Here is a 57,671-nt window from a genome sequence, read left to right as displayed (position 1 = left end):
AAAATCCTAATTCTACAAATTTTTCTTCTGATCAGCCCGATGATTTACCTGCAGAGGCAGCCGTGCACTTTGCACAGCCTTGGGCAAGACCTACAACAAATGTGCAAGGTAAAGTTAGCAATTCTGCTATGTATTTTACATTAATAAATAGTAGAAGTAAGAGTTATAATTTAGTGAATATATCTTCAGATAAGATAAGTGGAATAGAAATTCATCAAACAATTAATGATCAAGGGGTTAGTAAAATGGTAAAAGTGGATTATCCATTTTTAATTGCCGGTAATATTAATGTTGATTTTAAGCCCGGTGACATGCATATTATGCTTTATGACCCAAAAGTAGATTTAAATGTAGGAGATGAGTTTAAAATAACCTTTTTCTTTGATGACAATACACAAAAAATAGTGAATGTTAAAGTCGCAAATGACAATCCGTATAATAAAACGGGGAATTGAAGGTTATTGTTGCATGGTGCACTCTTCTATGTCATGCCCACAAAGGCAGGAATCCAGTAAAACCTATAAAAAACTTGTTTTTTTAGGTTTAATGTGTAATTTTTATATCAATATTAAGGTTATTTTTTCTGGATTTCGGCTTTTAGCTAAGGACCACTATACACATGACCCTAGAAATTACCGGAAGTGAGTTAATTAAATCTAAACTTATAGATGTTCCTGAACGTTCAGGGGTTTATCGAATGTTTGACGTTAACAAGCAAGTTCTCTATGTCGGTAAAGCTAAAAATTTAAAGAAACGCCTTACTAATTACATTAAAAGCAATTTAGATAATAAGACGCTTCAGATGATTGCAAATACTTGTTTTTTAGAGTATAGCATCACTAATTCCGAAGTTGAAGCACTACTTTTAGAAGCACAGTTAATCAAGAAATTTCAGCCGAAATTTAATATTCTTCTTAAGGACTGCAAGTCTTTTCCTTGCATTAAGTTACGTTTAGATCATGATTTCCCACAATTATTAAAATATCGAGGTAAAACTCTAAGTGACGGGAAGTGTTTTGGTCCTTTTGCCTCGAGTGTGGAAGTTAATACTACTTTGACCGAACTACAAAAAATTTTTAAATTACGTTCCTGCACGGATAATTACTTTAATTCACGTACTCGTCCTTGCTTACAATATGAAATAAAACGTTGTTATGCTCCTTGCGTTGGTAAAATAAACAAGGAAGTCTATAGAGACTTAGTAACTCAGGTTAAAGATTTCTTACAAGGTTGCACTAAAGAACTCCAAGAGAACCTATCTAGAAAGATGGAAGAGCTAAGTAGTCAGATGCGTTTTGAAGAGGCGGCAGAAATTAGAGATCGCATTAAAGCACTTAGTTATGTGCAGCTTAAGGCAGGGGTTTCAGATGTCGTTAAAGACGCAGATATAATTGCTATTGTGGAAAAGAACGGGCATTATTGCGTGGAAGTGTTTTTATATAGGGCAGGGCAAGCATGCGGTAATATTCCTTATTTTCCTACTTCTACCGAAAATAGTACCAAAGAAGAAGTATTAGAATATTTTTTATTACAATTTTACCAAAAACAACACGTACCTGCGGCAATTATAATTAATCATGAAATTAATGGTAAAGAGAATGTGATAGAGGCGATTAAGAAAATCAACAATATACTTCAGCTTAATATTACAGTACCTAATAAAGGCGGTAAGGCTAAATTAGTTCAAAATGCTGAGACAAATGCTTTATTTTCTCTAGAGCAGTATTTGAAGAAATTTGCAAAAAATCAAGAGATTATATTTGAAATTAAAGAGCTATTTGGTCTTTCTGAAATTCCTGAAAGAATTGAGATTTATGATAATAGCCATATTCAAGGTAAGTTTGCGGTTGGAGTGATGGTAGTTGCTGGTAAAGTCGGTTTTGATAAAAAAGAATATCGGGTTTTTAATGTCCATGCTCCCTCTCTCGTATGCCATTCCCGTGAAAGCAGGGATCCAAAAAGGTTAATGGATTCCTGCTTTCGCGGGAATGGCATCAAGAACTGCGGGGGTGACATAAAAGGTGACGATTATGAGATGCTCCGGCAAGTCCTAACAAGGCGGCTTACAAGGTTAAGGCAAGAGCCGCATAAATTGCCAAGCTTAATGATTATAGACGGCGGCAAAGGGCATTTAGGCGTCGTTAAAGAGGTGATGGATAAATTTGAAATGAATATTCCTTTTGTTTGTATGTCAAAAGGAGTAGATAGAAATGCCGGTTTTGAACAGTTCCATGTGATAGGTAAGGAAGTATTTACTCTAGATAAGAATTTGCCGGTTATGAAATATTTACAAATCTTGCGAGATGAGGCACATAATTTTGCCATAAAGAATCATAGACTAGGTAGATCACGTGCTATAAAAATATCACGCCTTGACGATATAGAGGGCGTAGGTGAAACTCGAAAAAAAGCATTACTGCATTATTTCGGTTCGTATAAAGCAGTATGCGACGCAACCATATATGAGCTTGCTAAAGTAAATGGTATTAACAAGTTACTTGCTGAGATGATTTTTAATGTTTTGCACAGAAAAAACTAATATTATAACTCATGAAAAACCTAGTTGTATGAGTCGCGATGTCATTCCCGCGAAGGCGGGAATCCCGTCACTAAAAAGTCTAGACATACTAAATTTAAAAAATTAAAAGCTCGATTTCCCTACTTGTCACTGAATTCCCGCTTCCGCAGGAATGACATCGAGCAGGTTTCTGGATTCATGCAATAAGGCTAGCTTTTTATATCCTCAATAGGATCTTTAAGTTCTTGGTATGCTTTTGCCTATTAATTTAGGTTCATCATTCTGAGATAAATCATTAATATTAAATTTAGTTAAGTCAGGATAATATGGAGTCATTGTACTATGAATAGAATAATTTAAAGTTCCTGTCATTCAAGAGTTAACAGCATCATTTTTTTTGCTTAGTAGAGTAATACATATTACGCATATTTTCTGAATACGTAGCCTATATCAGCTAAAGTGCTGCCATTAACGTCATCACATGCATTTAAGCTTAAATTTTATGCTCCCATTCTTGTCTTCAATAGGAATTATTATGCTATATTTTCCTTCAATACTATTTTGCTTAGACATAAAATCCTCATAATCCAATTATTAATCTTGAGTTAACATATTAAATTATTTAAAACTTCAAGTAAATAGATAATATATTTTATATGACTTTCTTCGTAATAGAATACCACCATCCTAGAATAAATATCACAAGACTCACCATTGTCCCTATAAACACTCCTCTAAGGTTGAAATATTGCAACGATAAAGAATAATATTCCCATATTAAGAAGATAGCTGCTCCGCCAAGTGATGATAAGACTATTATAGTTTTAAATGTTTTGATACCAAAAAGCGTTGTTATTAACGGTACTAATGTTACCGGTCCCCAGAAACCAGTGAAGAATACTACTAAGTCAATTACATTACTAAATTTTAAAGCTACAATTATTGCAAAACTTCCTATTATAACGTTAATAATTCGAGCAATTAATAATAATTTTTGCTGATTTTTAACCTTAAAAATAGGATTGATTATATCTTTAACAATAGCTATAGAAGTAACGTTTAAATCAGAATCAGCAGTAGACATAACGGCAGCTAAGAGTCCACTCATTACTATCCCTTGAATTATAGTTGGGATGATTTGGTTGATTAAATAAGGTAATACTAAATTTGACGGTTGGTTTGGATAAAGCTTATAAGCAATTAAACCATTTAAAGTAATGCAAATCAAGAAGAAAAAATATATAGCGGATTTTGCATATATTGCTTTAGTTGTTTGCATAGGATTTTTATTAATTAAAGCTCTTTGAATAAATGTAGGATATAGATTCATGACGCTAAAACTTAAAGCTGCTGCAATTGTATAAGAAAGTAGGTTGCTCCGATCAAAATTTGCATTTTCTGTAGGTAGGTTATTAATAAAATCTACAAAACCGATTTTATTTAAACTGATAAAAGTTATGGTTGGTATAGCGATTATCATCGCCAAAAATTGTAGTAAATTAGTAAAAACAATAGATTGTAAACCGCCTATTGTAGTATATATAAGTACTATACTATAACTTAAAATTACCCCATTTACATCATTTATTGCTAAGATATATTGAAAAATATAGCCGCTGACGCTTATTTGAGCAGCTAAAAAACCCACTGAAACGATAACCGAACTAACCCCTCCGATAAAACGACCTATATTACCGTAATATGTACTGAGGATATCGCCGATGCTTTCAGCTCCGTAATGTTTGGCAATTAAAGGCACTATATAGATTGCAATTAATATATCTATAGGTATTGTAAGTATAAGAGCGTAAGCATAATATTCATGCCCCAAAAAAGCCTTTTCCATAATGCCGAAAGTGGTGGCTCCTCCGACAGAACTTACAAATATCGTAGCTATTAATAACAGCTTACTATTTTGCGCTTTACTTTCAACATTGGCATAGTTCTTAAAACTACTATTTTTAGCTCGGTAATATATACCAATAAGTAGAATAGATATTAGGTATATGAATACGATAATATTATCAATAGGTAAATTAAACATAAATTAGATTTTAAAGCTCAAACTTAGCATTTGTTCACAGTATATATGTAGTCAAGAATGCTAGATTTATAATTATGTGTCATAATCTGTTCCAAGAAGTTCAGTATCCGGTGTCCAAAGATCTTGGTTGGGAGCATATTTCTATATTTTACAGTGGGGTTTAATTTTTTTTCAGTAGTTTTTGTCTTTATGGGATAGTTAGAGTTTGATTGAGTTGTAGTTTTTATATTTTTACAATATTTATGTATTTTAAAAATACCTATTTTAAGTTGCGGCATAATTAACCTTTATTTATGTAAAAAATAAAATCATTATTAACATTAATCAATACTTATTTCAAATAAAACATAATAAAAATTAATAAGTCAATATTTTTTAAATTAACCTATATTACAATAGTTCTATAGGTCATTATTGAGTATGTTTAAGAAACCTATTCATGTACTTCATCAGCTAATTCAAGTCCCAACTCTTCAGGCTTTTCATTAGCAACCACAACAATTTTAGATATTCTTGAACCGGTATAGAAATTTGCATTTAATTTTTCTATATCTTTAGTGGTAACAAGAGAATTATCTATTGTGTTAGAATTATTATTTTGAGACGCTATTGCAAGGCTTAAAAAAGCTTTTAATTCAGGTTTATCATCGGGTACTAATTCTATTAGTTTTTATCTCGATGATCTGCTCCATATTATTAAATTTAACCATTGCTGTGTAGCCTTCATGAATAACTAATTGAAGAGGTGTATATCCATCTAAATCTTTTAACTCTGTTGAAGCGCCTTTTTCTAGTAAAAATTCAGCTATATCATAAAGTTTACGGTAAATAGCCTTATGTAGAACTGTATGATAAAACGAATCTTGAATATTGATATCCATCACCTTGATGATCTAAAATCTTTTTTATAAGATGTTTTAGTTCAGCGGTTTGCAAAAACTTGGATTGGTAAAAAGAATATGCTCCGTAAGTGATGTGAAACTGTTCGAATAGTTTATCTAGTGTAATGTTGTAGTCGGAGTCTTGTGCAGAAGATGAAGATATCAGTGGTACTTCTTGAATGGCCGATAAACTAATGCTAGGGATAAAATTGGAAGAAACAATAGGAGTTAGGGTGTCATCTTGCTCTAGTAAGGTAATATCCAAACACCATACCTGTATCATAAGAAGATGTTTGTTCTGTTATTAGAGTAGCCATCGTTTCTATTTCTCTAACTTTAGCCATAAAATTACTATAATCATTTATATGAAATTAATATATTAAATAATATGAATTTTCAAGGTGAAAATCACTTTAAAAAATCCATAAAATCATTGGATTAAACTTTGTTGTGTGGTTCGATGTTATTCCTGTATGGCGTTGTTGTGTGGATCCATTCCCCCTCTTTCATCCCACGATTTGATCGCGGAATCCATTCTAAAATACTAATATTAGTATTTTAAATTATTTTTTTGGATACCGTGGTCAAGCCACGGTATGACATCTTAGTAATTTAACTCATCCTTGTTAAAAACCCTTGACTCCTTAATATTCCTATAATATTCTATAATTCCCCATTTAATCCCAAATGAACCCAAATTATACCAATGAATGTATTTTTATCTAAGTATGTAAATGGTGTTGATAAAAAGAGTAGGGTGTCGGTGCCGGCGAATTACCGTGCAGTACTAGGGAAAGAATTATTTAACGGTGTAATTGCTTATCCGTCGATTAGGAATAATTGTATAGAGGTGTGCGGTATTTCGCATATCGAGAAATTAAGGCAGATGATAGAGACGCTTGATCCTTATTCCGAGGAGCGTGATGCGTTTGAGACTATGATATTCGGGGAAGCTGTACAACTTTCCTTTGATGGGGAGGGAAGAGTTATATTGCCGCAATCTTTAATGAAGCATGCAGGAATCGAAGAGCAAGCATGTTTTGTAGGTAAAGGGGTGATTTTTGAGATTTGGCAGCCGCAGAATTTTGAGAAATATTTAAATGCCGCTCAAAAAATTGCTCATGAAAAGCGCTTAACGCTAAGGAATGCTCATTAATGATACAATCTCACGTGTCTGTAATGCTAAATGAAATGTTAGAGGCCTTAAGCCCAAAAGCCGGTGAGTCTTATTTAGATTGTACGTTTGGAGCAGGAGGATATAGCAAAGCAATATTAGAAAGCTGTAACTGTTATGTTACAGCCTTGGATCGTGATCCAAACGTAATTAAAAGAGCCGAAGAAATTCAGCAAAATTACGGTGAGAGATTTGATTTTGTAGAAACAAATTTTGCGGATAGTTTTGCAAAGCTTAAGGAAAAAAAATTTGATGGGATAGTGCTGGATTTAGGCATTTCGTCAATGCAGTTAGATATAGCAGATAGAGGATTTTCGTTTTTGCATGACGGACCACTTGATATGCGTATGAGCGGGCAAGGGCTTAGTGCCGAGGAGTTTGTAAATGCGGCAGAGGAAAAAGAGCTAGCTGACGTAATTTACAAATACGGAGATGAGAGCTTTTCACGAAGAATTGCTAAGAGAATTGTAGAATATAGAAAAACGGCGAGAATTGATAGTACAGGCAAGTTAGCCGAGATTGTTAGAAGTAGTATAGGATTTAGAAAAGGCAAAATTGATCCTGCAACTAAAACCTTTCAAGCCATTAGGATTTATGTAAACGATGAGCTTGGGGAGTTAGAGCAGTTTTTAGTGAATGTAAAAAATATATTAAAGAAAGACGGACGTTTAGTTGTGGTGTCTTTTCACTCTTTAGAAGATAGGATAGTTAAGAATTTCTTTAAAGAAAATTCGGAAAAGCCGGTAGTAAGATCAAAATATGCTAAAGACGACATGACGATTGATCCAAATAAATGGCTTAAGATTATTACTAACAAAGCTCTAGCACCGTCAGATAAAGAAGTAGGGCTAAATATTAGAGCGAGATCGGCAAAACTTCGAGCAGCAAAAGCGATATATGAGTAATTAATTATGAGTATAAGAAAGCTTCACTATTTTACATTATTGATAACAATTATAGCAATATGTAGTTTGTTTAGTATAAAGGAGCGAGTCTCAACTCTTGATTATCAATTAAGTAGCGTTGTAAAACAGATAAATAGTGAGAATAATAATATTCATATTTTAAAAGCAGAGCAAGCTTATCTACTTTTGCCGGTTAGATTGGAAAAACTTGCGGCGGCTTATTTAAAATTAGAAACAGTTAAATCTTATCAAATGATAAAAGATCCGTTAGGGCCAAATATCGATCAAAATATTAAATTTAATCATAATATTAGTATTTCCAAGAGTAGTAAATGGCGTTACAAAAGAATTACAAATAATAAGTATATACAGACTGTTTCGAGTAGAGTAAAGGATACTCGATGAACTTCAAAAATTGGCTACGTCATCCTACAAGTACTGTGGTACTCACGTATTAAGTATACGCTCCGTTCCTCGTCTTGTGGATTCCTTGCTCTTTTTGAAGTTGATCTTCGTATCTTGGTAGGATTGTTGCATGGCTTGGAAAAAGCGTTCGATGTCATTCCCGCGTAGGCGGGAATCTAGGGTAAAGCGAGATAAATCGAGCTTTTCAAAAAATCTTGATTTTAAAGATTTTTTATTTTTCAAATCAAGTTTTGAAAAGGTTTTAAAGTACTGGATTCCCGCTTTCGCAGGAATGACATAAGGATTGCAGAAATATTAGTGTTTGAAACACCATAAATAACATATGAAACAAATTTGGGAAAAATGGAAACCTACAATTAAAAGTCTAACAATTTGGAATGTTTGTAGTAAAAATACAAAAATCCGATTATTAATGGTTATTTGTGTCTTTTCTTTTCTTTTTTGTACTTTATCTTACAGATTGATAATCGTTGCTACGAATGGTTACGATAAAAATATTAATTCCTTTAAAAAAAAGCGTCAATTTAGAAAAGAAATAGTTGATCGAAACGGTAATTTATTAGCAGTGAACCTACCTTCTGCCTCATTATTTGCTAATCCACAAATAGTACTTGATCCTGAAACTTCCGTAAAAAAGCTAGCAGAAATTCTACCTGATATTAATAAAGCTAAATTACTTGCAGAACTTAAGTCAAATAAAAACTTTATATGGGTAAAAAGGGATGTACTACCTAGTCAGCAAGAAAAGATAACTAGCCTTGGGTTACTTGGTTTTGAATTTGAAGAAGAGCAGAAACGAATTTATACCTTTTCTAATTTATTGTCGCATGTTGTCGGTTATGTAGGTAGAGACTCGGTAGGGCTTAGTGGTTTAGAGCTCGCTTATGATAAGTATTTAACTAATTCTGATTATGAATTAAACGAACCAAAGAATCGGAAAGAACCGCTTCAATTATCTATTGATATCAGATTACAAAGTATTTTAAGTGAGGAGATTGATAAAACTTTAAAGCAATTTAAGGCTATAGGAGCAGTAGGCATTATTGCTGATCCAAATAATGGCGAGATTTTAGCATTAGTAAATAAGCCTGATTTCGATCCGCATTATCCGAGTTTAGCCAAACCAGAAGAGCTGTTTAATATAGCAAGTCTCGGGATTTACGAAATGGGTTCGGTGTTTAAGGCATTAACTATGGCAGTCGGCTTTGATACCGGTGCAATAAATATGAATGATGCTTATGATATAAGTTATATGAAAGTAGGAGGATTCCAGCTTAAGGATTATACGCCAAGGCAAGGATGGCATAGTGTACCTGAGATTTTTCTATATTCTTCAAATATTGGCACAAGTCAAATTATGCTTGAAATCGGTAAAAGCAATTTTAAAAAATATCTAAAGAAATTAGGTCTATTAGATCAGTTGCAAATAGAATTACCTGAACGAGGTACTCCGTTATTTCCTTCCGAGAAAAGATGGAATGAGTTAACGAGTGTTACTATGTCGTATGGCTACGGCATTTCGATTAGCCCTTTGCATTTTGTTAGAGCAATGTTACCGGTTGTTAACGGCGGTACTTTATATGATCTTACTTTATTAAAAAGAAAGGATGAAAAAGTAATAGGTACAAAAGTTTTTAGTGAAAATACCTCTACCCAAATGAAGAAATTATTTAGAGCGGTAGTAAAAGAAGGTAACGGTAAAAGAGCAGAGGTCAAAGGCTATCTTATCGGTGGTAAGACCGGTACGGCAGAAAAACTTTCACAAGGGGCAGGGGGAAAAAAGAAATATCTAAAAAATAGTAGAGCGTCATCGTTTTTAGGTATGCTGCCTGCATCTAACCCGCAATATATTATTTTTATTAGATTTGATGAGCCGAAACCGACTAAAGAAAGCTTTGGCTTTGCAACTGCAAGTTGGACAGCTGCCCCTACTGCCGGTAGAGTATTTGAACGTATGATATCTTTATATGGTTTAGAACCGATAGAACAAAGTGAGGAAGAAAGTTAAAATATTACTTAATAATTATAGATTGTGTCATTGCGAACAGGCATTGTTACGTAGATCGGTAAAACCTACTTGATGTCATCCCCGCCTATGCGGGAATGACATAAAACGATCTGTGCAACAAAAAGCCTAAATTTTCTGGTAATGACGCATTTATAAGCTAAAAAGGAGATTTTTATGTCAAAAAATAAAAATATAACAGATAAACCTAGTATACCTATCCCACGGCTTAAGTCTTTTGATCTTACGACAACAATAAATAATATTATATCAAAACAACTATTTATATCCACAAGTTCCGAGGCACAAGAAGAATTAGAGCTTAGCTATAATGATAAAAGACCTAACCCTAGTTGTTGTGAGTTATTGTAGAATCCATATTCATTTTTTAAAACTGTACAAAATAGAAAATTAATTTATATTTTGTATATGGTTGATATGGTCATTGGGTGGTTACAATTTTTCTATTGTCACCCCGTGGTTTGACCACGGGGTCCAGTAAAAATGACCACACAAAATGTTGTTTATATAGATCCTGCGATCAAGTCGTGGGATGACAACCTAATTGCCGATCAAGTCATGGTATGAACGCAGTACAAAACTATATAACAAAAAACTATTGATGTTAAAGATAAAACAGGAAATATATAAAAATAGCTTACAAATAATATTAAAATTGCTGTTTGCTTTGCTATGTTTTTTTATAATATTATTTCCGTTAGTGAGTTATAAAATAAATATTCAAAGCAGAATCTTTCCGGCGATGGAAATTATATTTATTTATTATTTTATGTCGTTATATTCCTTAAATATTTTTGGCATATTTTTTCTCGGTCTATTTATAGATCAAATAAGTGGTATGCCTATCGGTACAAATTCGCTAGTTTTTTTATCGGCATATACGATTTATAAATTATCTTCACAATATTTTGTAGCTAAAAACTATTTAATAAATTTCATTATTTTTTGCGTTTATTGTTTATTTATATTGAATTTTAAATATTTACTAATAACAATCAAGAAGCTAGAAGCAGACGGATATTTAATAATTTTCTTTCAATTTTTGATAACTATATTTTCTTATAATATAATTCGTCTTATACTTGACTCTCCTATGAATTACTTTAAAAAGTATGCTAAATAAGAAAATACTACATGGTGAGTTAATTTCACGAAGAGCCTTTATAATCGGATTAGGTAAACTCGGATTTTTATCGTTGCTTGGAATAAGAATGTTTTATTTACAGCTTATTAAAAGTGAAGAATATAAGACTTTATCGGATAAGAATCGTATTAATTTCGTTGTACTTCCACCGACTAGAGGAAGAATTTACGATTTAGATGGCAATATTTTAGCTACTAATAAACCATGTTATCAGCTAGTAATAGATAGAAGCATTAATAATAATTATAAGGATGAATTAGAAATAATTAGTAATATTCTAAATTTATCTCCGGAAAAATATAATTATATTAAGCAAAAAATTAAAAAATCTAGTCGCCACACTCCTTTAGTAATATTTGATCAGCTTGATTGGCAGCAAGTATCAATGATTGAAGAACAAAAGCATAAATTCGCTTCAATATTTATTGATATAGGTTATTTAAGGTTTTATCCTTTTTCAAGCGTTACTTCTCATTTAATCGGTTATCTTGGTCAAATAAATGAGCACGAGAAGCAGGAGTTAAATATACATAGTTTAAGCGATTTTAATATCGGTAAATCCGGTATTGAAAAATATTACGATAACAAACTAAGAGGAGCATTTGGTTATAAAAAAGTTGAAGTAAACGCTTACGGTAAGCAGGTAAGAGAAATAGCAGGAACCCCTACTAAATCAGGTGAAGATATGCATTTAAATATCGATGTGTTTCTTCAGAAAAATATCCAGCAATATTTAAATCCTAAAGGTTCTTCGGCAATAGTTATGGATACTAAAACCGGAAATGTACTAATTTGTGCTTCCACTCCGGGTTTTGAATCAAATCATTTCAGTAAATTATCGGAAAATTATTGGCAAAGTTTAACGAGTGATCCTTATAAGCCTTTAATTAATAAGGTAATACAAAATTCTTATCCTCCAGGCTCGGTTTTTAAAATAATTACCGTACTTGCAGCCCTTGAAGTAGGCATTAATCCTAATAAAACCGTTTTTTGCGACGGTAGCTCTGCTCTTGGTACTAATAGCTTTAGATGTTGGAATCATAGCGGACACGGAACGTTAGATATGATGTCTGCTTTAAAGCATTCTTGTAATATTTATATGTATGAATTAGCAAGAATAGTAGGTCCGGATAAAATTCTTGAAGTTGCAAGAGAATTTGGCCTCGGTTCAAAAACCGGTATTGATTTAGCTCCTGAAAGTAGCGGGTTTGTACCGTCAAAAGAGTGGAAAAAGAAAAAATTAAAGCGTCCTTGGTCAATAGGAGATAGTTTTAATTTAGCAATCGGACAGGGGTTTCTAGGGGTAACGCCGATGCAGCTTGCAAGGTTTATTACAGCTATTGCAAGTAACGGTAAACTGTATACGCCTAGAATATTAAAAAATGATCCGGAATTTTATAATGTCAATATTAAGCCCGAAAATATCATAATAATCCAAGAAAGTTTGTATAATACCGTTAATGTTGCGGGAGGTACGGCGTATTATAATAGAATTTTAGGCAAAAATAGGCAGCTCGCTGGTAAAACCGGTACTTCGCAGGTGCAATGCAAACTAAATGCTAAAGATGATTTAAGCCGTAAATCTATTGCTTGGGAGAGGCGTAATCATGCCTTGTTCTTAGGCTTCGCTCCTTATCACGATCCTAGTTATTCCGTTACCGTCTTTATTGATCATGGTGGAGGCGGTAGTAAAGCCGCCGCCCCTGTAGCTCGTAAAATTATGTCGGACGTATTGGATAAGTATTTATAGCTTTTTTTAGTTTGTAGTTTGTGCTATTATGTGTCGTAATGTGTTATTAATTACAGATAGGTCACAAGATGGCAAGACTGAATTTAACTATTCCGGACGAACTAAATAATAGTTTAGCATAGTCAGCAAAAAACTTAGACAGATCAAAAGGGTATATATAGTACGTAAAGCAATTGAATATTATCTACAGGAAATACAAGAAGATTCAGAAGATGCAAAATTGCTTTGCAAAGAATTAATGCCTCTGATTTTAAAACTTACACTACTGACGAAGTGAGGGAATGGTTAAAAAAGAAAAATGTTGAAAGTTATATGAGAAAATAAGGCACGTGCAGAATTAGCTGAATTGTGTGGTATCCAGAAAACAACTTAAAATACTAATAATATTAGTATTTTTAATTAGACCCCGTGATCAAGGCACTAGGTGACAATGGCAAAACTGATCCACACGGATAATGCTAGCTTTATATAATTATATCTTAACTCATATCACAAAATACTTTATTTTAGTTAGTAGTTTGTGTTATTAATAACTAGGCTTTGCATGCGGAAAATTGAATTAATCTATTTTTTGTTGTAAATCATAAGATTTTTTTGAAATAGGAATAACTATTATTGCAAAAATCTTATTAATTTTCTTTTACAAAACCTAGGAATTATTATAGAGGTATATATATGTCTCAGAAAAAGCAGGATGAGCAAATAATAAAAGAATTAGAAGAAAGACTAGCAAAACTTAAAGGCACTCCTCCATCACTTGAAGAATTAGAAGAAAGGTTTGCAAAGCTCCAAGATAGACCTTATATCCCCACAAAAAAATCCGGTAATGAAGTAGACGATCTAATTGAGCAGCTGCAATCTGAGCTTAAACTAGAACAAAAAAGTAAAAGCCTTAATGATCAAAAAGACCAAGCAATACGTGATAGGCTAGATAAATTAAGAGAAGACAGTCCTATAACGCAAAAAAAGACACCTATAGATATTTCTTTTAATGATACTAAATCAATAATTACCGATACTATAGATGCTCAGGCAGATATAGCTAGTTCATATGCTAATCGCTCTACCGAGTTAGAGGAGAAAAAAGCATTACTCCATTTAGCTCATAATCTAACTGAAGCGAGAGATATTATTAGGGATATATCCCCTATATCTAAAGAATATGCGCCTAAACTATTAGATGTTATTGCTAGTGGGTTAGGTAAAATTTATGAAGGAATAAAGAAAATAGCTTCGCCTGCCGTTAATATTATAAAAGAAATAGGTAGTAGTCTTGTTAATTCAATTAAATCACTTCCTCACAAATCTTCCAAGCAACAAATAAAATTAAAGAAGTTATATAGAACATATGTTGATTTGAAAGGAATAAAGCCAAAGATAAAAGAAGAGTTTCTTAAAAAACATTATGAGCGAATTGATCAGCTACAAACTCCTAAGGAAATATTTGTAGAAACTGCCAAAATTACTCAATCTATAAGGATAGCCGGAAAACAAAAGATAAATACTCTTAAACAACAACAAATTATTAATAGAATGAAGCAGAAACGTCCTACTGCTTTTATAAATAATAATTCATTTACACCGTCTAATACTCCTACTAATAAAGCAAAGTATTCGAAGAGCAACCAAAGGTAAATGCTATGTTATTCCTGTGAAAGCAGGCATCTAGAAAAATAACCCTTAATATTGGGCAAAATTATACCTTTAACAAAATAAGCATATAAAAAATTGTTATATGTTTTACTGGATTCCCGCTTTCGCAGGAATGATATAAAGAGCATTGACTGACCCACGCAACAATGCCATGCGAGGATGACATACTGAATGTTCGTATAAAAAAAGGACCAAGGTATTTAAAGATTATTCTAATCCTTTCATTCTGCTTGTCTTAGCTTTATCAAACGAAGTATCTTTAATTGCTGCTTCGGTAAAATCGGCATTTGTTAGGTCGGAGTTATTAAAACCCGCCTGATCAATTTTAGCTGATTTAAATATACTATCTGTTAATATTGAGTTTGAAAAATCTGTTTTAGTAAGTATTGCTGCAGAAAAATTAGCCTCTTTTAAAGTAGAATTTTTTATTACCGTATTTGTTAGGTTAGCATTTTTAAAGATACTATTTGAAAAATCTACTCTATCAAATATTAAGTTGCTCAAGTCAAAATTTGTTAAATTCATATTTGCTAAGTGAGTTATTTTTTGCAAATCTTTTACCGAATTTATTACTATATTATTTGGTAGAATTTTGCTCGAATTATCACTATTTAAAATAATATTATTAGAAACATTAGTATTAATAAAACTGGAATACGCTTGGTAGTTAATATTATTTATTTGCGAATTAGAAAGGACGGAGTTAATAACCGCAGTATTTGTTAGAGTGGAATTTATTAGAGCTACTTGGTTTAAATTGCCTAAAGTAATTTTAACATCTGAAAAATTTACGTTTTGTATTAAAGATTTAGAAAAATTTATATTATTAAATTGTCCGTTAGTTATATTTGAGTTTATTATTTCACTGCTGTTTAAGTCAGTATTAATCACTATAAATTGTTTAAAATCATTATTGCTAAAAATATTATTAGTATAGCTAATATTATCTAAAGTAATATTTGAGCCTTTAGTTTTATTAATCCTTACAAAATTAGCATTACTATTTTTTATTGATAAATTATTAAATTTATTATCGTTTAGACTCATATTATTTAATATCGCATTATTGATTTTAAAATGCTTTAAAACTGAACTACTAATTGTACTATTTTGTAAATCACATTTAGTAAGGCTAATATTTTGTAGTGTTGAATCTTGAAAGGAAGCGTATGAAAAGCAAGAGTTATTACTTTGTACGTTATTAAAATTTACTTCATTAAAAATACTTTGTGTGAAGTTAGAATCCTTAATTATTACTGCTGTTAATGTAGTGTGACTTAGGTTGCTAGATTCAAAATAATTATTAGTAAAATTGGTATTATTTATTATACTTGTTTCTAAATCCGTACCGTAAAATATTGAATTTGTTATATTAGTATTTTTAAAGCTATTATTCTGTAGGGTAGCTTTTTGAAAATTAACACCGTCGATAGTATTATTGCTCCATAATACATGACTAAATTTAGAATTTTCAAAGTTGACATTTATTATAGTAGTTTTATTAAAAGCAGTATCGCTAAAATTTGATTGAACAAAATTTGTATTTTGTAATGTTATATTGTGAAAAATTGAACCTTGAAAGTCAGCATTATATCCGGAAATATTTTTTATTACCGAATCTGCAAAATTACTTTCTTGAATTATAGCATTTGTAAGTATTGCTTTTTCTAAATTGCTACCTGTAAAATCAGCACGTAATATTTCGCAGGAAGTCAAATCTATTCCTGATAAATCTTCATTGATTAGCTGTACTCCTATTAATTTTACTCCTTTTAAATTTGAACCAAACTTCTCTTTAAGGTTCACTTTAAGGTTTTTAGAATTTTGTGATATTATATAATTCCGAATTACTGTGCTTTGGCTATCCGTAAGTAATCCGTTCGCATCACGAGTAGATTCGGAGCAGCTGCTTAATAACAAATAAATCGTAATTATTGAGATGACTTTAAGCATTTGCTTCCTCATATTCTTCGTCATTTATCCTATTGGTAGGAGGTATATGTAAGCTTAATAATTTTAATTTACGATGCAAAGCCGATCTTTCCATACCGACAAATGAGGATGTTTTTGAAATATTATTATTAAAACGACTCATTTGTGCCGATAGATATTGACGTTCAAAAACTTCTCTAGCTTCTCTAAGCGGCATAGATAACATATCAAAACTATCTTCAAGTTTTGTAAGATTAGTACTATTTGCTAATATTTCAGAAGGTATCATATAAGGTTTTATAATTTCATTATTACCTGTAGTTAACGGATTCATAATTAAAGTCCATTCAACAACGTTACGTAATTGTCTAATATTGCCCGGCCATTCATAGGATTGAAGAGCAGCGATAGTTTCATCTGCAAAGCTACGTTCTTTTAAACCTGAAAATTTTGAAAGTTGCTTAACAAAATACTTAACGAGTAGCGGTATATCTTCTTTTCTTTCATATAATGAAGGTACTTTTAGAGAGGATACATTAAGGCGATAATATAGATCTTCTAGGAATTTGCCGTTATTAACTTCATCTTGGATATTTTTAGAAGTACCGGTGATAATTTTTATATCAATTTTAATATTTTTTCCGCAAGGTTTTGTAATAGTTTGATCTTTAAGGAATTTTAATAATTTTACTTGGATAGGAATAGGAATATTACTGACCTCATCTATATATAAAGTACCGTTATTGGCAAATTCTAAGATAGTAGGGCGTTTATTATTTGCCTCCTTTTCCGATTCGCCGAATAATTCTTGATTGATTTTTTCTGTAGTCATACAGGTAGGGCTGAAAATAATGAACGGATTATTAACCCTTTTAGATTGTTTATGAATTAATCTTGCTGCAAGTGCTTTACCGCTACCGACTTTACCGTGAATCATTATACGACTGCTAGAGGTAGCTGCCTTTGCTATTGCCATTTTATATTTTAAAGTTACCGAACATTCGCCTACTAATTCAGTTTTATCTATAACCTTTGATTTTAAATCTATATTTTCGCGTTTTAACTTTGTTACTTCACAAGCTCTTGTAAGTAAAATAACTAATTTATCATTATTAAACGGTTTTTCTATATAATCGTAAGCACCCATTTTTATAGCATTTACTGCTGTTTCTATAGTACCGTGACCGCTAATAATTATTACCGGCATTAAAGGATAGCGTTTTTTTATTATCTCTAAAATCCCAAGTCCGTCAATTTCGCTTCCTTGAAGCCAAATATCAAGTATAACTGCAGAGACCGGTTTTTCGGAAAGTATTTTAAGGGCTTGAGTACTATTAGCGGCAACCTTAGGGTTAAAACCTTCATCTTTCAAATTTGCAGCAATGAGATTGCGTATACTCTCTTCATCGTCTACTATTAAAACATCTAGTTGTGACATTACAATTTACCTTAAAAATATTAATACTAGGTTCTTGCGTACGATTTCTAAAAAGATTTAATATTTTACAATATTTTTTAGCGAAAATTAATAAGATTTTTGAAAGAATTAGTGATTCATTTTTCAAAAAAAATCTTATAATTTGCAGCAAAAAATAGTCAAAATTAAATCTTTTTAGAAATCGTACGCAAGAACCTAAATATATAGGTTAATGGCGAATGTAAAAGAAAGCAACATTTTTTTATAACATTTTTGTCACAATAGCTATTTATGATGTAAAGGTTGGCTAAGATTACATAATATTAAAATTATTTAAGGAATTTTAATTAATTTTATTTGCAGTTTGTAGTGTTATAAATGATTATATATAATGAGAGGGGTAGGATATCCAAGTCGTCATTGCGAGCGACCGTAGGGAGCGTGGCAATCTCATGAAATAATAACAAGTTCCTGAGATTGCTTTGTCAATTACTTCGTAATTGCCTCGCAATGACGATGACGATTGTGTATCCAACAGTAAAACCAATTTTAAAAATTATGCTTAACATCTTTTTAATTATTATTTCATTATTTATTTGCTTAATAACCTACCTATTTATCAGCAAAACGGATATTTTAACAAATTTATTGATTTTAAATAGCTTCACGACTTTAGCGAGTTTATTGATTTGTTGTTTAGGTTTATACTCAGGTAATAGTTCATATTTGGATATAGCAATTATTTATTGTCTTTTAAGCTTTATAGCAACAAACGGATATTTAAAATATTTCATAAATGAATCGAATGAAAACAAAACAGATTGATAGACATCTTGCCAAATTCGCTTATAGAGAGGAATTTGTAGGAGACACGAAACGCAGCACCGCAGCGTACACAAGCGTACGTGAGGATGCGAGTATCGGATCGACGCACAAATTACCTCGAGAAGTAGAAGAGTTTGGGAAGATGTCTAATACGGTAATTTTAGGATGTGGTCTTAGCGGCATGTTAACGGCGCTTTCTTTTGCACAAAAGGGTATAAAAACTACTATATTCGAGAGTAAATCGGTAAAAAGCCCAGAGTTTTTTAAAGATATAAGAACTACTGCTTTAACGCCGCATTCTAAAAATTTCTTATTCTCTATTGATATATGGGAAGAGCTTGAGAAGTTTGTAGCAGCAATGCAAGACATATATGTAGTAGATAACAAGGCTTCAGAGATATTAGACTTACGAAATGACGCTGACGCTGTACTTGGATATGTGGTTAAGAATAGCGACTTTAGAAAAATGCTATTGTCAAAAATAACTAATAATCCGTTGATAACATTAATTGATAATAATCAATATCAAGAGGTTATAAGCCATAATGACTACTCGATTATAAAATTTGATGATAACCAAATTAAGTGTAATTTATTAATTATATGTGACGGAGCAAATTCAAAAGTGAGGTCTCATTACTTTGCTAATGAAATTGAGAAACCTTATCAAACTGCTCTTACATTTAATATTAAGCATGAAAAACCGCATGAAAATTGTGCTATGGAACATTTCCTGCCGCTTGGTCCTTTTGCTTTGCTGCCTTTAAAAGATCAATATGCTTCATCCGTAATATGGTCAACTTCTTCTGATCAGGCTGCTTTAATTGTTAATTTGCCTGTAGAAGAAGTTAGGTTTTTAACTCAAAGAAATGCCGGTAATTCCCTAGGTAAAATTACTATTGATAGTGAGATTAGTAGCTTTCCACTAAAAGCCCGTATAGCAAATAGATATTTTCATAACCGTATAGTGCTTATTGCCGACACTGCCCACACAGTACATCCGCTAGCCGGACAAGGGCTTAATCAGGGCATAAAGGATATAGAGATTTTGAGTATGATAGCTAGTAATAATGGCACATTACAAGAATATCAAAAGCTAAGGCAAGAGGATAATTGTATTATGTATAAGCTGACTGATGAGTTAAATAATATTTTTTCAAATTATTCCAAAAATTTAAGATGTTTAAGACAAATAGGATTTAAGGTGATCAATAATTTAAAACCTGTAAAAAACTTGATTACTAGCTATGCGATGGGGAAGAGGTGAGTGTTCTTTTGTATCATTTTTAGCTAGTTCTGATGTCATTCCCGCGAAAGTGGGCATCCAGTAATCAAGAATCGATAAAAGCATTGTTTATTTATACTGTTTAAAAGATGGATTCCCGCTTGCACGGGAATGACATAGAATGTGAAATAACATAGAACATAATTTTATAAGATATGCATGAGTAAAGAAAATTTAAGCAGTAAATCATCTATTAATACTCCTAAAGAAGGAATAAAAAATGCAGCAGAAGATAATAAGCTTAAATCTTCAATAAATACTCCTGAAAGAGTAGAGCTTTTAGAAGCAGCACAAACAAAAGCTTCTGAGCCTGCACACAGGAGAACAGCAATCGTAAAATAAGCCAGAAGGAAAAAGAACGCTGTAAGAGGATACGGCACTTTACGGTGCTAGAGTTGCTTGTGCCGGAATCGCTGCAAGTGGAATAGTAATCGAAGTGGTACAGGAGGGCAGTAAAGTTATCACTAGTCCTACTCATATTAGTAGAAGGAGTAATTAACGTTGGAGCAAAAGTAGCAAAAGCTTATGATCCAGTTGATACACTTCAGCAAGGTGCAAAAATTAAAGAAAAAGGTCCCCCAAGTCCTGGTTTAGCTGATAAGGCATTAAATAAAATCATGACACTACCCGGTGGTGAAACTGCAGCAAATGTTCTAGAGAAAACATATAAAACATTAGGTAGTAAAGCAGTAAGACGTGCGGCTAGAATTGGCGGCGTTGCAGTATCGTTAGTCCTTAATCCCACTCCCGTTGGGGTTGGGCTTGCTGCACTTTCTTTATCAACCGTTGCTTACAATGTTGAAAAAGAAACTTTAGAAGTAAAAGAAGATAAGCGTTTAGCTAGAAAGAACAAACTTTAGAAAATATTAAAGCTAATTATGTGAAGCAAGCAGAATTAGTAGTTACTACTCGAATAGATAAAGCAAAAGATAGCCCTGAACTTAAAAATGTCTTGGATACTCAATGAGCTAAAATTTACCAAGAAAAAGTTGAATCTGAAAAATTAAATACAACTAGAACTAAAGAGATTTTAAAAGCAATACGAAATACTACCTTAGAGACGGTATCTTTATAGTAGCACAAGCAAGCTCTGTAGGCGGTATTATAAGGCGGTTTGGTAGCAGGTGCTACTGGAAGGAGGAGCAGAGCTAATGTAATAGGTGAAGGAGATGCTAATTTAGTGCGTATGGAGTGAAAAAAAGATAAAATAAATCAAATAAATAGTTTAAAACATCAATAGGAAATTATGAAGATAATAAAGACTTGCTTGAAAAAGAAAGGCAAGCAAAAATAGATACCAAAGCATTAGAAGCATTTTTAACTATACCCTCTAAAATTGATCAATTAAGTGAAGGGCAGCTAAGAGAGCATTTTAATGTAACTAGAGCAAAGGTTGCAGCGAGACCTGAATTTGCTCCTCCTGCTGAAAAAACTAATTTTGAAAAAGTTAAATCGGCAGTAAAAGTAGGAGTCGGTTATTTTGTTAAATCGCAATTTGGTGATTTAAAAGAAATATACGGTAAAAAAGAAGAAATATTTCAATCTTTTATAACTCCAAATGTTAGCAATAAGTTAGCAATAAAGTAAAACCTGAGTAAAATAAAGCTCATGAGCAAGCCCAATATATGCAAGAGAATTTGTCACGTGGCAAGGGGGTTCGTTATGGTGCTAGTGCACCATCATCACAATTAACACCGAATGCTTCTAAACACCATGAATCTTCAAGAGGATTTTAATTGTTAATAAAGACTTATAATTATCTTATAGATTATATCTTGCCGCAGAGATGTTTAAGCGGTGCGGAAATACTAGGGGGAGCGGTGAATTTTGTAGCGATTGTTGGAAGAAGCTAGAGTTTATAGCAAGACTCTATTGTAGTATATGTGGACAAAGATTTAGTATAAAAATCTTGGATAACTGCATTTGTGGAAATTGTTATAGCAACAAACCTAATTATAAGTTTGCTCGCAGCTTATTTAAGTGTAATGAGCATAGAAAATAGTTCAGCTTTTATATAATAGATATAGCAGCGAGGATATAAAAGATATTGATTTAATCATACCTGTACCTTTAGCTATGGCAATTGCAAAAGTTACCGATAAAATGTTAAAAGCTGAGATTTTAACTAAAGCAAAATGGACTAAGTCTCAGGCTTTTCTCTCACGAAAACAACACAAAAATAATATAAAGAGTAGTATCAAATTTAACACAGAGTATAATATTGTAAGTAAAAAAATCTTATTAGTCGATGATGTCGTTACCACTGCTGTTACTATAAATGAATGTGCTAAAATTTTACGATAAGCCGGGGGTGGCGTCGGTAAAAGTCTTAACCACAGGATCCAAAAAATAATAAAAATTTTTAGTATTTTTAACTGGACCTCATGGTCAAGGTACGGGGTAACACAGAAGGTAACTTATGCAAAATGAAATAAAAAAAGTTTGTGTTATCGGTGCGGGAGTAATGGGTTCAGGGATTACAGCGTTAATTGTTAATTCCTCTTATAAAGTAGTGCTGCTTGATATTATCGCTAAAGATTCCGATGATCCTAATAAAATAGTTAACACCGCTAAAGACAATTTGCATAAACAAAAATCTCCACCTCCACCTTTACTTTTCCTGATAAAGCAAATTTCATTACCATCGGTAATTTAGAATATGATTTAGATTTAATTAAAGAATGTAATTTAGTGATTGAAGTTATTGTTGAGAAGTTAGAAATCAAACACCAATGATAAAATTATTCCTTATCTTAAAGAAGATGCAATTATTGCTGCTAATATCTCTACATTACCGCTTGAAAGACTCAAAGAGAATTTACCAGATAATATTAAATCTAGGTTCGTTATTACGCATTTCTTCAATCCGCCAAGATAATATGGAACTGCTTGAGTTAATTATAGACCCTATGATAAAGGCTGAAGTAATAGAAAGAGTATCAGAGTTCTTAACGAAAACGCTTGGTCAAATTATAGTAAAATGTAATGATACGCCTGGTTTTATTGCTAATAGAGTAGGGTATTTTTTACTTGAATTAGTAGCCCGTAAAGCGATAAGTCAGAATCTTGATGTTGCTACTATAGATAAAATATTTATTACATTTTTGGGGCTGCGGAGTACCGGAATGTTCAGTTTATATGATCTAATCGGGTATGACATAATGAAGTTAATTTCAAGTTCATGATTTGCCTCTCTTCCTGCAAATGATGCTTATCATAAAATAATATGTAAAGACCCCTGTCTTGATAAGATGATAGAGAAGCAGTTAATTGGACGTAAAAGTGACAGTGGATTTTATCATTTATCGGTATCAAATGGCAAAAAGATTAAAGAAGTTATCAATATAAACGACTTATCATATAGTCCTGTTCAAAAAGTAGATATTTTAATCTTGATGCGCTTCTTGTAAGTGATTCGGTTTACGGTAAATTGTTTACTGAAATTATCACAGAATTTTATGTTTATTTAGCAGGTCTAGTCCCGTCGATTACGGATAATATTTATGATATCGATACTGCTATGAAGCTTGGTTACAGCTGGAATATGGTCCATTTGAATTATTGACTATAGCGGCTAAAAACGGTTGGAATGCGGTAATTAAAAATGCCGATTTAATGCATATCCCACTTCTGCAATATTTAGCCAATAAAGAATATCAAAAAATCGATAAACAAAAATTTAATTCTCACAAAGATCTTTTACAAGAAAGTCAGATAGTATTAGAGAATAGCTCGGCAAAATTAATACTTTATCAAGATGTTTTGATTTTTGTTATTACTATAAAAATGAATTGTTTAAATCATGAGGTGTTTTATTTACTACAAGAAGCAGCAAGTAAAGCCGAAAATGACGGTAAAAATCTTTATATTGATCCGCAAGGAAATAATTTGTCTGCCGGTGCTGATTTAAAACTTCATATAACGATCTACAAAATAAGGTGCTTAGCAAATTTTAAGATATTATTGATACACATAATGAAACAAATGAAGAAGAGCTACTTGCCTATGAGCAGGAAATATTGTTAGAACTTGTAAAAGATCCAAAAACTATAGAGAAGCTGAAAGTAATTGTGGGATAAACTCCTACTATGTCATTCCTGCGAAAGCAGGAATCCAGAAAAAGTAGTCTTAATATTGACAAAATAAACCTAAAAAAACAAATTTTTTGTAGGTTTTACTGGATTCCCGCTTTCGCAGGAATGACATAAAAACCGTGCGAGTAATGCTACTCCACAATAACATTGCCTATAACACCACGATAGTAAGTTTGAGGGTCGTACATAGCTTCACTGTAAATAGCAGGAGTAGAGAATATGCCCTTATTAACTGCTTTGATTTTATACTGATACGTCATTTTTTGATCAGAAATAGTACCGAAAATCATAACTCTATCATCACGATTATTTATATATATTGGTTTCCATATCATTACTTCCTGATTGCGTTCTAATATATTTATGTGGTTGTTATCCGGTAAAAGCTCGAAGCCTGCCGGTAATAAATCAAGTAGAACCATATTGCTCAAGGTTTTATTACTACCTGAACGCATAGTGATTTCCACCGTAATATTATCACCTAATTTTACTTTGCTAACCTCTTTATTATTTTCATCGAGATATTTTTTTGTTATTTCTATGCCTTTAACTATCTCTTTATGTTCTGTTAATTGCTTATCATAGCCTGAAGTTAAAAGCTGATAGAAAAAGCCGTTACTTGAGGATGTTAAGTCGATATTCTTATTTTCTACCGACAGCTCAGCAATTATCACTTTATTGCCTGTTAAAGTAACTTCTTTATCTGTAGAGGTTACTTTAATAGTAGCCTCATCTACATGATTTATTTTATCGGCATAGGCAAGACTTGCCATAATAGCATAGCTTGCGGATAGGCTATTATAGTTATCTTTAGCAAAAAGAGCGATATCCTGTACAATTTTTGGGTCAAAGTCTTTTAACCGTTCTGGAAAATGCATAGAAATTAAGTATAAATACTGACTATATTTTATTAGAGGATTGTAATACTGATAGTCTGTTTTTGATATAGGTTTATTTAGAGTAAATCTGTCTAATAATTTCTCCGCTTCTTCATTCATTTGCAGCATTTTATAGCTAGCTGCTAAATAAACGCTAGTCAAATCATCTTGCCATGTATTTTTATGGTACTCGTCTAAATATTTTAAAATATTTGCAATATAGCTTGTAGTAATAACGCTGTTTTGCGTCAGGATATAAACCGCATATGCCTTTTCTCTTGCTTCATCTAAGGAGTTTATTGATCTGTTAGCCATATTCTCTAAATAGTAAATACCTTGATTAAATGTATCACTTGGAACGGCTAAATATCTAGTTGCTCCCTCGCTTAAGAAATGCATAGCATAAACGGAAATAAATGGATCGGAATCGTCATTAAAATTGTTCCAATATCTAAATCCACCGTCATAATTTTGACGTTCTGATAAAGTTTGGAATATTTTTGATAATGATTCATCCATTTTTTTACGATCAGTTTTAAGAATCTGAACTAGCTCTTGTTCATTATATAATAAAATATTGGCAAAATTTTGGCTTATTAATTGTTCAGTGCAACCATAAGGATAATTATCTAGGAAATCTTTAAAGCCAGAAATAATAGCTAGCGGTGATTTAGAAGCGGAAATTTGTAGTTTAGCAAATTCAGGATATACATCCCGTAAGATTTTTAAATTAGCCTTGTTGTCTGTAATAAAGCCTGTATTAACTGTTGTAACGCTCGGACTAGCAGGGCGAACGCTCGTAGTACTAGTTAATTCGGAGCTATGTACTACTGCCATAGATATTATATCCGGCTTTAGGTGATTTATAGAAGCCATAACCTTTAAATCTGCCGAACCGAGTTGATCAGTCGCTTTTAATTTAACATTAATAGTAGCTTCCTTATTTTCGTCTATTGGGATCTCTTTAGGATAATCTAATATTTTAAGTCCTTCACTTGTTTCAATATTTAGAAAAACCTGAGCATTTCCTGAATCTTTTAGGTTATTAAATATTGTTACCGGTACTGTAAATTCATCATTTGGAGCTACAAATAAAGGTAAATTTGGATTGATAATAAGATCAGATTGGACTAATAAATCAGCTTTGGAAGTTCCTATAGAGTCAAGGCTTGAGGCTACCCCTATAACTCTTAAAGTGCCGTTAAAATAGCTTGGTATATCAAATGTGACTTCTCTCTCATCAAGATCTGCTTCTAAAATTCCTGACCAAAATGCTACGGGAGGTTGGCTTTTTCTTTTAAACGGATTAAGGTTTCGAGCGATATTTATACAACCGTCTCCAGCAGGAGCCGCCATATAAGCTTTCATTAATAAAGGACGCTCAGGTAATATTAAATCCATGATTTGTGATGTTCGGACTTCCAAGGCTTTATCGTTAATAAAATAATTAAGCGGGTCGGGAGTCTGATAACCAGCAAATGATAATATCCCTGCATCAACAGCAAATATTATTATTTTACCGGGATTTGTAGTACGGTAACGAATTGCTAGCTTTTCTCCCGATTTGATTTTTGCAGGAAGTGTTAATCCAATATCTTGTTTATGTTTATAAATGCCTGCAGTAAACGGTACTACTGCATAGCTAAACGGTGATATAAAGCTTTCCGTAGCTTCTATGTCTCTGATAAATTGTACATTTACATATCCTTTACCCTCAAAGCCGTCAGGAATTTTTATTTCTTGAATGCTATTATTTGCATCAGCTTTAAACCATTCAAAATTATGTACTTTATCGGTCTCAATAGTAATTAACCCATAACCTGTATAAGGAGTTATAATATTTAAAAGAATAGTATCACCGGCTTTATAATCATCTTTATCAAGTTTAACTTTTAAATTTGCTTTGTCTGTTAAATTAGCCGTAACATTTCCTTCACCTATTACCGAAAATTCAGCTTGGGCAAAGATTGTATCTGCTTTATCGGTTAAGTAAATAACGTAATCGCCTGCTTCTTTAGTAGGCACTTTATAAATATAACTTTCGTTTGCCGTGATATTAATTTTGTCAGAAGATATATTAGTCTCAATAGGTACTGAACTGTAAGAATAATTACCGTTACTATCTGCTACTAAGTTATTTACATAATTAATCTTTTTTAAGTTAAGAGTTAAATTAGGTGCAGCTACTTTTTCTGCTTTATTTGATATGGCTATGAATTCTATTGCCGCGCTTGTTTTTGTCTTAATATATTTTAGATCGCTATTGCTTCTAAATCCTATAATATAAGGCAGAGGTGACACTATAAGCGATTTGCTTGCGTTTACGCTTCTTCCTGAATCAGGCTCAAATCCTTCTGCTGAAAATGTTAGATTAAAAGTAGCGTTATAATATTTCTCAAGGTTAAGGTCAAAGTTTGCTGTACCTTTAGAGTCGGTAGTAATATCTCCTAAACGTTCGTAAAAAAACTCTTTATTTCCTTTGCTACTATAAAATTTATATTCTTTAAATCTAGGTACGAAAAACTTGGTAGGTCTAATATCAATAAAGCCGCTGACTTTTCTCTTTTCTGCAGGAGTGCCGTAAAGATTTATGAGATTAACGGTTGCTTTAAGATCTTTTGGATTCATCCATAGCTCATCTTGTGAGTTATTGAAGTTTATGTTTATTTTCATGCGGTCAGGCTGAAAATCACCAACCCTGACAGATACGCTATTAAGATAGTTATTGCTGCCTTTATCTCCTACTAAATATAAGCTTATATTGTATAAGCCGGTTAAGGCATCATCAAGAGTTGAGAATAAATATTCGCCCAATCCTTCTGCATCTAGAACTATTTTACTTTTATCTATTACTTTTCCTCTAGGGTTAGTTACTTGTATTTCTAAAGGTAAGCCGTCAAATTTTCCTTGCCAGTCGGTTTGTTTGAGCATAATGCCTATGTGACCTTGCTCGCTTGGTCTATAGATACCACGATCGGAAAATAAATAAGCTTTTAACCCTTGATCAGAACTAACGGCTCCTGCTACATCAAACCGAGAATAATTAACTTGTCTATCAATTCTACTATACGGCATAAATGAAAAATCATCCTTAGTAGTTAATATATAAGCCACTGGAGTTTTTTCTTTTGAAAAATCATTTATATTTGATAAAACGGCATGTCCTTTACTATCGGTTTTGCTGCTTACTAACACCTCACCGTTAAGTCCTATAATATCTGCTTTTACACCTCCAGCCGGTTTACCATTACTGATATAAGAAACAAAGATATGATGCGTCCCGGTTTTATCGGTTTTTACTATACAACCAAGATCGGTCACTAAAATTAATCTTTTATCTTGAGATATAATGTTATTATTGTCTTTAGCATAAACTTTTGCTAGAAATAACCCCTTGGAATAGCTGCCTGCTTCTTCTACATTAAAATATTTACTGAAATCTAAATCGGTATAATGAGGTAAATTTAAATTTTGAGAGTTCACTATTACTTCCTCTTGAAATACCTCGGAAATATTATACTCATTAAAGGTATATTCATTTATAAAAGTCGGGTTTTGGAAAATATTATATCTATTTGTTTGGCTGATTAAATGATTAACTTCTTGCTGATTAATCTTATCGATTTCTAAATATAATTTATCTATGCCAAGTGAATATACGGGAAGCTTTCTTTCGCCGGCTAATGAAAGAATAGAACCGTCGGACATTAGCTTAACTTCTTTAGGGTTATCCGGTATTTGTACGATTTGAAAATAATCTGAGCCGAGTGTTAAATTATCCGATGTTTTAACACCTTGATTTATTTTAACAAGCAAAGCTCTTGAGGCAAACGTATCTACTTTAAAACTATGCATAGTAGTAATGCTTGGGACGGAAGATAAAAGCTCGAAATTTATTTTTTCACTCGATTTAAGAATATCATCGGTTATTTCTTTCGGATTTTGCCATTTATAGTTTTTTTTGCCTGCAACTCCTAAGAAAGCCGGCTTATCCTGTGGTAATAAAAATAACTCTAAATGTTTTTTTATTTCCTCACCCGACACCGGTGTATTTGTGGTAATTATAATTATCTGTTCCGGTTTTAGTTTATCATCTTTAACAATTGTAGCAGTACTATTAGTGATTTTTAAATATGAGGATAGACTTGGAATTAATACATTTTCTTTATAAGAATATCTTATGTTATTTGGCGTCTTATTATTTTGATCTTTTACATTTTTATATGTGAAAACTTCTCCGCCATGTAGAGGTTTAACACCGTCTTTTATAATTACGGAAATTATATCTTCTTTATCTGTAAGCGGTGGTATATTAGTAATAATCGTAGCTTCCGTATTATTGGTATTGAATTTGATAGAAAACGGTAATTTTTCTTTAGTTGAAGATTTTATAAACTCTATTCTTTCCTCTAGAGTTTTAGGATCGATAGGATAGTTAAAAGCTATTTTAGTTTGAACGAATTTTTTGGAAATATCGATATTATCCTGTAGATAATTCATTTCTTTAATAATAGGAAGTAGTGGTAAAGTCGTGAAACTTATATTATTACTTTTTAAACCGACAAAATTAGGGAATATATAATCTTCGATAGTAATCTTATAAGTTTGATGAGCTACAAAATTGCTTTCTGGAGTAAAATTTATGTTATACCACCCGCTAAATCGCCATTCTCCTTTAATATCAGGTGAAATAGATATGTAATCATTTATTTTTTTTCCGTTAAGCCCTAGCTCTCTTTGTGGCTTTGTACACCATTCTTTAATTCTAGAGTCGCAAAGGTCAATATTTAACGCATTTTGTCCTGCTAACAGATTTTCGTTAGTTAATTTAAAATATAAAGGTATTTTTTCGTTAAAGCTTGCAGCAATTAGTTGTAAATTTATTAAACATACGAAAAGAGTAAATACAAATTTGTGGAAAATATTTTTCATATCTATAGCTTATTATTTATGATCACTTCAATTATATATAAATAAAATTAAGTAAAGTAATGAATAAGGATATTTTTTTCAATATTCAGCAAAAATTTTTTTGTTATTTGGACAAGAAGAGTGTTATAAGATTATCATAATACTCGGATTTACTATATTAGGAGCCAACTATTTGCACTATTTGTGTATTACTTTTCACTACAATTTTAAATATATTGTTAAAATATACATTTGAAATAACTTTGAATCTTGCTCTAAATATTAAAGGTTTTGCTTTCCCTAGCGGTCATATGAGCAGCGGCGTAGTATTTTACGGTTGGTTTTTTGCAAATATTATATATTCCTTATTAAGAATAATAATAGTAGTGACTTTAACCGGTATGGGATTTTCGCTGATTTATAAGGGATATCATTATCCGGTTGATATTATTGCATCTATAACAATTGGAATAATGGTTATTGTTGTATATATAGTGTAACCAAAGAAGAGATTATTCAAAAATACCCTTATATGTTTGGAGCGTTTTTATGGCTATTAACCGTACCGATGGTAGCTTATCTTAAAATTATTGACGTGCATTGTCTTGCTTGGGTATGGACGGTATTTTGGGGATTACTCGGTTTTACTATTTCTGGAGGACTGTTTTATAAATATTTTGATTTTTCTCAATCAAAATTAAATCGTTTTATTAATTTAGCTATCATTGTTGCTTCAGTAGCTTTGATTGCATATATTAATTATCTATTCAAACAATATTTGGGATATAAGTTTTATTTAACTTGGTTCTTAATAGGTTTTAGTTTTCCACTATCGGTGAGGTTATGCCATATTCATATAAGATCAACGCATTAGTATATGAAGTGAGTTAAGTTGCACTTCGTTTCCTTATTGATCGTATAAAGCGAAATTTCCTATTGACTTTTATATAAAACAGTATAAGTTTCTTTACAATTTAATTTTTTATAAAGACATTATGCTCGGCTATGAGAAAGAACAAAGCAGCTTAAATCGTAATCAAAAAGAAGCAATAGGTTTATTATCTGTTGGTACATTTCTTGAATATTTTGACCTTATGCTTTATGTACATATGGTAGTAGTATTCAATGAATTGTTTTTGCCACAGGCTGATCCAAAAGTAGTTTTTATTTATTCTGTATCTGCTTTTTGTTCAACATATTTATTAAGACCTTCACCTGTTTCAATGTCTATATCTTGTTTAGCATAGATGATGTGAAGAAAGATGAGTCTCCCAAAAGACAAAAAATTGACCTCAGTCGAAATGATTTATTGTTGCAGAAAATTAAGAATAATGATCCTGAAATTGTTCGTGTAGAACTACCTTATGAAGAAGATAGTAGTTTTTTGTCAATTGTAATTAAAACTTTAGAGAAAAATACTGTAGTAAAAGAAATTGATTTATATGGTAGCAACCTTAGTAACGATGATATAAAAAATCTAAGTAAAATTGTAAAGTTAAATCAAATATCACATTTAAACCTGAATTCTACTTCTTTAGATAGTGAAAAAATAAAAATTCTTATTGATGCTTTAGCAGATAATACCTCTCTTGAATATTTATCTTGAAATTCTATTGCGCTGAAAATAGAAGATTTAAGAATTTTAATAAATGCTATTAAAAACCACCCTAATTTAAGTTCTTTAGCATTAGGTAGTAGTGAAGTAGGAAATAAAGGAGCAGCAATTATTAGTGAGTTGTTTCATTCAAAACTACCGTTAAAATCCTTAGATATAGGACAAATGAATATTACTGCCGAAGGGATAGACGTTATCGCAAATAATATTAGCAGTGCAAAATTAATGTCGTTAAATTTAGGGTATAATAACCTTAGAAACAAGGGAGTCATAAAATTACTGCATGCTTTAATGGCTAATCAATATATTAAAGAATTAATATTAAATGAAACAAGAATCTCCGAAAAAAGTGCAGAAGTAATTGAAAATTTTTTAACCTCACAGCTATTGAGACTTTAGATTTAAAACAAATAACTTAGGAGATGAAAATATATAGCATCTGCTTTAAAATTAAATCCATGGTTAAAAACTCTAAATCTTAATAACAAGAATTTAACCCATAATAATATAACAGAACTTACTACTGCATTAACCGAAAATAAAGTGTTAGAAACTTTACTCATAAGCAATAATATTGAAATAGGAGATCTAGGTTTTAAAGTAATAGCGAACATGCTACAAAAAAACAATTCTCTAAAAAAATTAGCGCTTATGAACATTAAATTAGGAGATCTAAGAGATAATAACATAACCAATTTGGGTGCGGAAAGCTTAAAAAGCATTCCAGGTAACATGACGATTTTAGTAGACGGTAATGATATTGATAATTCAATATTTGAGAAAAGAGTTGAGGCTTTAGGAGAAAATAATTAAAATTATAAAATAATATTTATATGGCAAATCTAACAAATGCACAGCAAGAAAGGTTAACAGTAGAGTGTATTAAATATGTAGATAGCCAGACAGTAGAGGAATCATAAGAGATAAAAAATCGAGAGAGGCTTTATTAAAAAGTATTATATTAAACGAGTCTATATCTGCCTTAAAAATCCTTACTGAACACTATAGGAAAATACACAAAAATAATAGTGAAGCCCTGGATGAAAGTTTTGAAAAATTAGCAGTTCTAGCGGTTTTAGCAAGTAAAACAGAAAAGATTATTCCAAAACAACTTGTTCCTTATATGGTATTTCATGTTGGATTTGCTGACGAGAATCCTACCCACGGGCTATTCAATGACAACAACAACTCAAATCTGCAGAATTTTGCATATGCTTTCCGTACTCGACTTAACTCAAAGATTAATAAAAGAAAATGATACTCCTTTACAAAATAGACGCTTTGATGCTTTAGGTAGGTTAATTCAATATAATAGCCAATGTAGTGCCGTATGTTTTGACGGCAAACAAATTTTAGTAGCATTCAACGAATTACATAATTCTAGTGTGAACACAAATAAAGTTGAACAAATTGAGACACATACCACAAAAGTTTTTAAATATTTACAAGATTATGCTACTTACACAGCTTTACCTACAGAAGAGCAAAAAAATTTTCTACAACAATAAAATCTATCTACTCAACGAAAAGCGCTACTTCTAGATGTTGCACAATATTATTATAAAAATAATAGTGACCATAAGGATATATTACCACGTATTTTGCAAGAGCTAGAAAAATATCCGAATAATAAATCAAGAGGTTCAACAAAAAGTCTGTAATGTAACCAGTGTAAGTCCAAAAGTAGTGAAGGCAGTAGCTAGAGCTAGAAGAGATTTGATGAAATGAGAAGATGCATTAAACCCTGATACTATTGATGCAAGTAAAAAATTTGTCCATTCAATTATTGAAGCTATAAAACAACCATATAAAATTGTATTAGATGGTCCACTTAGCGATAAAGCTCATGCTGAAATGAGAATAATACAGTATATAAAAGCACAACTTCCAGATCGTGATAATCAATTAAGTGCAGAAATATAATACATAGGATTTAATACATAGGATTGCCTAAATTTTGTTGTATTAGTTGTGATTTAATTATAAATAAAGAAACGAAAAATGTAGATTTGCATTTTACTGATAAGAGTAAACAAAAACACTTAATACCGCTTAATATTACTACTAGCGGAGGAAATGGAGTAGGATATGAATGGGATTTAATAGATGTTATAAGAAAAAATCCTGACTGGTTAGAGGATTTGCTAGGTAAAACAGTATATGAAAAATATAACGCTTTATCAGAACAGGAGACCAAAATAGCAATTAACGGTATAGTAAGATATATATAGGCAAAGGGGAATTAAAGATTAAGGACACCCTGCTTAAAATAACCCCGGAGAAAGAACATAGCAAAGATAAAGAACATGAACCTTTGAAAAAACAGAGACAAAAGAAATTGACTGCTGACACTGCTTCTATTGAAGCTGAAGCAAAAAATGAACCTAGGCAAAAGATAATTGCTGCTAAGTACAACGGAAAGCTTTAAACGATCAGTCAAAAAGCAATATCTCAACTGGGAGATAATAACTCTATATAGAAGAAAAATCTTTATTTCCTGAGAATAAATGTGTTGCTTTCTTGCTTAAATCTCACTTGGTAAAGCTAAATCCACCTCGCTCAAAATATAGTCCGTTCCAGCTTACGGCATTTAACTAAGTCTTTAAGTTCTTTATCCTTTACATAGGTAATTGTGTTTAAGAAGTCAAGATAAGTTTACAAGTCTTTTATAAAAAGGTTTAACTGCAGCATTATATCTTACAGACGTAACAGTGGCCATATATAATGCTGCCCGCATCGTTTTTCTACCACCTTTAGTTTTTACTAACCTAACACTTAAACCTGAAAAGCTTGATTTTATGCTGCGTCCACCGTTTGATTCATTCATAAAAGTGAAAGAAATTGAAGAATGGCGCACCCGAGAGGAGTCGAACCCCTAACCTTATGATCCGTAGTCATATACTCTATCCAATTGAGCTACGGGTGCCTAAGTTTGAAGTACTTATTTCTAAGTCTGATTTCTTGTTGTTAACATACGAAGAAGCATATATAAAAGCATAGTATTTGTCAAGAAACATAAAGTGTTCTTATGTTTCTCTGAATAATAAAATATAAAAAATTTCAATCAATAATTGAATTATCATATTATATATTGTATATAGAGGTTCATAAATTGATATGAGAAAAAAATGAATAAAATTAATCATAATTTACTTACTTTGGATTAATATGACTGCACAAGCAGACAATATATCAGAAAGTGCTAAAAAAAATTTAGCAGTAATTAACGCTTTAAATGTTGAGGAAAAGTGGTAGAAAGGTAATGTAATAAATTGTAAGTCGGGAGAAACTTTATTAGAAGAAACAGAAAAATATAATTCTCCTAAGTTAAAACGTTTGACTCATTGTAGTTGTTTTGCGTATGCTGCTAGTGCAGCATTGGGGTTGCCAAATCAGTCTCTACCATCCTGAAAGTGATAAAATTTTTATACCTTACTTTATCAAATAAGCAAGTTGAGTGGCTTGAAACAGACCGAATAAAGAACGGATGGCATTTTGTTAAAGCAGGAAATCGTGATGATAGTTTTATTCAAGTACAAAAATTTGCTAATCAAGGGTATTTTGTTCTATCCGTATATAACAATGCTAATCCAAAAAGAGCAGGGCATATTGCCGTTGTAGTACCAAGTAGTAAGGATATAGAGAAAATAAAAAATGAAGGACCGGACACGGCTCAAGCCGGTAATATTAATTTTTCCTGTAGCTCTTTGAAAAAGGGTTTTAGGAATAAAAAAGATGCATGTAAAAACAACGAAATAAAATTTTATTATTATAAAATATAACAGATATCAGTAAGGTAACCGGACAGTTTTTATTCTATGTCATTCCCGTGGGGCATTGCCTGTATGGATCGATTTCCTGTTGTCATACCGTGGCTTGCCCACGGGATCCATAAATATGATAAAAAAATACTAGTATTTTTAACTGGACCCAGCAGGTACAGGCTACGTGGTGACAATGGTGGAATCGATCTACGTAGGCAATGTCCTCCTGCAGCAGCGGGCATCCCCAGTGTTTTAAGTTATTTTTTTGGATACCGTAGTCAAACTACGGTATGACACAGTGGATTTTACTGATTCATGCAACAATGTCTTGCAGGAATGACGCTGATTTATGCAACAACGTCCCTGGTTTGCAGGAATGACATAATCAGCTTTTTTAGTTATTGGCTATTTTAGAGATTTATGCAACAGCATCTACCCATGAAATTTCTATGCTACCGACTAGATCCACTTGAGGAGTTGCGCTGTAGCTTGGTAAGTTATCATACACAAGATGAGCTAAGCCGGCTATTCCGTTTACTATTCCTGCTGTATTGTCATAAGCAAATTTTGCTGCTTCTATTCCTGTATAAGTCGTATTTTTTAATAACTCAAATGTGTTCTCCGGTGAATATGCAAGAGCTGTTCCAACACAAATCCCCATAGCAACTGTAGGATGAGCATAAAATCTCCATGCAGCCATTGATATTGCTGCTTTTACAAATATTCGCATGATAATCTAATATATCAAGTATTGACAAAGTACTTACATTCTTTATAACATTGAAAATGTTTGTATTATGAGTATCAAACTAGCTTCTTACGAACAAGATATTGAAGATAATTTTGAAAAGCAGCAAAAAATTGATGATAGAAGTGAAATAGTTTTACTTCAAAAATTTGCAAAAGCACATCTTAGTAAAAAAAGATCTGTTACTATTAGGATTGCAGAACATGACATAGAAGCAATAAAAATTAAAGCTTCTAAGCATGATTTGCCTTATCAGACCTATCTTAACATGCTAATTCATTCAGACACTACTAAACTCTAAATATATGACCAAGTATAGATATAATCAATGAAAAGAACGTTAAGTTATTGAATGAGTGTGGTTGGTATAGGCTTTGAAGAAATTATACAGTCGATTGCTGACGGTAATTTATTAGATATTAAATTACATCATAATCAAGAGCAATATAAAGGTCAAAAAATTTTATATGTTCAAATGATTGCGCAAGTATATGCAGTACTTAATATATAAAAGGTGATAAAGATGCTATTTTTTCCTTAACACTTTATTTCCTAGCAGAAAAGCAAAAAAGGAATTTTTAAAAGATAAGAAATAATATATGCGTTTTATAGAAGAATTTATAAATAAAGGATATTTCCATCAATGTACCGATTTGGATCGGTTAACTGTTATAACGAAAGAAACAAAAATAGCTGCGTATATAGGCTTTGACTGTACTGCTACATCACTCCACATCGGTAGTTTAATGCAGATAATGATTCTGCGATTGCTTCAGCAGCACGGGCATAAGCCTATTGTAATTATCGGCAGCGGTACGAGTAAAATCGGTGATCCTACTTGGAAAGACGAAGTGCGCAAAATTTTAAGCAAAGAAGATATAGCTAAAAATGCCGAAGGTATTAAAAAATCTTTGTCGAAGTTTATCAAATTCGGTGACGGTAAAAGTGATGCTATTATGCTGGATAACGCAGAGTGGTTAGATTCGTTAAATTATCTAGATTTTCTACGGGATTTTGGTAGCTATTTTTCGGTAAACCGTATGCTGACTATGGATTCGGTAAAACTAAGGCTTGAGCGTGAGCAGCATTTAAGCTTCTTAGAATTTAACTATATGTTATTGCAGGCCTATGATTTTTACTATTTAAGCAAGCATTACAATTGCAGCTTGCAGCTTGGCGGTAGTGATCAGTGGGGCAATATCGTAATGGGAGCCGATTTAATTCGTAAAATAAGCGGCAAAGAAGTATTTGGTATGACGACACCGCTACTTACGACTAGCTCCGGTGCTAAGATGGGCAAGACTGCTGCGGGAGCGGTATGGCTTAATGAAGATTTGCTAAGCCCGTATGATTATTACCAATATTGGCGTAACTGCGAAGATGCCGACATAGTTAGATTTGCCAAATTATATAGCGAGTTCACTCAAGAAGAGCTTAATAGGTTTGAGAGTTTAGCGGCAGAAGATATTAATGCAGCTAAAAAACAGCTTGCTTATGAGCTAACTAAGCTTTGTCACTCGGAGCAGGCAGCAAAATCAGCTCTAGAAACTGCAGTAAAGATATTTGAAGAAGGACAAATCGATGAGAATTTACCTACCATTGTTTTAGAGCAGGAAGTATTACAAGCAGGTATTAGTGCATATGAATTATTTCATGAAGCAGGGCTTGCTACTTCTNGCACGCAAGCTTATAAGAGGGAATGGTGCTAAGATAAATGATAGATTAGTCGCAGATGAAAATATGATAATTAACACTAATTTCTTACTCGATAAAAAAGTTATAAAGCTCTCTGCCGGTAAGAAAAGACATATATTAGTTAGGGTTTGAATATTTTTCTAGATTACCATGTTCCCTTCAGTTGTAGCATTATTGTATGGCTCAAATATATTATGTCTAATTGAAACTGTAACTTTCAATTAGACAAATTGTATATTTTCTATCTAATGGGCCCTTATAACATAAGTTAAATTCAAATTTAAACAGTAATGACTAAAATAAGGCTTGATGAATATTTGCTGCAAAAAGGTTTTGTAACAGATATTACCATAGCACGAAGTTTGATTATCCAAGGTAAAGTACATAATAAGCATGAGCAGTTAATTAAGCCTGGGATACAGGTTAATATAAATGACACCGACATTAAGGTAAAGCTACCGCAGCATAATTATGTTTCAAGAGGGGCATTAAAATTAATTGCCGCTTTGGATTATTTTAAAATTGATCCCGAAAATTTAGTTTGTATTGATATCGGTAGTAGCACCGGCGGTTTTACAGAAGTGTTACTTGAGCGTAAAGCAAAATTAATTTTTGCCGTAGATGTCGGTTATGGCGAACTTCATCCTAAATTACGCGATAATCCACACATTAAGGTGCTTGAGAAGACTAATGCACGATATTTAACCGATAAACAAATAATAACGAAGCCTGATTTAATTGTTTGCGATGCCAGCTTTATTAGTTTAACTACTATATTACCGACTGCACTAAATTTAGTTAAAGAAGATTGCATGCTTATTGCTTTAATAAAACCGCAGTTTGAGGTCGCAAAGCATGAAGTAGAGCAGGGAGGAGTTATTAAAAATTCTCTCTTACATCAAAAAGTATGCGATAAAATCAAAGATTGGCTTGAGAAAGAGCATAATTTTAAAATATTCGGTATAATAGCAAGTCCAATACTAGGAGCTAAGGGGAATCAAGAGTTTTTAATATGCGGAAAAAGAAAACGCTTATTTTTCTATAGTTTATCCTTAATTTGAATTGTTTTAGTAATCATTGCATCTTCTAATGTATAAATTATTCAATGTTTTTATAAATGCTTCACTTGCTTCTTTAATAAAATGTTTAAATTGGCATGAATTTGTAATTCTGCAGCTATTAGTATTTTTATTGAAACATTCTACTATATCCATATTAGGTTCTAATTTTTCTATTATATCTCCCAACTTCATGGAAGAAGGGCTAAATGCTAGTTTCATTCCTCCTCCTTTTCCTTTACTATTATTAATATATCCTAATTGTGCTAATCTATGAATCACTTTTATCAAATGATTAAGGGAAATATTATGGTACTCTGATATCTCTTTTACACTATAAATTCTGTCCGTTTTTGAAGCAAGATATATAAGGCTACGTAATTCGTAGTCGGTAAAACTTGTTAACTGCATAAAAATTTTATTTATTTTTACCTTAAAAAAACGTCTATATAAGTCTAGTTACTATAATATGTATTTTAAATTCATATTTGTAGTAAAGGTTATATTATTCAAAAAGGAGTAATGATGTCTAGAACAACTATAGTGAGAGCAATAAGAAAAACTGCTGCGCTATTTAAGAATTGTGATATTACTAAATCTTTAAATTTTTATGGAAATTTAGCAACTAAATATGAAGCAGTGGTAAATGAATTTTTAATAGTAAGGGTTTTAATACTGAAAAACCTGAGAAAGGAATACAGCCAAATGCAATGAAAAATTTTTTAAATCTTACCGGCAGTAGTATTCTAAAGGTTTTAAGTGCATATAGCGAAACAGATGAAGTAGATCTTTTAGAAGTGATCTAATCCAAGCATTAGAGAATGATCATAAATGTAAAAGGGCGGTATCAAAAATTGTTGATACATGTAGGGCGTAATATATTCCTTCAGAGTTATATCAACCTGTTGCTGAAGAGCTTATATCAAATGTAGATGAGGGTAACAAGCTGGTAACGTAAAAATATAGTAGGAAAGCATTTTGTAAGTGCTGAAAAGAAGCAATATGATGAATTAAAAGCAAAGTATAATATAGTGAGTTTTGAGAAAGTCATAAAATAAAAATCGAAATAGAAAGTGCTGAACAAAAAGTAATACCGCACAAACATAGGCAAATTATTACTTTTAAAGTAGGAGAAAGATACAGTGAATTTACAGTTATAAAAACCGGTCATGATGAAGAAGGTCATTATTATGAATACTTAATAAAGAAAAATCCTAATGGAACTGTAACAAATTATCTATTTGATTCTGAAAATCATCTGCTAAAAGTTACACCCTTCATATATTGCATCGGATATAGAAAACAATAAAGATCTCGTTCTTATCAGTGGCGGGTCGGGAGCAAGCCATTCTATTTCTAGAATTAATAGTATAACAAATGAAGAAAATGTTAAGCTTTCCGCCGTTATGCACATTATTCACTCTACTAGAAATAAAAACAGTGATACATTGCAATTAGATGCAGCTGTAAAAAAATTAACTGATATGGCAGCAATATGCGATACTGAAATTCACTATAAATTTTATACTCAAGATAGTTATAATAATATTAATGAGAACGATAATATACATTATCATACCGGTAGAATAGCTGAAGAATTTTTATTAGGCCTTGAAAAGGTGAAACTGATGAAATTTGTGGTCCTCATTCTTTTAACGATTATGTGCAGCATATATTAGCAGCGAAAATGGGGATGATGTGTATACTCAGATTCATGTAGAAGCATTTTGTTCATCAGGAGGAGACTATGATTCATCTCTAAGCAGACCAGAGGGATTATCGAGTATTTGCCCCTTTATGAATATGTAGTTTTACAAAAATATAAAGTTAAATATTGCTTATATATTCTAATTAGTGTATTTTCATTACGGATAAGCATTATAAAAATTATAGATAGGTGGGTTTATCCCACCTTTTTTGTTATAAATATCAAATATGCAAACTATTGAACAACAAATAACAAACGTAATAGAAGAATCCTTGACAGATATGGGGTTTGAGTTAGTTCTTGTGAGGTTTAAAGGTGTTAACCCTAAAGTAGTCGAGATATTGATTGATAGCTTAAACAGCGAAAAAGTATCTGTGGAAGATTGTACTAAAGCAAGTAGGACTATCTCCGCTATTCTAGATGTTGAAGATTTAATAGAAGCTGCATATTCTTTAGAGGTAGCATCAAGCGGTCTTGAACGTCCGTTAGTAAAGTTTGAAAATTATAATAGATTTTTAGAAAGAGAAGTTAAAATCAAACTTAAAGAATTATTGAACGGCAAAACTAGTTATCAGGGTAAAATAATTAAAGCCGAAAATAATAAAATATATTTAAAATGTGCAGAACAAGAAGTACTAATTGATTATAATTTAATTAAAAATGCTAATCTAGTGTTAACTGAAGAAGTATTTAAAAAATTGCTAAAGCAATAAGAGATAATGTATGTCTAATGTAGGTAATGTAGAAATTTTACAAATTATAGATTCTGTAGCTCGTGAGAAAGGAATATCAAAAGAAATTTTGATTTCAACGGTTGAACAAGCGGTACAAGCAGCAGGACGAAAAAAATACGGTAATGAATATAATATTAAAGCTCAGATAAATAGGAAAACCGGTGAGATAAATCTTTTAAGGATCTTAAAAATAGTAGAAGATGTAGAAGATTACTTAACGCAAATCTCACTTGAAGAAGCGTTAATCAAGAATCCGGAAGCTAAAATTGGTGATGAGATATATGAATATTTACCGCCGATTGATCATGCTAGAGTATCGGCTCAAGCTGCAAAACAAGTTATAACTCAACGTGTTATAGAAGCTGAACGTGAAAAACAATATCATGACTTTAAAGATAGAAAAGGCGAAATTATAAATGGGATAGTTAAGAGAATAGAATACGGTGATATAATAGTTGACCTGAGTCGTGCTGAAGCAATAATAAAAAAAGATCAATTAATTAAGGGTGAGAATTTTAAACCTAATGATCGTATAAAAGCATATGTACAGGATGTAAGGCAAGAAACAAAAGGACCACAGATTTTCTTGTCTAGAGTAGATAACCAGATGCTAGTTAAACTATTTAAGCTAGAAGTACCTGAAATTCTTGAATCTATTATTCAAATAAAATCAGTAGCACGTGATCCCGGTTCAAAAGCAAAAATAGCGGTATTTGCTTCGGATAGTAGTATAGATCCCGTAGGCTCATGCGTAGGTATTAGAGGTAATAGAGTAAAAGCCGTAACAAATGAATTAAACGGAGAGAAAATTGATATAGTATTATGGAGTAATGATCTTGCACAGTTTATAGTTAATGCTCTTGCACCGCTTGCACCTGGGGAAATCACAAAAATTTTGATTGATGAGGATAGGCATAAGGTAGAAGTAGTAGTTTCGCAAGAAAATCAAAGTATTGCAATAGGTAGAAGAGGGCAGAATGTTCGTTTAGCTTCTCAGCTTACAGGTTGGAATATCGATATAATGACCGAAGAGCAAGAATCAAAAAGAAGAAATGAAGAGTTCTTAACTTCTACGGCATTATTTATGGAAGCTTTAGATGTTGAAGAAGTTATAGGTCAGCTTTTATCGGTAACAGGATTTAATTCAGTAGAACAAATTGCTAGTAGTGAGATTAGTACTTTAACAAGAATTGAAGGCTTTGAGGAAGAACTTGCCGTAGAGATTAAAAATCGAGCTATTAATTACGTCGACCTTAAGAATGAAAAGATTATCAAAAAGCTAGAGGATCTAGGAGTTGAGCAAGAATTAATAGATATATTAGAATTATCGCTTGAATTAATATTACAATTTGCCGAATATGGTATAAAGACCATAGAAGATTTAGGAGAGATGAGTGTAAATGAATTTAAAAATTTAGCTCCAAATTCTAATATAACGGATGAAAATATTAAATTGCTGATTAAAACTGCTAGACAGCATGGTGCATTGAAGGATAGTTAGTGGGTTGAATGTAGGGTGTATGTCATTCCTGCGAAAGCAGGCATCCAGAATAAATAGCTTAGTAATTACGGCGTCCTTGAAAAATAAACCTATAAAAATAAGTTTTTTTATAAATTTTAGTGGATTCCCGCTTTCGCGGGAATGACATAAACAAACGAGCCATGCGAGCAACGCCGCTTTTAGCTAGGAATGACATAATCAAATAGTAGACGGAAAAAACAGAAACACAAAGGTTTTAAATATGACGGATAACCAGGAAATCAAACCCAAAAAGTTGACACTTGGCAATTCAAAATTATCGCTTAATAAGTCTTTTGACTCTCTTACAGGAGCTCAAAGCTTTGTTAATGCTAAATCTAAAACGCTAGTAGAAGTTAGAAAAAGCTCTACCGGTAGTGCTACTACCCTTTCATTAAATAAAGAAAGGAATAGCTTAGATCAAACTGTTATTGATGCTAATAAGGAAGAATTTAACAGACGTTTATCTATTCTTAAAAAAGCTGCTGAGCAATCTCAATTACATAATCCTTCAAAAATAAGCACTTTAAGCAAACTTGCAAGTATTAACCAGTCTGCTAACTCAAAAATAGAACCGCTAGAAACTGATAAAGAAGTTGAACAAAAACAGCAAAATACCGAAGAAAATAAAGTAGAAGTTAGTGCTAAAATCGTTCAAGATGATGAAGATATACCGTCACAAATACCTAAAAAGAAAGAAGAAACTTTTATAAAGTCTCCTTTAGTAGGAATGCACACACGTTACGGTATAGAATCAGAGAAAGAATTAGATAAAACAGCAGATAGTAAAATAATAGCACCAAAAATTAAGCTAGAAGAGCCAAAAAAATTCAAAAAAGCCGATCTTTTCAATATGCTTAGCGACGACGAAAGCGGCAGCGGTAGAACTAGAAGTCTTGCTTCTATAAAAAGAGCTAGAGAAAAAGAAAAGCGTAAATTAGCATCACAAGCACCTGAGAAAGTATATAGAGAAGTGACGATCCCAGAAGTTATCGGAGTCGGCGATCTTGCAAATGCTATGTCTGAAAGAGTGGCTGATGTAATTAAAGAATTAATGAAACTCGGTATTCTTGCAAATGCTAGCCAAACAATAGATGCCGATACGGCAGAACTAGTTGCAACAAATTTAGGGCATACGGTAAAAAGAGTCCAAGAGTCAGATGTTGAAAATGTTTTAATGAGTGATGATAAGGTTGAGGATTTAAGAACGCGTGCTCCGGTTGTGACGGTAATGGGTCATGTCGATCATGGTAAAACCTCATTGCTTGACGCTCTTAAGTCTACAGATATTGCTGCAGGTGAGCTAGGCGGAATTACACAACATATTGGGGCTTATAGAGTAACTCTTGCAGATGGTAGAGCAATTACTTTTATTGATACTCCGGGGCATGAAGCTTTTTCGGAAATGCGGTCAAGAGGTGCTAAAGTAACGGATATAGTTATTGTAGTGGTCGCAGCAGATGATGGAATCAAAACGCAAACGGTTGAGGCAATTAATCATGCGAAAGCAGCGGGCGTTCCTATAATTGTAGCTATTAATAAGATTGATAAGCCTGATATTGATATTGAGCGTGTAAAGAACGAATTATATGTCCATGAAATTATTGGCGAAGAGGCAGGTGGTGACGTTATGATTATTCCTATCTCGGCACTAAAGAAAATTAACTTAGATAAACTTGAAGAAGCAATTTTATTAATTGCAGAAATGCAGGATTTAAAGGCAAATCCTTTCGGTTCAGCTGCCGGTGTTGTAATAGAGTCAAAAATTGAACAAGGAAGAGGAACGCTAACCACTATATTAGTGCAGCGAGGTACTTTAAGAAACAGTGATATTATAATAGCTGGTACTGCTTACGGTAAAGTTAAAAAGATGACTAATGATAAGGGACTAGAAATAGTAGAAGCAACTCCGTCTGTTCCTGTAGAAATTCAGGGGTTAAATGAAGTGCCTTTTGCCGGCGATAAATTTAACATAGTACAAAATGAGAAACAAGCAAAAGATATAGCCGAATATAGAATGCGTCTTGCTAAAGAAAAAAAAATATCTATTGCACCGCGTTCAAGTTTAGAAGATTTGTTTTTAAAAGCTTCCGGTAATAGTAAAATTAAGGAATTACCTTTAATTATTAAAGGTGATGTTCAAGGGTCGGTTGAAGCTATTTCAGGTAGCTTATTAAAATTACCGAGTGATGAGATAAAGCTTCGTATACTTCATAGTGGAGTAGGTCCGATAACGGAATCTGATGTATCGCTTGCACATGCTTCTTCGGCTATTATTGTCGGCTTTAACGTTAGAGCAGGGGTAAATGCCTTAACTGCCGCAGAAAAAGAAAAAGTCGATATTCGATATTATAGTATAATATATCATTTAATTGATGATATAAAAGCCATTATGAGCGGTATGCTTGATCCGATCGTTAGAGAGCAGTATATCNGCAGAAATTAGACAAATATTTAATATTACCAAAGTTGGCAAAATCGCCGGTAGCTATGTAACTAAAGGGATTATTAAGAAAGGAGCGGGCGTACGCTTATTACGTGATAATGTAGTCATTCATGAAGGAAAACTCAAAACTTTAAAACGCTTTAAAGATGAAGTTAAAGAAGTTAGAGAAGGATATGAGTGTGGTATAGCATTTGAAAATTACGAAGATATTAGAGAAGGAGACGCAGTTGAAGTTTTTGAGCTAATTCAAGAACAAAGACAATTATAATATACTCGTTGAACTTCAAAAATTGGCTACATTATCATACAAGTACTGTGGCGTTGTTGCATGGATACTACTAAATAATCATTGCGAGTAGTTGTAGACTGCATGGCAATCTCATGAAATAATAACAAACTCCTGAGATTGCTTCGTCAATTACTTCGTAATTTCCTCGCAATGACGAAAAGTTAGAACCACGCAACAACGTCCTGCTTTTGCGGGCATGACATTTAGTAGAATATCCCTTTTTGATAAATTAATCAATTTTAAGTAAAATATAATAAAAAGTTAATAATTATTAGCCTTTATCTTGACCTCCGCATAATTTCTATTATAATGCAATGTTGATTATTGTAATCAGAAATGAGGAAAAATTATGGCCATAACATCAATTTTTAATAAGTTACAACATTTAATCCCAAATAATACCTCTCCAAAGTCGGCCTCCTATCTTGCTAACAATGAATTTGAGTTTATAACTTCTCCTACTAAGCAAGAAGAAAATACTGATTTTTTAGCAGCGTTAGATAATTCAATTAAGCAGTATGACGCAAAAAGTGCAAGATGTAATAAAAAAATAGTAGCAGCTCAAGCTAAATATCTTTTTTTAAATTCTAAAATAATCTTCCAAGAAGCAGTAAAGGGTCAGTCAGATATTCTATGCATCTCTCAAATCAGATTTACAGATCTTTTAAATAAGCTTGATGGTAGTGAAAAAGTAACTAACACACCTAAAAGTAAAGGTTTTTTCAGTACATTTAGTTCATCATTAAAAACAGTTTATAATTTTGGAGTAAAGAGTTTTAATATTATAAAAAATACATCTAGTATTCTTTCTTCTCAAGTTGCTGAAACTTTTAATTTTGTGAGTAATAAAGTTTTTTCTTATTTAAATAATAATGCTGAAGAAACATTGAATTTCTTAGATCAACTAGAAACTCTTCCTGATAATGAGTTAGTAGAAGCAATTTTAAACACGTCTGAAAATGCATTAGATGAAGTTTTTGAAAAGATAACATATAAAAAATTGGTAGAATTAATTAATAATATTTCCGATGAACAAGCACAAAAATTAGTTCATTATATTTTGCCGGAGCATTTTGAAAAATTAATGCAATTTATTCCATTAGATAAATTAAATACATATATGGATACTACCCTTTCTTTAGAAAAGCTTACCGAGCAGGAACTAAAAAAATTATCAGATGAGGATATTTCTGATGAACAGCTTGAAAATATAATTATTTTAGCAGGAGAAGAAAAGCTTGCAGAAAATTTTGATATTATTCCAAATAAAAATTTAGTAAGAATCATGAATCATATTTCAAATGATAAGCTAGCACCAATAATTTCGCACGCCTCAGATGAAAGTCTAGTAAGAATCATTGATATTATTAATTCGGATAATCATGATTTATCGAAATCATTAGTTGGGCAAATAATAGCCTTAATACACGACAAGAAGTGTGTAAAACAAGAATCAGGTGCAGTCTCTGATAGTGATTCCGGATTCTTTGATTATGAAGATGAAATAAAAGTATCAGACAATCAAATAGAACACTCTAATAGTGATTTTGCTATGAAATTATCTTATAATTTTGGAGTCTTTAATTATGAAGATGATGTAGTATACTTATAATAAAGCTCTTATGTCATTTCGTTGATTATAGAAATCCAGTAAATGGATTCCTACTTTTTTAACTAGGAATGGCATAATTGATTGCGATTTTAGCATCAGGAGGGCGTATGTATAGTGGTTCGATAGAGCTATTTAATTTTACATCGCTTGACAATCTACTAGCAATATATCTACAGGTAACCCAAGCTTTAACTCGTGCAAAACGTGGCAAGGTTATTATATTCGGCAAATGCATAATTTGGTGATATATAAATTTAAGTCCGCTACCGCAACAAACTATATTCCCTTTCTCATTTGTAAGCAGTTTTACAGCATACTCGAAATCTATCAATAACGGCTCTTCTATTTGTCCTGATTTATGAAAAACTTGCATATAAAGCTGTGAGCGATAAGCGTTTAAAAAGACATATATTTTATCATAATCTTTAACTTGAGTTATGGCTCTAAAATAAGCATATTCAAAATTGCTAACCGCTACTGCTTTAATATTCTCCTTGGAAAATAATATACCTTTAGCACTAGCAAGCCCTATTCTAATGCCGGTAAAGCTACCGGGTCCGTTAGTTACCGCTAAATAATCTAAATCATCATATGAACATTTAGCTGATTTCATCACATCTTCTATCATCGGCATTAGATTTTCTGCTTGCATAGAAGGACGTAATTCTTCTATACATGCAAGGATATTCTCATTTTCGGATATTGCTACCGATGCAGTATTATTGGCTGTGTCAAATGCTAGTATTTTCATAGATTATTATTTGAATAAGTCACTATGTGTACCGGTATGTATATAGATAGTGTACCAGGAAATTTTTGAAAAGTCCTTATGTCATTCCTGCGAAAGCAGGAATTCAGGCTAAAAAAATCTTGATTTTAAAGATTTTTTTATTATATTACTTTCTTCTTGAGTAAAGCTTTTAAGAAGCTTTACTCAACTGGATTCTCGCTTTCGCAGGAATGACATGGAATAAAATAGTAGAGGTTTGCAGAATCATATTAAATTAAGGTTTTTATACATTTCTTTATACGTAGAATATTTATTAATATTTAAACCTTTTGCTGATTCTTCTAATATTTTTATTGATTCTGCATTTAATGCTTTTTCCTGTGCTATTTTATGATATATCGCTTCTCTTACAAAATTCATAATAGTATCATTTTGCAGTGTGAACCTTAAGAAAATGATGTAATTCGTTTGGTATATCTATCTTAGTCTAGTCATATTACATACTTATTTAAGTAACTACTTAAGTAAGTATATCATAAAATAAGAAAAATAAAAGTAAAAATATAGTCTCTAAAAATTATTTAAAGTATATTCAATAAAAATTTGGCGTGCTTCAACCTGTCTATTATTATGAAATAAATATCTATTAAAAAAATAGTTTGTTAGAGCTAAAGCTTGCCGTTTTTCTTCTAATGTAATCTCACTATTATCTGAAAGTAAAAATCTTGGTAATATCAATAATTTATCTTTATAAGGTTTTCCTACTTCATATGATAATGCTCTAGCTGATTTAGGTGATACATAGATTAAATCAGTTGTAACATGGCTCACGCCGCACTTGGTAAGATCAAGCTTATAACCCGTCTCGGCAAGTAAAGCTAGCTCAAAATTAATATAATCACGAAAACAAAAATTCTTTGATAAATTATCTAAATAGTTAATTAGAAATGAAAAAAATTTAGAATGTTCTTCTCTTTCATGAAATAACTCTTTGATTAAAGATATAATGGAATTAAAGGCATATAATTTAGTTTTATTTGTGATAAAATAACCGGTGTAAGATTTAATGAGTTCACATTTAGCCATGCCAATATGTTCATGTAATCTTGCCTGCCAAAGAAAATCTATAATATTCCCTTCTTGATATATAAATTTACTTTTTTTAGAAAATTCTTTTACAACTCCCGAATATAAACCATGATTTTTAGTAAAAACTGTAATAATAAATGTATTTTCTTTCAAAGGTTTTTTAGCAATTATTACTCCTATATCTTTGATATTCATGGTTTTTTTATTAAATTTTTGTCATTGCAAGGAAAATTACGGAGTAATTGACGAAGCAATCCAGTTAAAAATGCTAATTTTTAGCATTTTTTTAATTATTTTCTGGATTGCCGTGTTCCTTTCAGTCGCTCGCAATGACAGTTTGATATCCGTACAACAACCTCCTAGCTTCCTCAGAATTCCCTGTATATGATATATTCTTATATCCTAGTTTGATTGCAGTAAATAAAGCGGCGTGATCCTTCCCTACATTTACGGTAAGATCTAAAACTTTTTCTGGAAATTCTTTACTTAGAGTTTTAAACATGTAATCAATTGCTAGCATACCGTAATATTTTACGCTAGAGGCATGATTTGTTAATATCAGCTGTTCTTCTACACTAGATAAAAAATTACGTGCTTCTTCCAAATTTCTTATTTCATAAACTATACTCATTTAATTATCTCTTTTAGGTCCTTTAAATGTGAGACGGAAGATATAAAGTCATACGTTAAATTTTCAAATTTAGAGCAGATAATCTTATTAAATCCAAGTTTTACGGCTTCTTTTATTCTTGTTTCTGCTTTTGCGGTTTTTCTTATTTCACCCGATAAGCTTATTTCGCCGAAAAAGACGCTATGTTCGGGTACAGGGTTGCCGGTTGCAGCAGATATTAAGCTCGCTGTGACTGCTAAATCAGAAGCAGGATCAGCAATTTTAAGTCCCCCCACAATGCTTAAATATACCTCATAATTAGCAAGATTCAGTCCTATCCTACTATTAAGCACAGCAAGTATCATTGATAACCTATTAGCATCCCAGCCCACCGCAGAGCGTCTAGGAGTTACCATATTTGAGGGTACTATAAGGGTTTGTACTTCCATAAGTAATGGTCTTGAACCTTCGATTCCTGCAAAAATAGACGTACCTATAACGTTCTGTTCTCGCTGCATTAAAAATAGTTCAGACGGATTTGTTACTTCAATAAGCCCGCTGCAGTTCATCTCAAATACTCCTATTTCACCCACACCGCCAAAACGATTTTTATATGAGCGTAAAATACGGAAATGATTATTATGATCTCCCTCAAAATATAGCACGGTATCCACTAAATGTTCAAGTATCTTAGGACCTGCTAGTTGTCCGTCTTTAGTGACGTGACAGCTTAATAAAATAATTATATTGTTTTGCTTAGCATAATTAACAAGCTCATTTGCACATGTACGAATTTGCGAAACAGTGCCTGGAGGTGATGATAATTCTTTTGTGGTAATTGTTTGAATAGAATCAATTACTATTAAATCAATATTATTTTTATTAGCTTCTATACTCGCAATAATATCTTCCAAATTAGTAGCTGCTAAAATATCGGTATTATAGTTAGTTAGGTTTAGCCTTATGGCCCTTAATTTTATTTGGTCTAACGATTCTTCGCCCGTTATATATAAGCAATTCATCTGTGATGCAAAGTTACTTGCTGCTAGCTGTAGTAACAAAGTAGATTTGCCTATACCAGGGTCTCCTCCTATTAATATAGCAGAACCAAACACTAAACCGCCGCCTAGTACTCTATTAAATTCACCTATAGGGGTAGGGATGCGTAACTGCTCGGTTACATGCCCTGAAAGCTTATCAAAGTCTTGCTTGCTACCGACTTTAACAATTGCTTGATTTGTACTTATTATCTCTTCGACAATACTACCCCATACACCGCAATCAAAGCACTGTCCTGACCATTTAGGACTAATATTTCCACAGTTAGAACATATGTAATGTTTTTTGGTCATGTTTGTTTTTTAATGTCTTGTTACGCGGTTTTATGTCATTCCCACGAAAGTGGGAATCCAGAAAAAATAACCTTAATACAGGTACAAAATTACATACTATTAATAAAATAAAAATATAAAAACAAGTTTTTATATTTTATATGTTTTACTGGATTCCCGCTTTTGCGGGAATGACGGTAAAGCTCAAAACCAACAGCTTACTCTTACCATATAGTTTTTCACGTATAATTTCAATATTTTCATCTAAAATATAATCATCTGTTTTAGCCATCTCAATAACTATAATAGCACCGTCTTTGAGCCAATTATTTTTTATCAGCAGTTTCATTACTTTAGGCACTATATTTTTATGATAAGGGGGGTCTATAAAGACAAGATCAAATGATTTATTAGACATCTTCCCAAACTTCGCTTCTAGAGGTAATTTAGACGTTGATCCGGTACTCGCATCCTCACGTACTAGTGTGTACGCTGCGGTGCTGTGTTCCGTGTCTCCTTTAGATCCCTCTCTATAAGCTGGTTTAAAAAGATGTCTAGTAGCTTTCGTTAGATTTAAAGCATTAATATTAACAAAATTAACATTATTTTCAATGTTTAGAGATTTAGCAAATCCTTCTGCTATTTTTAATGAGGATGTATCAATATCAATTAAGGTAGCAAAACCTGCTCCTCTTGATAGGCTCTCAAAAGCAAGGCTACCGCTACCGGCAAATAAATCGAGAATGTGAGTATTTTCGTTAAATAATTTATTACCGGTAAACTCACCGGAGGTTAATATACTAAATATTGCCTCTTTGAGTTTACCGGTGGAAGGTCGATATTTGATATTTTTAGCGGTAGGTATAATTTGGTTTCTATATTTACCGGATATTATTTTTAACACTTATTTAGTTATATGCTTCTTTTATTGAGCGTGATTTTTTTTCGTCTTTTATTTTTGTGGCAAATCCTTTGCCTTGAGTGTTAGGCTTAAATTTTGCTGCGAATGTATTAGATTTTGCTTGTTGTTTTTCTACAGTTTTATCTTTCTTTTCTTTGAGTTCTACTTTTGGCATTGCTTGGTTTAAATTATTTTGTGCTTGTTTGAAAAGATCTTGTTCTTTAGCTTTATCAATATTATTATTTACATTATTTAAATTTTCTTCCCTTTCTTTAGATTTTTCTGTCTCAGCTTTTTGTCTTGCTTGTTGTTTTGCTGTTACTAATTCCTCAACATTTTTAGGAGGCGGTGAGATATATTTATCTATACTACTAATTAAGTTTTCAAATGACTTCTGAAGATTGTGTAAAGGTTTTTGAGTGAGTTTATAAGTTCCGGTAGCGACTAGCCCTCCGGCCAAAATACCTGCGCCTAGCATGACAGCTTTAGTAGTAAGGGTTGTGCCGGTGACCAATAACACAGGCATTGCTACGCAAGATGCAGCTGCTACTGCAAGACCGGCTACTACGGCAAGTCCTACTAAAAATTTTTTACTTGCTAAAAAATTTGTTACGCGGCTAATTCCTGATATAGTACTTTTAGCAAGTTTTGTACAAAGCTGTCCTACTCCGGTTTTCAGAAACCAACTGCTTTTCTCTTTTGCATGAATTTTATCTTGTAATTTAGCATGTTCGTTAACATTGACAGATGTTTTTTTACAGTCTTTATCTTGATGATCTAAATTCCCTTTAGCCTCACCTTTAGTATCATGCATCTTTGTAGCATCGTTGATTTTTGCTTTATCAAAATCTGCTCCTTCTTTATTAATTCCAGCTAGATTTGCTGCTTTTAGATTCGCTTGTTTTAGATTTGCTTCTTTAAATATAGCCTCGGCTGCTTCCACTGCTTGCATATCGGCATTTTCCAACACTGCTTTAGTGAAATTGGCTTTAGTAAGATCGGCACGTTGCATAATTGCATTTTTAAAGTTAGCGTCCTTAGCATTAATATTTTTAGCAATAGCATCCGAAATATTTAATCCCTCGGCTTCTGCTTTTTCTAAAGTAGCATTACTTAACTTAGCAAATTGTGCCGTTGCATTAGTAAGTGTAGCGTTTGTAAGATCGGCATATTCAAGATTTGCTTTATCAAGCTGTGCTTTTGTTAAATCAGCGTTCTTAAGTTTAACACGCTGCATGATAGCTTCTCTTAAGTCAGCTTCTTTTAAAGATAGTATATTTTCAAATTCAGCATCGCTAAAATAGGCATTTCTTGCAGTTATGCCTTGCATGTTACATTGTGCTTTAAATTTTGCTTCTAATGCATGTGTTTTATTCATAAAAACATTTTCAAGATTAGTAGAAACGATATTTGCTTGATCTAGAAGTGCATTATTTAAAACTACCCCCTGCATTTGAACTCTTTGCATATCTGCATAGGCAAGCGATATACCGGTAAGATTAGAATTTTTCCATTCTGAATCTTTAATAATGAACTGTTCGGCATCGGCATTAACCATCATAACCGCATTAAATTTGCTATTTGTTACCTCTACTTCAGATAAATCTACTTTAGGCATGTAAGCTCTCGACATATCACTATTTTCAATTTTGCTCTTTTTAAGATCAGCAAAAAGAAATCCTGCGTTACGAGCCGTAACATTTTGAAAAACGGCATTTTGTAAATTAGCTCCTTCAAAATTAGTAAAATCTAAATTACAATTTGAGATTTTGACATTCTCTAAGTTGGCTGAAGCAAATAATGTATTCTTCAGGTTAAGATTAGTAAGAGTTTTACCTGATAAATTAATCGCTGAAAGATCAGGAACTATATTTAAATCTTCTGAAAGATTTTTGTGCTTTCTAACAAATTCGGTAAGAGATAATTTTGTATTGGATTGTTTTGCTGCTTCAGCTAAATATAGATCAAATTCGGCAGAAGTTAATTTTATATATTCTTTCGGTATATCTCGTTCTTTGGCAGTCGAGCCTATAATATATGATGGGTCTAGTGTGATTTGTATTTCTTCGTCTTTTAACTGCTCAAAAATACCCTCTAAACCCTTGCCGCAGAACATTCTAAGATTATCTAAAGCATATACTTCAGTTTCTAATTTGTTTACTTCATGCTGTAACTTGTTGATTTTTTCTAGTTCGTTTTGTCGGTTTCTAGCAATAGTTTCTGCACTATTCCAAAAAGCATTTAAAAGATTGGTAGCAATCCCAGGATTATCTAAATTTTGCTTTAGAGTTTCTAACTCTTCTTGCTTAGTCTTTAGTTCTTTTGATTTGATGTCCCATAAAGTTTTTTCGTCTTCTCCAGCCAAAATATATTTCTTTGTCTTCGTAGCTTCATCTATAACTATTTCTTTGATATGTTCTTTTTCTAAATCTTTATCTATATATTGATTTAATCTTTCAAGATCTGAAAAAGATAGTTTTATATCTCGTATTTTATCTTGGAGATTGGGGATTTTATAGTTATCATAATCATAATCTTTATAATTAAAATCTGTATAATGAAGATTTGCTCCTCTAAAGTCGGTACCGATAAATGTACAATCATTAAATTGTACATTTGTTAAATCTGAATCACATAATATGGTATTTGTTAAGTCACAATTATTAAATACGGCATCTGTTAGTATTGTACCTTGGAAATTAGCATTGGCTAAATCTGCGTTAATTTCCATATTTTCTAAACTAGTAATGATAATGTTATCATTATCTTCAGCGAAATATTTATTTTTGATAAAATCATTTAGCAAGACACTAGGGTTATCTTTTATATAACCAAGGTAATCGTCTAGGTCTTTTTCTGCACATGTATATATATTAAGATTTGTCATATGTATTCTATATGATTAGTTAAAATGTATTAATAATAACACACTACTAATTATTTTCCAGTATCTTATTATTTATTTCTTTATAATCTCCGGGTTTTAGATTACCTATTGTAAAACTACCATATTGAATCCTAATTAATTTGTTAACTTTTAGTCCACAATACTCGAATATTCTTCTAATTTCACGATTTTTTCCTTCAAATAAAATTACTTCAAACCAACAATTAGTCTTATTTTGCTTAAGTAATTTTATCGAATGAGGGTTATAAAATATCCCATCAATTTCTAAATTTTTATAATTGCTTTTTAGTAGAATATCAGACTTCCCATATGCCCTAACATGATATACTCGCTTTAACCTACTTGAGGGGAGCTCAAACTGACGCGCTAAATCACCGCTATTAGTTAGTAATAATAAACCTTCGCTATTTAAATCCAGCCTACCTATTGAAATAACACGAGGTAAACCGGTTAGCTGTTCAAACACCGTTTTACGAGATAAAGGATCTTTATGAGTGGTAATTAAACCAACAGGTTTGTAATAAATCCAAAGCCTTGGTTTGTGTATATTATTGATTAATGTGCCTGATACTTCAATTTGATTACTAATATCAACATTTGTAGTCGGTGATAAAATTGTAATGCCGTCTACTTTTACCTGTCCTTCAACTATCAGCTTTTCAGCATCACGCCTAGAACAAACTCCTGCATTACTAATTATTTTAGCTAATCTATGCATTTTTAAATATAGTAATTTTCAATAGACCTCTTCCCAAGCGTCGTTTTTAGAGATAATTTATACGTCGATTCGGTACTCGTATCTTCACGTATTTCTATATATGCTGTGGTGCTCTGTCCCGTGTCTCCATTAAATGCTTCTCTATAAGTTGGTTTGGGAAGAGGTCTAATAAGAATACATAAAAATACCCTTAAAAAGCAATATTAATAATTTTACATTAATTATTAATATAATGATACTATACCGCTACATATGTTTTAACAAAATTATACGCATGTTAATTTTACTTATCAAAACTTTTTATTCTTTAAAATTCTTATTGTCTTTTTTTAGCTGATTTTCTTTTTAACAAAAATTAAGTCCTTTGCTTTAATCTAAACTTCATTAAATTATGCAAAAACTTATTGGTTCAATCCTGTTAATTTCAGGTACTTGTATAGGTAGCGGTATGATAGCACTACTACCCATGGTATTAGCAAAATGAGGTTATAATACCTAGTATAATATGGATGTTTGTAATTTGGTTTATAATGTATTATACTTCTTTAATTAACCTAGAGCTTAATCTTCAAGCGGGTAAAGGCTTAAACTTGGGCATTGGGAAAATATTTTTCAGGACATACTGCTCAAATCATTGGTACTGTAAGCCTTAAGCTCCTTTCATATGCTTTACTTGCGGTATTTATATACGGAGGCTCTTCAATATTACAGAAGTTATTAGCTTTAAATACAAGTATAACTTATATAGGAGCATGGTGTATTATTATTACCTCTAAAAGAAATATATATATGGGGTATAGTCACTCCGGTAGTTTTTACTTCATTTAGTTTTCAAGTAATCTTCCATACCTTAACTAATTATTGTAACAAAAATGCTAAAGACGGCGTTTTTATTTGGAAGCTTAATTCCTGCAATAGTATATATAATTTGGACTTGTAGTATTGCAATTTTATTACCGGTTTATCTGTTATATAAAGCAAAGATAAATAATTTATTATCTTGAATTACAAAAACAATATCTAATTATTATATGTGTAATTGTTGAAATGCTTATAATGGGCTATGAACTTGTTAATATAGTAACTAAATAATAAGGTTATTTATTATTAAATATACTAGTAATATTGAAAAATAGGAATTTTGTAAATATAAATATTATGATAATAGGAAATAATATAGCAACAATAAAACATGTAAGAAATAACGGGCAAATATCCGTGGGGAAGCAATATGCAGGAAAACAGATACAAGTTTTAACATCAAGTGACGGTACTATAGCCCGGTAAGTTCATTCCTTATAATGAGATGTGGCTTTATAGGAACAATAATAATGAGGTGTTTGATAAAGCAATAGGATAGACAGAAAAAAATAAAAGATAAACATCATCATTGCAAGGAAGGTACGAAGTAACTGATGAAGCAATCTCAGGAAAAATTCCTGAGATTGCCACGCTTACTAACGTTCGCTCGCAATGACGATTTGGTATCCACGCAATAATGACGTAAAACAATTCTGATTTAATTAGAGTTAAAAGTTCTTGTCTCCAAATTACCAAATTTAGAAAATTGACTATCATAATAAAGCGGAACATTTCCAACTGGTCCGTTACGATGTTTTGCAACAATTATATCGGCAATATTATATACTTTGTTGAGCTTCTCTAACCATGCGGCATGTTTAGCATCGTCTGCTGCCGGTTCTTTTCTCGTTAAATAATATTCTTCACGATAAATAAACATTACTATATCAGCATCCTGTTCTATAGTTCCCGATTCTCGAAGATCGGATAGCATAGGTTTTTTGTCCTCACGTAGTTCTACTGCTCTTGAAAGCTGAGATAACGCAATAACCGGAATATTTAACTCTTTTGCTATTGCTTTTAAACCTTGGGTTATTTCTGAAATCTCGCTAACTCTATTTTCGGATTTACTTACTCCTCTAATTAATTGTAAATAATCAATAAATAATATACCGAGATTATGCTTGCGCTTCATTCTTCTAGCTCTTGTTCTTATAGCGGAAATAGATAGAGCAGGGGTATCATCGATAAAAAATTGTAATTCTGATAAAGTATTTGCTTCCTTGCGAAGACGGTTATATTTTTCTTCACCTAGAATCCCCGTACGAAGAGAAGTAGAATCAATTTCTGCACACATTGAAAGTAGACGTGTGGTTAGCTGTTCTGAGGACATTTCTAAAGAGAAAAAACCTACTGACTGAATTTCTTGATTATCTCTAATATTTTTAAGACGCATATTATTACAGGTATTAAGTGCAAGATTTATAGCAAATGCCGTTTTACCCATAGACGGACGTCCTGCAAGAATTATA

47 protein-coding genes, 1 tRNA gene and 12 pseudogenes (1 of these 60 only partly in view) are annotated in these 57,671 nt (G+C 32.0%); 41 read left to right on the top strand and 19 right to left on the bottom strand.

The window, feature by feature from the left end:
• Together BG75_RS04745 and uvrC are read left to right on the top strand one after the other, a co-directional pair.
• Positions 1–455, top strand: partial view of a copper chaperone PCu(A)C gene (locus BG75_RS04745; RefSeq protein ID WP_062811625.1) — the 3' portion only. Its footprint begins 73 nt before the window's first position; 455 of the gene's 528 nt are visible here — the last part of the coding sequence; its start codon lies off the left edge, out of view; it ends in the stop codon at positions 453–455.
• Between the two features lie 164 nt (positions 456–619).
• Positions 620–2,539 (top strand): excinuclease ABC subunit UvrC, encoded by a 1,920-nt coding sequence (gene uvrC / locus BG75_RS04740; RefSeq protein WP_062811624.1) that lies wholly within the window; start codon positions 620–622, stop codon positions 2,537–2,539.
• Positions 2,540–2,727: 188 nt separating this feature from the next.
• On the opposite strand, the pseudogene BG75_RS09970 reads toward uvrC, so the two are convergent.
• The 3 genes and pseudogenes from BG75_RS09970 to BG75_RS09965 all read right to left on the bottom strand — a co-directional run bounded on the left by BG75_RS09970 (position 2,728) and on the right by BG75_RS09965 (position 5,443).
• Positions 2,728–2,945: pseudogene (locus BG75_RS09970) on the bottom strand (hypothetical protein).
• Positions 2,946–3,170: 225 nt separating this feature from the next.
• Positions 3,171–4,562, bottom strand: a complete 1,392-nt coding sequence (locus BG75_RS04735) for a sodium:solute symporter (protein ID WP_062811623.1) — start codon at positions 4,560–4,562, stop codon at positions 3,171–3,173.
• Positions 4,563–5,206: 644 nt separating this feature from the next.
• A complete protein-coding gene (locus tag BG75_RS09965; protein WP_252903661.1) occupies positions 5,207–5,443 on the bottom strand; it encodes an ankyrin repeat domain-containing protein in 237 nt (78 codons plus the stop codon).
• Between the two features lie 706 nt (positions 5,444–6,149).
• Between BG75_RS09965 and mraZ the strand changes: the two genes are divergently transcribed.
• The 8 genes from mraZ (at position 6,150) to BG75_RS04690 (ending at position 14,503) form a co-directional block, all read left to right on the top strand.
• Positions 6,150–6,599, top strand: a complete 450-nt coding sequence (mraZ, locus tag BG75_RS04725; RefSeq protein WP_010977464.1) for a division/cell wall cluster transcriptional repressor MraZ — start codon at positions 6,150–6,152, stop codon at positions 6,597–6,599.
• Positions 6,599–7,522 (top strand): 16S rRNA (cytosine(1402)-N(4))-methyltransferase RsmH, encoded by a 924-nt coding sequence (rsmH, locus tag BG75_RS04720; RefSeq protein ID WP_062811621.1) that lies wholly within the window; start codon positions 6,599–6,601, stop codon positions 7,520–7,522. Before mraZ ends, rsmH begins: the two co-directional genes overlap by 1 nt.
• Before the next feature lie 6 nt (positions 7,523–7,528).
• Positions 7,529–7,927: a hypothetical protein gene (locus BG75_RS04715; protein ID WP_062811620.1), complete on the top strand. Its 399-nt coding sequence runs from the start codon at positions 7,529–7,531 to the stop codon at positions 7,925–7,927.
• Between the two features lie 343 nt (positions 7,928–8,270).
• Positions 8,271–9,956 carry a peptidoglycan D,D-transpeptidase FtsI family protein gene (locus tag BG75_RS04710; RefSeq protein ID WP_062811619.1) on the top strand — a complete coding sequence of 562 codons (1,686 nt, stop codon included), beginning with the start codon at positions 8,271–8,273 and terminating at the stop codon, positions 9,954–9,956.
• A 174-nt stretch (positions 9,957–10,130) separates the two neighbouring features.
• On the top strand, positions 10,131–10,325 hold the full coding sequence (locus BG75_RS04705) for a hypothetical protein (RefSeq protein ID WP_062811618.1): 195 nt from the start codon (positions 10,131–10,133) through the stop codon (positions 10,323–10,325).
• Between the two features lie 250 nt (positions 10,326–10,575).
• A complete protein-coding gene (locus tag BG75_RS04700) occupies positions 10,576–11,097 on the top strand; it encodes a hypothetical protein (protein WP_062811617.1) in 522 nt (173 codons plus the stop codon).
• Positions 11,087–12,868 carry a penicillin-binding protein 2 gene (gene mrdA / locus BG75_RS04695; RefSeq protein WP_062811616.1) on the top strand — a complete coding sequence of 594 codons (1,782 nt, stop codon included), beginning with the start codon at positions 11,087–11,089 and terminating at the stop codon, positions 12,866–12,868. Before BG75_RS04700 ends, mrdA begins: the two co-directional genes overlap by 11 nt.
• A 675-nt stretch (positions 12,869–13,543) precedes the next feature.
• Complete coding sequence (locus BG75_RS04690; protein ID WP_062811615.1) at positions 13,544–14,503, top strand: hypothetical protein; 960 nt, start codon at positions 13,544–13,546, stop codon at positions 14,501–14,503.
• A 225-nt stretch (positions 14,504–14,728) separates the two neighbouring features.
• On the opposite strand, the gene BG75_RS04685 is transcribed toward BG75_RS04690, so the two are convergent.
• Together BG75_RS04685 and BG75_RS04680 are read right to left on the bottom strand one after the other, a co-directional pair.
• A complete protein-coding gene (locus BG75_RS04685) occupies positions 14,729–16,474 on the bottom strand; it encodes a pentapeptide repeat-containing protein (RefSeq protein WP_062811614.1) in 1,746 nt (581 codons plus the stop codon).
• Entirely contained in the window at positions 16,467–17,891 is a 1,425-nt protein-coding gene (locus BG75_RS04680; RefSeq protein ID WP_062811613.1) for a sigma-54-dependent transcriptional regulator, read from the bottom strand. Before BG75_RS04680 ends, BG75_RS04685 begins: the two co-directional genes overlap by 8 nt.
• Before the next feature lie 537 nt (positions 17,892–18,428).
• On the opposite strand from BG75_RS04680, the gene BG75_RS04675 reads away from it, so the two are divergent.
• The 10 genes and pseudogenes from BG75_RS04675 (at position 18,429) to BG75_RS08345 (ending at position 24,006) form a co-directional block, all read left to right on the top strand.
• Positions 18,429–18,695, top strand: a complete 267-nt coding sequence (locus tag BG75_RS04675) for a monovalent cation/H+ antiporter complex subunit F (protein ID WP_062811889.1) — start codon at positions 18,429–18,431, stop codon at positions 18,693–18,695.
• Complete coding sequence (gene ubiH, locus BG75_RS04670; protein ID WP_062811612.1) at positions 18,676–19,962, top strand: 2-octaprenyl-6-methoxyphenyl hydroxylase; 1,287 nt, start codon at positions 18,676–18,678, stop codon at positions 19,960–19,962. Before BG75_RS04675 ends, ubiH begins: the two co-directional genes overlap by 20 nt.
• Positions 19,963–20,139: 177 nt before the next feature.
• Complete coding sequence (locus BG75_RS04665; protein ID WP_062811611.1) at positions 20,140–20,322, top strand: hypothetical protein; 183 nt, start codon at positions 20,140–20,142, stop codon at positions 20,320–20,322.
• A 275-nt stretch (positions 20,323–20,597) separates the two neighbouring features.
• A complete protein-coding gene (locus BG75_RS09055) occupies positions 20,598–20,840 on the top strand; it encodes a hypothetical protein (protein ID WP_062811610.1) in 243 nt (80 codons plus the stop codon).
• Positions 20,841–21,243: 403 nt separating this feature from the next.
• The gene (locus tag BG75_RS04650) at positions 21,244–21,567 is read left to right on the top strand and encodes a hypothetical protein (RefSeq protein WP_062811609.1); all 324 of its coding nucleotides are present in this window, start codon (positions 21,244–21,246) and stop codon (positions 21,565–21,567) included.
• 271 nt (positions 21,568–21,838) lie between these two features.
• Positions 21,839–21,982 (top strand): hypothetical protein, encoded by a 144-nt coding sequence (locus BG75_RS09960; RefSeq protein WP_252903735.1) that lies wholly within the window; start codon positions 21,839–21,841, stop codon positions 21,980–21,982.
• A 74-nt stretch (positions 21,983–22,056) separates the two neighbouring features.
• Positions 22,057–22,281 (top strand): annotated as a pseudogene (locus BG75_RS09050) (ComF family protein); the annotation flags it as partial.
• Between the two features lie 118 nt (positions 22,282–22,399).
• Positions 22,400–22,858 (top strand): annotated as a pseudogene (locus BG75_RS04640) (3-hydroxyacyl-CoA dehydrogenase NAD-binding domain-containing protein).
• Complete coding sequence (locus BG75_RS04635) at positions 22,779–23,165, top strand: 3-hydroxyacyl-CoA dehydrogenase family protein (protein ID WP_252903660.1); 387 nt, start codon at positions 22,779–22,781, stop codon at positions 23,163–23,165. The pseudogene BG75_RS04640 and the gene BG75_RS04635 overlap by 80 nt, the downstream one beginning before the upstream one ends.
• Positions 23,166–23,541: 376 nt before the next feature.
• Positions 23,542–24,006 carry an enoyl-CoA hydratase/isomerase family protein gene (locus BG75_RS08345; protein ID WP_062811607.1) on the top strand — a complete coding sequence of 155 codons (465 nt, stop codon included), beginning with the start codon at positions 23,542–23,544 and terminating at the stop codon, positions 24,004–24,006.
• A gap of 199 nt (positions 24,007–24,205) precedes the next feature.
• Here BG75_RS08345 and BG75_RS04625 read toward each other — a convergent pair whose 3' ends face one another.
• On the bottom strand, positions 24,206–29,884 hold the full coding sequence (locus BG75_RS04625; RefSeq protein WP_062811606.1) for an alpha-2-macroglobulin family protein: 5,679 nt from the start codon (positions 29,882–29,884) through the stop codon (positions 24,206–24,208).
• 215 nt (positions 29,885–30,099) lie between these two features.
• On the opposite strand from BG75_RS04625, the gene BG75_RS09955 reads away from it, so the two are divergent.
• The 7 genes and pseudogenes from BG75_RS09955 (at position 30,100) to BG75_RS04585 (ending at position 33,906) form a co-directional block, all read left to right on the top strand.
• Positions 30,100–30,363, top strand: coding sequence for a phosphatase PAP2 family protein (locus tag BG75_RS09955; RefSeq protein WP_252903659.1), 264 nt, complete (start codon positions 30,100–30,102; stop codon positions 30,361–30,363).
• A gap of 32 nt (positions 30,364–30,395) precedes the next feature.
• A complete protein-coding gene (locus BG75_RS09950; RefSeq protein ID WP_252903658.1) occupies positions 30,396–30,737 on the top strand; it encodes a hypothetical protein in 342 nt (113 codons plus the stop codon).
• A gap of 121 nt (positions 30,738–30,858) precedes the next feature.
• On the top strand, positions 30,859–31,110 hold the full coding sequence (locus tag BG75_RS04615; protein WP_062811605.1) for a hypothetical protein: 252 nt from the start codon (positions 30,859–30,861) through the stop codon (positions 31,108–31,110).
• Positions 31,111–31,115: 5 nt separating this feature from the next.
• A pseudogene (locus BG75_RS09045) lies at positions 31,116–31,877 on the top strand (hypothetical protein).
• Positions 31,878–32,090: 213 nt separating this feature from the next.
• Positions 32,091–32,291: a hypothetical protein gene (locus tag BG75_RS04595; protein ID WP_062811887.1), complete on the top strand. Its 201-nt coding sequence runs from the start codon at positions 32,091–32,093 to the stop codon at positions 32,289–32,291.
• 362 nt (positions 32,292–32,653) lie between these two features.
• The gene (locus BG75_RS04590) at positions 32,654–32,986 is read left to right on the top strand and encodes a hypothetical protein (protein WP_252903656.1); all 333 of its coding nucleotides are present in this window, start codon (positions 32,654–32,656) and stop codon (positions 32,984–32,986) included.
• Positions 32,987–33,424: 438 nt separating this feature from the next.
• A pseudogene (locus BG75_RS04585) lies at positions 33,425–33,906 on the top strand (hypothetical protein).
• Positions 33,907–34,122: 216 nt separating this feature from the next.
• On the opposite strand, the gene BG75_RS04580 reads toward BG75_RS04585, so the two are convergent.
• Positions 34,123–34,305: a transposase gene (locus BG75_RS04580; RefSeq protein WP_062811604.1), complete on the bottom strand. Its 183-nt coding sequence runs from the start codon at positions 34,303–34,305 to the stop codon at positions 34,123–34,125.
• A 22-nt stretch (positions 34,306–34,327) separates the two neighbouring features.
• Positions 34,328–34,404, bottom strand: a tRNA-Arg gene (locus BG75_RS04575).
• A 487-nt stretch (positions 34,405–34,891) separates the two neighbouring features.
• Between BG75_RS04575 and BG75_RS04570 the strand changes: the two genes are divergently transcribed.
• A complete protein-coding gene (locus tag BG75_RS04570; RefSeq protein ID WP_252903655.1) occupies positions 34,892–35,260 on the top strand; it encodes a hypothetical protein in 369 nt (122 codons plus the stop codon).
• A 400-nt stretch (positions 35,261–35,660) separates the two neighbouring features.
• On the opposite strand, the gene BG75_RS04560 is transcribed toward BG75_RS04570, so the two are convergent.
• A complete protein-coding gene (locus BG75_RS04560) occupies positions 35,661–35,972 on the bottom strand; it encodes a hypothetical protein (RefSeq protein WP_062811602.1) in 312 nt (103 codons plus the stop codon).
• Between the two features lie 67 nt (positions 35,973–36,039).
• Here BG75_RS04560 and BG75_RS04555 point away from each other — a divergent pair, with 67 nt between their 5' ends.
• The 5 genes and pseudogenes from BG75_RS04555 (at position 36,040) to BG75_RS04540 (ending at position 38,746) form a co-directional block, all read left to right on the top strand.
• Positions 36,040–36,291: a CopG family antitoxin gene (locus tag BG75_RS04555; protein ID WP_062811601.1), complete on the top strand. Its 252-nt coding sequence runs from the start codon at positions 36,040–36,042 to the stop codon at positions 36,289–36,291.
• 4 nt (positions 36,292–36,295) lie between these two features.
• Positions 36,296–36,586: pseudogene (locus BG75_RS04550) on the top strand (hypothetical protein).
• Between the two features lie 3 nt (positions 36,587–36,589).
• Positions 36,590–37,666: pseudogene (tyrS, locus tag BG75_RS04545) on the top strand (tyrosine--tRNA ligase); the annotation flags it as partial.
• Between the two features lies 1 nt (position 37,667).
• Positions 37,668–37,817 (top strand): annotated as a pseudogene (locus BG75_RS09945) (tyrosine--tRNA ligase); the annotation flags it as partial.
• Between the two features lie 158 nt (positions 37,818–37,975).
• A complete protein-coding gene (locus BG75_RS04540) occupies positions 37,976–38,746 on the top strand; it encodes a TlyA family RNA methyltransferase (RefSeq protein ID WP_062811600.1) in 771 nt (256 codons plus the stop codon).
• Here BG75_RS04540 and BG75_RS04535 read toward each other — a convergent pair.
• Positions 38,725–39,154, bottom strand: a pseudogene (locus BG75_RS04535) (Rrf2 family transcriptional regulator). The gene BG75_RS04540 and the pseudogene BG75_RS04535 overlap by 22 nt on opposite strands.
• Positions 39,155–40,149: 995 nt before the next feature.
• Here BG75_RS04535 and BG75_RS04525 point away from each other — a divergent pair.
• The 6 genes and pseudogenes from BG75_RS04525 to BG75_RS04505 all read left to right on the top strand — a co-directional run bounded on the left by BG75_RS04525 (position 40,150) and on the right by BG75_RS04505 (position 47,051).
• A pseudogene (locus BG75_RS04525) lies at positions 40,150–40,463 on the top strand (hypothetical protein).
• A 215-nt stretch (positions 40,464–40,678) separates the two neighbouring features.
• Entirely contained in the window at positions 40,679–41,164 is a 486-nt protein-coding gene (rimP, locus tag BG75_RS04520; protein WP_062811597.1) for a ribosome maturation factor RimP, read from the top strand.
• A gap of 10 nt (positions 41,165–41,174) precedes the next feature.
• On the top strand, positions 41,175–42,686 hold the full coding sequence (nusA, locus tag BG75_RS04515; protein WP_012150993.1) for a transcription termination factor NusA: 1,512 nt from the start codon (positions 41,175–41,177) through the stop codon (positions 42,684–42,686).
• A 241-nt stretch (positions 42,687–42,927) separates the two neighbouring features.
• Positions 42,928–45,138, top strand: a pseudogene (gene infB, locus BG75_RS04510) (translation initiation factor IF-2); the annotation flags it as partial.
• Position 45,139: 1 nt separating this feature from the next.
• A partial coding sequence (locus BG75_RS09940; protein WP_368072215.1) for an EF-Tu/IF-2/RF-3 family GTPase occupies positions 45,140–45,418 on the top strand: 279 nt, incomplete at its 5' end.
• A 370-nt stretch (positions 45,419–45,788) separates the two neighbouring features.
• The gene (locus BG75_RS04505; RefSeq protein ID WP_062811596.1) at positions 45,789–47,051 is read left to right on the top strand and encodes a hypothetical protein; all 1,263 of its coding nucleotides are present in this window, start codon (positions 45,789–45,791) and stop codon (positions 47,049–47,051) included.
• A gap of 58 nt (positions 47,052–47,109) precedes the next feature.
• Here BG75_RS04505 and tsaB read toward each other — a convergent pair whose 3' ends face one another.
• The 8 genes from tsaB to BG75_RS04470 form a co-directional block, all read right to left on the bottom strand.
• Positions 47,110–47,802, bottom strand: a complete 693-nt coding sequence (gene tsaB / locus BG75_RS04500) for a tRNA (adenosine(37)-N6)-threonylcarbamoyltransferase complex dimerization subunit type 1 TsaB (RefSeq protein WP_062811595.1) — start codon at positions 47,800–47,802, stop codon at positions 47,110–47,112.
• A 243-nt stretch (positions 47,803–48,045) separates the two neighbouring features.
• On the bottom strand, positions 48,046–48,201 hold the full coding sequence (locus tag BG75_RS08750) for a hypothetical protein (protein ID WP_196242481.1): 156 nt from the start codon (positions 48,199–48,201) through the stop codon (positions 48,046–48,048).
• 150 nt (positions 48,202–48,351) lie between these two features.
• A complete protein-coding gene (gene recO, locus BG75_RS04495; protein ID WP_062811594.1) occupies positions 48,352–49,065 on the bottom strand; it encodes a DNA repair protein RecO in 714 nt (237 codons plus the stop codon).
• A 121-nt stretch (positions 49,066–49,186) separates the two neighbouring features.
• On the bottom strand, positions 49,187–49,501 hold the full coding sequence (locus BG75_RS04490) for a hypothetical protein (protein ID WP_062811593.1): 315 nt from the start codon (positions 49,499–49,501) through the stop codon (positions 49,187–49,189).
• Entirely contained in the window at positions 49,498–50,832 is a 1,335-nt protein-coding gene (gene radA / locus BG75_RS04485) for a DNA repair protein RadA (RefSeq protein ID WP_062811592.1), read from the bottom strand. Before radA ends, BG75_RS04490 begins: the two co-directional genes overlap by 4 nt.
• Before the next feature lie 145 nt (positions 50,833–50,977).
• Complete coding sequence (locus tag BG75_RS04480) at positions 50,978–51,715, bottom strand: RsmD family RNA methyltransferase (protein WP_062811591.1); 738 nt, start codon at positions 51,713–51,715, stop codon at positions 50,978–50,980.
• Positions 51,716–51,719: 4 nt separating this feature from the next.
• Positions 51,720–54,599, bottom strand: a complete 2,880-nt coding sequence (locus BG75_RS04475) for a pentapeptide repeat-containing protein (protein WP_062811590.1) — start codon at positions 54,597–54,599, stop codon at positions 51,720–51,722.
• A gap of 46 nt (positions 54,600–54,645) precedes the next feature.
• Positions 54,646–55,338 (bottom strand): pseudouridine synthase, encoded by a 693-nt coding sequence (locus BG75_RS04470; RefSeq protein ID WP_062811589.1) that lies wholly within the window; start codon positions 55,336–55,338, stop codon positions 54,646–54,648.
• A 597-nt stretch (positions 55,339–55,935) separates the two neighbouring features.
• Between BG75_RS04470 and BG75_RS08745 the strand changes: the two genes are divergently transcribed.
• Together BG75_RS08745 and BG75_RS04460 are read left to right on the top strand one after the other, a co-directional pair.
• Complete coding sequence (locus tag BG75_RS08745) at positions 55,936–56,166, top strand: to amino acid permease (protein ID WP_014362372.1); 231 nt, start codon at positions 55,936–55,938, stop codon at positions 56,164–56,166.
• A 330-nt stretch (positions 56,167–56,496) separates the two neighbouring features.
• A pseudogene (locus tag BG75_RS04460) lies at positions 56,497–56,698 on the top strand (hypothetical protein).
• A 159-nt stretch (positions 56,699–56,857) separates the two neighbouring features.
• On the opposite strand, the gene BG75_RS09935 reads toward BG75_RS04460, so the two are convergent.
• A partial coding sequence (locus BG75_RS09935) for a DnaB-like helicase C-terminal domain-containing protein (protein ID WP_252903653.1) occupies positions 56,858–57,671 on the bottom strand: 814 nt, incomplete at its 5' end.

It is taken from the genome of Rickettsia endosymbiont of Proechinophthirus fluctus, assembly GCF_001602635.1.
GTDB lineage: Bacteria > Pseudomonadota > Alphaproteobacteria > Rickettsiales > Rickettsiaceae > Rickettsia > Rickettsia rickettsii.
This window is presented reverse-complemented; position numbering and strand designations above follow the sequence as displayed.

Coding starts and splice junctions, on each gene's coding strand:
- uvrC (WP_062811624.1), top strand. CDS start 620: ATGACCCTAGAAATTACCGGAAGTGAGTTAATTAAATCTAAACTTATA.
- BG75_RS04735 (WP_062811623.1), bottom strand. CDS start 4,562: ATGTTTAATTTACCTATTGATAATATTATCGTATTCATATACCTAATA.
- BG75_RS09965 (WP_252903661.1), bottom strand. CDS start 5,443: ATGGATATCAATATTCAAGATTCGTTTTATCATACAGTTCTACATAAG.
- mraZ (WP_010977464.1), top strand. CDS start 6,150: ATGAATGTATTTTTATCTAAGTATGTAAATGGTGTTGATAAAAAGAGT.
- rsmH (WP_062811621.1), top strand. CDS start 6,599: ATGATACAATCTCACGTGTCTGTAATGCTAAATGAAATGTTAGAGGCC.
- BG75_RS04715 (WP_062811620.1), top strand. CDS start 7,529: ATGAGTATAAGAAAGCTTCACTATTTTACATTATTGATAACAATTATA.
- BG75_RS04710 (WP_062811619.1), top strand. CDS start 8,271: ATGAAACAAATTTGGGAAAAATGGAAACCTACAATTAAAAGTCTAACA.
- BG75_RS04705 (WP_062811618.1), top strand. CDS start 10,131: ATGTCAAAAAATAAAAATATAACAGATAAACCTAGTATACCTATCCCA.
- BG75_RS04700 (WP_062811617.1), top strand. CDS start 10,576: ATGTTAAAGATAAAACAGGAAATATATAAAAATAGCTTACAAATAATA.
- mrdA (WP_062811616.1), top strand. CDS start 11,087: ATGCTAAATAAGAAAATACTACATGGTGAGTTAATTTCACGAAGAGCC.
- BG75_RS04690 (WP_062811615.1), top strand. CDS start 13,544: ATGTCTCAGAAAAAGCAGGATGAGCAAATAATAAAAGAATTAGAAGAA.
- BG75_RS04685 (WP_062811614.1), bottom strand. CDS start 16,474: ATGCTTAAAGTCATCTCAATAATTACGATTTATTTGTTATTAAGCAGC.
- BG75_RS04680 (WP_062811613.1), bottom strand. CDS start 17,891: ATGTCACAACTAGATGTTTTAATAGTAGACGATGAAGAGAGTATACGC.
- BG75_RS04675 (WP_062811889.1), top strand. CDS start 18,429: ATGCTTAACATCTTTTTAATTATTATTTCATTATTTATTTGCTTAATA.
- ubiH (WP_062811612.1), top strand. CDS start 18,676: ATGAAAACAAAACAGATTGATAGACATCTTGCCAAATTCGCTTATAGA.
- BG75_RS04665 (WP_062811611.1), top strand. CDS start 20,140: ATGAGTAAAGAAAATTTAAGCAGTAAATCATCTATTAATACTCCTAAA.
- BG75_RS09055 (WP_062811610.1), top strand. CDS start 20,598: ATGACACTACCCGGTGGTGAAACTGCAGCAAATGTTCTAGAGAAAACA.
- BG75_RS04625 (WP_062811606.1), bottom strand. CDS start 29,884: ATGAAAAATATTTTCCACAAATTTGTATTTACTCTTTTCGTATGTTTA.
- BG75_RS09950 (WP_252903658.1), top strand. CDS start 30,396: ATGTTTGGAGCGTTTTTATGGCTATTAACCGTACCGATGGTAGCTTAT.
- BG75_RS04615 (WP_062811605.1), top strand. CDS start 30,859: ATGCTCGGCTATGAGAAAGAACAAAGCAGCTTAAATCGTAATCAAAAA.
- BG75_RS04595 (WP_062811887.1), top strand. CDS start 32,091: ATGCTACAAAAAAACAATTCTCTAAAAAAATTAGCGCTTATGAACATT.
- BG75_RS04590 (WP_252903656.1), top strand. CDS start 32,654: ATGACAACAACAACTCAAATCTGCAGAATTTTGCATATGCTTTCCGTA.
- BG75_RS04580 (WP_062811604.1), bottom strand. CDS start 34,305: ATGAATGAATCAAACGGTGGACGCAGCATAAAATCAAGCTTTTCAGGT.
- BG75_RS04560 (WP_062811602.1), bottom strand. CDS start 35,972: ATGCGAATATTTGTAAAAGCAGCAATATCAATGGCTGCATGGAGATTT.
- BG75_RS04555 (WP_062811601.1), top strand. CDS start 36,040: ATGAGTATCAAACTAGCTTCTTACGAACAAGATATTGAAGATAATTTT.
- BG75_RS04540 (WP_062811600.1), top strand. CDS start 37,976: ATGACTAAAATAAGGCTTGATGAATATTTGCTGCAAAAAGGTTTTGTA.
- rimP (WP_062811597.1), top strand. CDS start 40,679: ATGCAAACTATTGAACAACAAATAACAAACGTAATAGAAGAATCCTTG.
- nusA (WP_012150993.1), top strand. CDS start 41,175: ATGTCTAATGTAGGTAATGTAGAAATTTTACAAATTATAGATTCTGTA.
- BG75_RS04505 (WP_062811596.1), top strand. CDS start 45,789: ATGGCCATAACATCAATTTTTAATAAGTTACAACATTTAATCCCAAAT.
- tsaB (WP_062811595.1), bottom strand. CDS start 47,802: ATGAAAATACTAGCATTTGACACAGCCAATAATACTGCATCGGTAGCA.
- BG75_RS08750 (WP_196242481.1), bottom strand. CDS start 48,201: ATGAATTTTGTAAGAGAAGCGATATATCATAAAATAGCACAGGAAAAA.
- recO (WP_062811594.1), bottom strand. CDS start 49,065: ATGAATATCAAAGATATAGGAGTAATAATTGCTAAAAAACCTTTGAAA.
- BG75_RS04490 (WP_062811593.1), bottom strand. CDS start 49,501: ATGAGTATAGTTTATGAAATAAGAAATTTGGAAGAAGCACGTAATTTT.
- radA (WP_062811592.1), bottom strand. CDS start 50,832: ATGACCAAAAAACATTACATATGTTCTAACTGTGGAAATATTAGTCCT.
- BG75_RS04475 (WP_062811590.1), bottom strand. CDS start 54,599: ATGACAAATCTTAATATATATACATGTGCAGAAAAAGACCTAGACGAT.
- BG75_RS04470 (WP_062811589.1), bottom strand. CDS start 55,338: ATGCATAGATTAGCTAAAATAATTAGTAATGCAGGAGTTTGTTCTAGG.